At 74.7% G+C, this 55967-nt stretch carries 57 protein-coding genes, 2 tRNA genes, 1 other RNA gene and 1 riboswitch (2 of these 61 cut by a window edge); of the genes, 23 read left to right on the top strand and 37 right to left on the bottom strand.

Annotated features, from left to right (window positions below; genetic code table 11):
* Positions 1 to 166: the beginning of an endo-1,4-beta-xylanase gene (locus ACI79K_RS05805; RefSeq protein WP_456589028.1), read on the bottom strand. The gene continues 1037 nt to the left of window position 1, outside the view; the window shows 166 of its 1203 coding nt (coding positions 1–166); its start codon is at positions 164 to 166; its stop codon lies off the left edge, out of view.
* Positions 167 to 396: 230 nt separating this feature from the next.
* Between ACI79K_RS05805 and ACI79K_RS05800 the strand changes: the two genes are divergently transcribed.
* A complete protein-coding gene (locus tag ACI79K_RS05800) occupies positions 397 to 1434 on the top strand; it encodes a LacI family DNA-binding transcriptional regulator (protein WP_456589027.1) in 1038 nt (345 codons plus the stop codon).
* A 56-nt stretch (positions 1435 to 1490) separates the two neighbouring features.
* Positions 1491 to 2039: a DUF4240 domain-containing protein gene (locus ACI79K_RS05795; RefSeq protein WP_456599191.1), complete on the top strand. Its 549-nt coding sequence runs from the start codon at positions 1491 to 1493 to the stop codon at positions 2037 to 2039.
* Here the strand turns inward: ACI79K_RS05795 and ACI79K_RS05790 are convergent, their stop codons facing one another.
* The 4 genes from ACI79K_RS05790 to ACI79K_RS05775 are packed head-to-tail and all read right to left on the bottom strand — an operon-like array spanning position 2040 to position 4074.
* On the bottom strand, positions 2040 to 2423 hold the full coding sequence (locus ACI79K_RS05790; RefSeq protein ID WP_456599190.1) for an acyl-CoA thioesterase: 384 nt from the start codon (positions 2421 to 2423) through the stop codon (positions 2040 to 2042).
* A 1-nt stretch (position 2424) separates the two neighbouring features.
* The gene (locus ACI79K_RS05785) at positions 2425 to 2655 is read right to left on the bottom strand and encodes a hypothetical protein (protein WP_456589024.1); all 231 of its coding nucleotides are present in this window, start codon (positions 2653 to 2655) and stop codon (positions 2425 to 2427) included.
* A 1-nt stretch (position 2656) separates the two neighbouring features.
* Positions 2657 to 2914 (bottom strand): DUF2795 domain-containing protein, encoded by a 258-nt coding sequence (locus ACI79K_RS05780; RefSeq protein ID WP_456589023.1) that lies wholly within the window; start codon positions 2912 to 2914, stop codon positions 2657 to 2659.
* Between the two features lie 32 nt (positions 2915 to 2946).
* Positions 2947 to 4074 (bottom strand): baeRF2 domain-containing protein, encoded by a 1128-nt coding sequence (locus tag ACI79K_RS05775; RefSeq protein ID WP_456599189.1) that lies wholly within the window; start codon positions 4072 to 4074, stop codon positions 2947 to 2949.
* A gap of 171 nt (positions 4075 to 4245) precedes the next feature.
* Here ACI79K_RS05775 and ACI79K_RS05770 point away from each other — a divergent pair, with 171 nt between their 5' ends.
* The gene (locus tag ACI79K_RS05770) at positions 4246 to 4590 is read left to right on the top strand and encodes a hypothetical protein (protein ID WP_456599188.1); all 345 of its coding nucleotides are present in this window, start codon (positions 4246 to 4248) and stop codon (positions 4588 to 4590) included.
* Between the two features lie 133 nt (positions 4591 to 4723).
* Here the strand turns inward: ACI79K_RS05770 and ACI79K_RS05765 are convergent, their stop codons facing one another.
* From ACI79K_RS05765 to ACI79K_RS05725, 9 genes are all read right to left on the bottom strand, one after another.
* The gene (locus ACI79K_RS05765) at positions 4724 to 5620 is read right to left on the bottom strand and encodes a type II secretion system F family protein (RefSeq protein WP_456599187.1); all 897 of its coding nucleotides are present in this window, start codon (positions 5618 to 5620) and stop codon (positions 4724 to 4726) included.
* The gene (locus ACI79K_RS05760) at positions 5620 to 6561 is read right to left on the bottom strand and encodes a type II secretion system F family protein (RefSeq protein ID WP_456599186.1); all 942 of its coding nucleotides are present in this window, start codon (positions 6559 to 6561) and stop codon (positions 5620 to 5622) included. Before ACI79K_RS05760 ends, ACI79K_RS05765 begins: the two co-directional genes overlap by 1 nt.
* Positions 6558 to 8036: a CpaF family protein gene (locus ACI79K_RS05755; RefSeq protein WP_456589018.1), complete on the bottom strand. Its 1479-nt coding sequence runs from the start codon at positions 8034 to 8036 to the stop codon at positions 6558 to 6560. Before ACI79K_RS05755 ends, ACI79K_RS05760 begins: the two co-directional genes overlap by 4 nt.
* Positions 8033 to 9226: an AAA family ATPase gene (locus ACI79K_RS05750; protein ID WP_456589017.1), complete on the bottom strand. Its 1194-nt coding sequence runs from the start codon at positions 9224 to 9226 to the stop codon at positions 8033 to 8035. The genes ACI79K_RS05755 and ACI79K_RS05750 overlap by 4 nt, the downstream gene beginning before the upstream one ends.
* Positions 9223 to 9963 carry a Flp pilus assembly protein CpaB gene (cpaB, locus tag ACI79K_RS05745; protein WP_456589016.1) on the bottom strand — a complete coding sequence of 247 codons (741 nt, stop codon included), beginning with the start codon at positions 9961 to 9963 and terminating at the stop codon, positions 9223 to 9225. Before cpaB ends, ACI79K_RS05750 begins: the two co-directional genes overlap by 4 nt.
* Before the next feature lie 10 nt (positions 9964 to 9973).
* Positions 9974 to 10945, bottom strand: coding sequence for a pilus assembly protein TadG-related protein (locus ACI79K_RS05740; RefSeq protein WP_456599185.1), 972 nt, complete (start codon positions 10943 to 10945; stop codon positions 9974 to 9976).
* Positions 10933 to 11343: a TadE/TadG family type IV pilus assembly protein gene (locus tag ACI79K_RS05735; RefSeq protein WP_456599184.1), complete on the bottom strand. Its 411-nt coding sequence runs from the start codon at positions 11341 to 11343 to the stop codon at positions 10933 to 10935. The genes ACI79K_RS05740 and ACI79K_RS05735 overlap by 13 nt, the downstream gene beginning before the upstream one ends.
* 96 nt (positions 11344 to 11439) lie before the next feature.
* Positions 11440 to 11670, bottom strand: a complete 231-nt coding sequence (locus ACI79K_RS05730; protein ID WP_456597654.1) for a Flp family type IVb pilin — start codon at positions 11668 to 11670, stop codon at positions 11440 to 11442.
* 188 nt (positions 11671 to 11858) lie between these two features.
* Positions 11859 to 12518, bottom strand: coding sequence for a prepilin peptidase (locus ACI79K_RS05725; protein WP_456599183.1), 660 nt, complete (start codon positions 12516 to 12518; stop codon positions 11859 to 11861).
* Between the two features lie 115 nt (positions 12519 to 12633).
* Here ACI79K_RS05725 and ACI79K_RS05720 point away from each other — a divergent pair, with 115 nt between their 5' ends.
* The gene (locus tag ACI79K_RS05720; protein WP_456599182.1) at positions 12634 to 13341 is read left to right on the top strand and encodes a class I SAM-dependent methyltransferase; all 708 of its coding nucleotides are present in this window, start codon (positions 12634 to 12636) and stop codon (positions 13339 to 13341) included.
* 43 nt (positions 13342 to 13384) lie between these two features.
* Here the strand turns inward: ACI79K_RS05720 and ACI79K_RS05715 are convergent, their stop codons facing one another.
* The gene (locus tag ACI79K_RS05715; RefSeq protein WP_456599181.1) at positions 13385 to 14668 is read right to left on the bottom strand and encodes a choice-of-anchor I domain-containing protein; all 1284 of its coding nucleotides are present in this window, start codon (positions 14666 to 14668) and stop codon (positions 13385 to 13387) included.
* A gap of 257 nt (positions 14669 to 14925) precedes the next feature.
* Between ACI79K_RS05715 and ACI79K_RS05710 the strand changes: the two genes are divergently transcribed.
* On the top strand, positions 14926 to 15174 hold the full coding sequence (locus tag ACI79K_RS05710; RefSeq protein WP_456599180.1) for a hypothetical protein: 249 nt from the start codon (positions 14926 to 14928) through the stop codon (positions 15172 to 15174).
* 147 nt (positions 15175 to 15321) lie between these two features.
* Here ACI79K_RS05710 and rnpB read toward each other — a convergent pair.
* From rnpB to ACI79K_RS05695, 3 genes are all read right to left on the bottom strand, one after another.
* Positions 15322 to 15723, bottom strand: an RNA gene (gene rnpB / locus ACI79K_RS05705) — RNase P RNA component class A.
* A 241-nt stretch (positions 15724 to 15964) separates the two neighbouring features.
* Entirely contained in the window at positions 15965 to 16684 is a 720-nt protein-coding gene (locus ACI79K_RS05700; protein ID WP_456599179.1) for a PIG-L deacetylase family protein, read from the bottom strand.
* A 37-nt stretch (positions 16685 to 16721) separates the two neighbouring features.
* Positions 16722 to 17081, bottom strand: a complete 360-nt coding sequence (locus ACI79K_RS05695) for a DoxX family protein (protein ID WP_456599178.1) — start codon at positions 17079 to 17081, stop codon at positions 16722 to 16724.
* A gap of 24 nt (positions 17082 to 17105) precedes the next feature.
* Here ACI79K_RS05695 and ACI79K_RS05690 point away from each other — a divergent pair, with 24 nt between their 5' ends.
* On the top strand, positions 17106 to 17870 hold the full coding sequence (locus ACI79K_RS05690) for a sulfite exporter TauE/SafE family protein (protein WP_456599177.1): 765 nt from the start codon (positions 17106 to 17108) through the stop codon (positions 17868 to 17870).
* 14 nt (positions 17871 to 17884) lie between these two features.
* On the opposite strand, the gene ACI79K_RS05685 is transcribed toward ACI79K_RS05690, so the two are convergent.
* From ACI79K_RS05685 to ACI79K_RS05670, 4 genes are read right to left on the bottom strand one after another with little or no spacing between them, the layout of a single operon-like run.
* On the bottom strand, positions 17885 to 18979 hold the full coding sequence (locus ACI79K_RS05685; RefSeq protein WP_456589004.1) for a bifunctional RNase H/acid phosphatase: 1095 nt from the start codon (positions 18977 to 18979) through the stop codon (positions 17885 to 17887).
* Positions 18976 to 19716 (bottom strand): zinc ribbon domain-containing protein, encoded by a 741-nt coding sequence (locus ACI79K_RS05680; protein ID WP_456589003.1) that lies wholly within the window; start codon positions 19714 to 19716, stop codon positions 18976 to 18978. Before ACI79K_RS05680 ends, ACI79K_RS05685 begins: the two co-directional genes overlap by 4 nt.
* Positions 19717 to 19775: 59 nt before the next feature.
* Positions 19776 to 20171 (bottom strand): hypothetical protein, encoded by a 396-nt coding sequence (locus ACI79K_RS05675; protein ID WP_456589002.1) that lies wholly within the window; start codon positions 20169 to 20171, stop codon positions 19776 to 19778.
* A complete protein-coding gene (locus ACI79K_RS05670; RefSeq protein ID WP_456599176.1) occupies positions 20168 to 21970 on the bottom strand; it encodes a carbon starvation CstA family protein in 1803 nt (600 codons plus the stop codon). Before ACI79K_RS05670 ends, ACI79K_RS05675 begins: the two co-directional genes overlap by 4 nt.
* A 64-nt stretch (positions 21971 to 22034) precedes the next feature.
* Between ACI79K_RS05670 and ACI79K_RS05665 the strand changes: the two genes are divergently transcribed.
* Positions 22035 to 22811 carry a hypothetical protein gene (locus ACI79K_RS05665; RefSeq protein WP_456589000.1) on the top strand — a complete coding sequence of 259 codons (777 nt, stop codon included), beginning with the start codon at positions 22035 to 22037 and terminating at the stop codon, positions 22809 to 22811.
* Between the two features lie 18 nt (positions 22812 to 22829).
* Here the strand turns inward: ACI79K_RS05665 and ACI79K_RS05660 are convergent, their stop codons facing one another.
* The gene (locus ACI79K_RS05660) at positions 22830 to 23657 is read right to left on the bottom strand and encodes a Nif3-like dinuclear metal center hexameric protein (protein ID WP_456599175.1); all 828 of its coding nucleotides are present in this window, start codon (positions 23655 to 23657) and stop codon (positions 22830 to 22832) included.
* A gap of 61 nt (positions 23658 to 23718) precedes the next feature.
* On the opposite strand from ACI79K_RS05660, the gene ACI79K_RS05655 reads away from it, so the two are divergent.
* The 4 genes from ACI79K_RS05655 to ACI79K_RS05640 all read left to right on the top strand — a co-directional run bounded on the left by ACI79K_RS05655 (position 23719) and on the right by ACI79K_RS05640 (position 29306).
* A complete protein-coding gene (locus ACI79K_RS05655; protein WP_456599174.1) occupies positions 23719 to 25680 on the top strand; it encodes an FUSC family protein in 1962 nt (653 codons plus the stop codon).
* 44 nt (positions 25681 to 25724) lie between these two features.
* The gene (locus tag ACI79K_RS05650) at positions 25725 to 26690 is read left to right on the top strand and encodes an alpha/beta fold hydrolase (RefSeq protein WP_456588997.1); all 966 of its coding nucleotides are present in this window, start codon (positions 25725 to 25727) and stop codon (positions 26688 to 26690) included.
* A 157-nt stretch (positions 26691 to 26847) separates the two neighbouring features.
* On the top strand, positions 26848 to 28296 hold the full coding sequence (locus tag ACI79K_RS05645) for a WS/DGAT/MGAT family O-acyltransferase (RefSeq protein WP_456589065.1): 1449 nt from the start codon (positions 26848 to 26850) through the stop codon (positions 28294 to 28296).
* On the top strand, positions 28293 to 29306 hold the full coding sequence (locus ACI79K_RS05640) for an NAD-dependent epimerase/dehydratase family protein (RefSeq protein ID WP_456599173.1): 1014 nt from the start codon (positions 28293 to 28295) through the stop codon (positions 29304 to 29306). Before ACI79K_RS05645 ends, ACI79K_RS05640 begins: the two co-directional genes overlap by 4 nt.
* Here ACI79K_RS05640 and ACI79K_RS05635 read toward each other — a convergent pair.
* Positions 29303 to 30214, bottom strand: a complete 912-nt coding sequence (locus tag ACI79K_RS05635) for an alpha/beta fold hydrolase (protein ID WP_456588995.1) — start codon at positions 30212 to 30214, stop codon at positions 29303 to 29305. The two genes, ACI79K_RS05640 and ACI79K_RS05635, sit on opposite strands and share 4 nt — an antisense overlap.
* 190 nt (positions 30215 to 30404) lie before the next feature.
* Here ACI79K_RS05635 and ACI79K_RS05630 point away from each other — a divergent pair, with 190 nt between their 5' ends.
* Positions 30405 to 31229 carry an esterase/lipase family protein gene (locus ACI79K_RS05630; RefSeq protein ID WP_456588994.1) on the top strand — a complete coding sequence of 275 codons (825 nt, stop codon included), beginning with the start codon at positions 30405 to 30407 and terminating at the stop codon, positions 31227 to 31229.
* A gap of 54 nt (positions 31230 to 31283) precedes the next feature.
* On the opposite strand, the gene ACI79K_RS05625 is transcribed toward ACI79K_RS05630, so the two are convergent.
* The 4 genes from ACI79K_RS05625 to ACI79K_RS05610 all read right to left on the bottom strand — a co-directional run bounded on the left by ACI79K_RS05625 (position 31284) and on the right by ACI79K_RS05610 (position 32676).
* Positions 31284 to 31355 (bottom strand) — tRNA-Val (locus ACI79K_RS05625).
* A 76-nt stretch (positions 31356 to 31431) separates the two neighbouring features.
* Positions 31432 to 31896 (bottom strand): peroxiredoxin, encoded by a 465-nt coding sequence (locus ACI79K_RS05620; RefSeq protein WP_456599172.1) that lies wholly within the window; start codon positions 31894 to 31896, stop codon positions 31432 to 31434.
* A gap of 107 nt (positions 31897 to 32003) precedes the next feature.
* Positions 32004 to 32423 carry a DUF3052 domain-containing protein gene (locus tag ACI79K_RS05615; protein WP_456588992.1) on the bottom strand — a complete coding sequence of 140 codons (420 nt, stop codon included), beginning with the start codon at positions 32421 to 32423 and terminating at the stop codon, positions 32004 to 32006.
* An 88-nt stretch (positions 32424 to 32511) separates the two neighbouring features.
* Positions 32512 to 32676 carry a hypothetical protein gene (locus ACI79K_RS05610; protein WP_456588991.1) on the bottom strand — a complete coding sequence of 55 codons (165 nt, stop codon included), beginning with the start codon at positions 32674 to 32676 and terminating at the stop codon, positions 32512 to 32514.
* Between the two features lie 141 nt (positions 32677 to 32817).
* Between ACI79K_RS05610 and aceE the strand changes: the two genes are divergently transcribed.
* Complete coding sequence (gene aceE, locus ACI79K_RS05605; protein WP_456599171.1) at positions 32818 to 35634, top strand: pyruvate dehydrogenase (acetyl-transferring), homodimeric type; 2817 nt, start codon at positions 32818 to 32820, stop codon at positions 35632 to 35634.
* 94 nt (positions 35635 to 35728) lie between these two features.
* Here the strand turns inward: aceE and ACI79K_RS05600 are convergent, their stop codons facing one another.
* Complete coding sequence (locus tag ACI79K_RS05600; RefSeq protein ID WP_456599170.1) at positions 35729 to 37126, bottom strand: GH1 family beta-glucosidase; 1398 nt, start codon at positions 37124 to 37126, stop codon at positions 35729 to 35731.
* 216 nt (positions 37127 to 37342) lie between these two features.
* Between ACI79K_RS05600 and ACI79K_RS05595 the strand changes: the two genes are divergently transcribed.
* On the top strand, positions 37343 to 38377 hold the full coding sequence (locus tag ACI79K_RS05595; RefSeq protein ID WP_456588988.1) for a LacI family DNA-binding transcriptional regulator: 1035 nt from the start codon (positions 37343 to 37345) through the stop codon (positions 38375 to 38377).
* Here ACI79K_RS05595 and ACI79K_RS05590 read toward each other — a convergent pair.
* Both ACI79K_RS05590 and ACI79K_RS05585 read right to left on the bottom strand, forming a co-directional pair.
* A complete protein-coding gene (locus tag ACI79K_RS05590; protein WP_456599169.1) occupies positions 38374 to 39627 on the bottom strand; it encodes a M20 metallopeptidase family protein in 1254 nt (417 codons plus the stop codon). The two genes, ACI79K_RS05595 and ACI79K_RS05590, sit on opposite strands and share 4 nt — an antisense overlap.
* 2 nt (positions 39628 to 39629) lie before the next feature.
* Complete coding sequence (locus ACI79K_RS05585; RefSeq protein ID WP_456599168.1) at positions 39630 to 40178, bottom strand: pirin family protein; 549 nt, start codon at positions 40176 to 40178, stop codon at positions 39630 to 39632.
* 92 nt (positions 40179 to 40270) lie between these two features.
* On the opposite strand from ACI79K_RS05585, the gene ACI79K_RS05580 reads away from it, so the two are divergent.
* The 6 genes from ACI79K_RS05580 (at position 40271) to ACI79K_RS05555 (ending at position 46957) form a co-directional block, all read left to right on the top strand.
* On the top strand, positions 40271 to 41449 hold the full coding sequence (locus ACI79K_RS05580) for a PucR family transcriptional regulator (RefSeq protein ID WP_456588985.1): 1179 nt from the start codon (positions 40271 to 40273) through the stop codon (positions 41447 to 41449).
* Positions 41450 to 41594: 145 nt separating this feature from the next.
* The gene (locus ACI79K_RS05575) at positions 41595 to 42797 is read left to right on the top strand and encodes an acyltransferase domain-containing protein (protein WP_456599167.1); all 1203 of its coding nucleotides are present in this window, start codon (positions 41595 to 41597) and stop codon (positions 42795 to 42797) included.
* Positions 42794 to 43762, top strand: coding sequence for a beta-ketoacyl-ACP synthase III (locus ACI79K_RS05570; protein ID WP_456599166.1), 969 nt, complete (start codon positions 42794 to 42796; stop codon positions 43760 to 43762). Before ACI79K_RS05575 ends, ACI79K_RS05570 begins: the two co-directional genes overlap by 4 nt.
* Before the next feature lie 133 nt (positions 43763 to 43895).
* Positions 43896 to 44138: an acyl carrier protein gene (locus ACI79K_RS05565; protein WP_347060094.1), complete on the top strand. Its 243-nt coding sequence runs from the start codon at positions 43896 to 43898 to the stop codon at positions 44136 to 44138.
* 87 nt (positions 44139 to 44225) lie between these two features.
* Positions 44226 to 45467 (top strand): beta-ketoacyl-[acyl-carrier-protein] synthase family protein, encoded by a 1242-nt coding sequence (locus ACI79K_RS05560; RefSeq protein WP_456588982.1) that lies wholly within the window; start codon positions 44226 to 44228, stop codon positions 45465 to 45467.
* Positions 45468 to 45544: 77 nt separating this feature from the next.
* Positions 45545 to 46957 (top strand): acyl-CoA carboxylase subunit beta, encoded by a 1413-nt coding sequence (locus ACI79K_RS05555; protein ID WP_456599165.1) that lies wholly within the window; start codon positions 45545 to 45547, stop codon positions 46955 to 46957.
* A gap of 184 nt (positions 46958 to 47141) precedes the next feature.
* Here the strand turns inward: ACI79K_RS05555 and ACI79K_RS05550 are convergent, their stop codons facing one another.
* Positions 47142 to 47642 carry a DUF3145 domain-containing protein gene (locus ACI79K_RS05550; protein ID WP_456588980.1) on the bottom strand — a complete coding sequence of 167 codons (501 nt, stop codon included), beginning with the start codon at positions 47640 to 47642 and terminating at the stop codon, positions 47142 to 47144.
* Between the two features lie 783 nt (positions 47643 to 48425).
* Between ACI79K_RS05550 and ACI79K_RS05545 the strand changes: the two genes are divergently transcribed.
* Complete coding sequence (locus ACI79K_RS05545) at positions 48426 to 49319, top strand: maleylpyruvate isomerase N-terminal domain-containing protein (protein ID WP_456599164.1); 894 nt, start codon at positions 48426 to 48428, stop codon at positions 49317 to 49319.
* On the opposite strand, the gene ACI79K_RS05540 is transcribed toward ACI79K_RS05545, so the two are convergent.
* On the bottom strand, positions 49253 to 50002 hold the full coding sequence (locus tag ACI79K_RS05540; protein ID WP_456599163.1) for a TVP38/TMEM64 family protein: 750 nt from the start codon (positions 50000 to 50002) through the stop codon (positions 49253 to 49255). The two genes, ACI79K_RS05545 and ACI79K_RS05540, sit on opposite strands and share 67 nt — an antisense overlap.
* A gap of 32 nt (positions 50003 to 50034) precedes the next feature.
* Positions 50035 to 51261, bottom strand: a complete 1227-nt coding sequence (locus tag ACI79K_RS05535; RefSeq protein ID WP_456588977.1) for a murein hydrolase activator EnvC family protein — start codon at positions 51259 to 51261, stop codon at positions 50035 to 50037.
* A 10-nt stretch (positions 51262 to 51271) separates the two neighbouring features.
* Positions 51272 to 51427: riboswitch (cyclic di-AMP (ydaO/yuaA leader) on the bottom strand.
* Positions 51428 to 51587: 160 nt separating this feature from the next.
* On the opposite strand from ACI79K_RS05535, the gene ACI79K_RS05530 reads away from it, so the two are divergent.
* Positions 51588 to 51661 (top strand) — tRNA-Ile (locus ACI79K_RS05530).
* A gap of 401 nt (positions 51662 to 52062) precedes the next feature.
* The gene (locus tag ACI79K_RS05525; protein WP_456599162.1) at positions 52063 to 53352 is read left to right on the top strand and encodes a heparin lyase I family protein; all 1290 of its coding nucleotides are present in this window, start codon (positions 52063 to 52065) and stop codon (positions 53350 to 53352) included.
* Between the two features lie 109 nt (positions 53353 to 53461).
* On the opposite strand, the gene ACI79K_RS05520 is transcribed toward ACI79K_RS05525, so the two are convergent.
* The 3 genes in view from ACI79K_RS05520 to ACI79K_RS05510 are tightly spaced (at most 34 nt apart) and all read right to left on the bottom strand, a layout consistent with a single transcriptional unit that may run on beyond the window.
* Entirely contained in the window at positions 53462 to 54124 is a 663-nt protein-coding gene (locus tag ACI79K_RS05520) for an SGNH/GDSL hydrolase family protein (protein WP_456588975.1), read from the bottom strand.
* 34 nt (positions 54125 to 54158) lie between these two features.
* Positions 54159 to 55076, bottom strand: a complete 918-nt coding sequence (locus ACI79K_RS05515; RefSeq protein WP_456599161.1) for an AEC family transporter — start codon at positions 55074 to 55076, stop codon at positions 54159 to 54161.
* Between the two features lie 27 nt (positions 55077 to 55103).
* On the bottom strand, positions 55104 to 55967 hold the 3' portion of the coding sequence (locus ACI79K_RS05510; RefSeq protein WP_456599160.1) for an alpha/beta fold hydrolase. Its footprint extends 537 nt past the window's final position; the window shows 864 of its 1401 coding nt (coding positions 538–1401); its start codon lies off the right edge, out of view — the gene reads right to left on this strand; its stop codon occupies positions 55104 to 55106.

Here is a 55967-nt window from a genome sequence, read left to right as displayed (position 1 = left end):
CGTTCCGGATGGCTGGGCCGCCGGCCCGGTCCTCCTGGGCCTGGGCCGTCGGTGCCGCCTGGTCCTGGGGCGCCGCCGCGGCGGGCAGGACCGCGGCGGAGATCGCGACCGGGACCAGGGCCACCCCGACCGCGCAACGGGCTGCCGCCCGCGAACCGAACCTCACAGAGCGCATGGTGTGCCTTCCCTCGAGACGTCGGAACAGCTTCCGAAAGTTTCCGGAAACCGGAGCCCGGACGTTACGTAGGTCACATGTGGGCGTCAATACGGGAACCCGCGGGCATCGGACGCCGTCGCCGGAGGCGGCCCTCGCCCGTCGGGGGGAGCTCCGCGGCGCACCCGCCCGGGGCCGCGGGGCCGGCCGTAGGCTGGCCGCCCCGACCAGGAGGAGGTCCGTTGGCCGACGAGCAGACCGGCGCGGTGACCATCGCGGCGATCGCCGCAGCGGCCGGGGTGTCGGTCCCGACGGTCTCCCGCGTCCTGAACGGGCGGTCCGACGTGGCTCCGCAGACCCGCGAGCGCGTGGAGCAGCTGCTCCGCGACCACGGCTACCAGCGCCGAGGCGGCCGGGCCCGGGCGCGGCTGATCGACCTGGTCTTCAACGACCTCGACAGCCCGTGGGCGCTGGAGATCATCCGCGGGGTGGAGGACGTCGCCCACGCGGCAGGCGTGGGCACCGTGGTCACCGCGATCCACCGCCGGGCCAGCGCCACCCGGGGGTGGCTGGACAACCTCGGCGCCCGGGCCAGCGACGGCGCCATCCTGGTCACCAGCGAGCTGGACCCCGAGCTCGACGCGGAGCTGCGCAACCTGCAGGTCCCCGCGGTCGTCGTCGACCCGGCCGGCGTCCCGGAGCTCGACGTGCCGACCATCGGCGCGACCAACTGGGCGGGCGGCCTCAGCGCCACCGAGCACCTGACCGGGCTCGGCCACCGGCGCATCGCCTTCGTCGCCGGCACGCCCGATCTCTGGGCCAGCCGCGCCCGCCTGGCCGGGTACCGGGCGGGCCTGGAGACCGCCGGGCTGCCGTTCGACGCCGACCTGGTGGTGGAAGGCGACTTCGGCTACGCCTCGGGAGCCCGCGCGGCCGACCGCCTTCTCGCCCTGCCCGACCCGCCGACCGCCGTCTTCGCCGCGAACGACCAGATGGCACTGGGGGTCTACGAAGGAGTCCGGCGCCGGGGCCTGCGCGTGCCCGAGGACGTCAGCGTCGTCGGGTTCGACGACCTGCCGGAGGCCCGCTGGTCCTCCCCGCCGCTCACCACGGTGCACCAGCCGCTGACCGAGATGGGGGTGCTGGCAGCACGGACGGTGCTGCGCATGGTGGACGGCGAAACCATCGAGAGCCCGCGGCTGGAGCTGGCCACGCGGCTCGTCGTGCGTGACAGCACCACCCCGTCACGGCTGCGCCCCGCCGAGCCGGTCTCCTCCTAGGAACGGGAGGGCCGGGACGACCACGGCACCACCGCGCGCGCCGGTAGGTTCCCGCCGTGGACGCGAACACCTTCTGGACGCTGGTCGAGGACACCCGCGCGGAGGCGGCCGAGACCGCGAAGGACTCGGTGGTCGCCGAGCACGTCGCGACCCTCACGGCCGCCCTCGAGGAGCTCTCGGACGACGACGTCCTCGGCTTCTACCGCCAGCTGATGGCCGCCCGCGCCCGGGCCAACCGCTGGGACCTCTGGGCCGCCGCGTACCTCGCGCTCGGCGGCGCGAGCGACGACGCCTTCCTCGACTTCCGGAACTGGCTGATCAGCCAGGGACAGGCCGCCTACGAGCGCGTGCTCGCCGATCCGGACGCCCTGGCCGACCTCGAGTGGGACGAGGACGAGGACGACTTCGGGTGCGCCGAGGAGTGGGCCTACGCACCCCTGGAGGTGCTGGAGGACCGTGGCTTCGCCGAGGAGGACCTCGACCCGGGGCCCGACGAGGTGGACGACCAGTTCGGTGAGCCGTCCGGTGAGCCGTTCCCGCAGGACGACGACGAGTGGTTCGCCGCCCGCTTCCCGCGGCTCTGGGCCGCCTACGGCCAGGGCTAGCTAGCCCTCCAGGTACCTGCTCCAGTGCGCGCGCTCGGCCTCGGTCATCGGCCGGCTCGTGTTCGCCGCGAAGTCGAAGACCACCAGGACGACGTCGGCCCGGATGGCCACCTCGCCGTCCTGCGCCAGCTCCTGCCGCATCGTGAAGGACTTCGTGCCCAGCCGGGTCACCCAGCTGCGCACGCAGAGCTCCTCGCCGACCCGGTAGTAGAGCTGGCGCAGGTAGTCGACCTCGAGCCGGGCGAGGATCAGGCCGCCTCCGGCGTGATCCTCGCCCAGCGCGAGCCGCGCGTCCTCGAGCAGGCTCAGCGCCCGCGCGTGGTTGACGTGACCCAGCATGTCGGGGTCCGACCAGCGCAGCCGGACCGGGTGCTCGTGCCGCACGTCAGGGCAGGTCCGCGGTCTCGGCGGACTGCCGGTGGGCACCCTGGGCGTCGTCGGGATCGGCGTTGACCGTCCGCTCCTCCGACTCGGCCAGGATGACCTCGGCGGCGACCTCCTCCATGCCGCTGCCCTGCAGCGCCGCCTCCTCCGGGAGCAGCTGGGACCGCGTCTCCACGTTGTCCTCGGTGACGTTGTCCAGCGCCTCGGCGCTGGGCTGCTTCTGCGTGGTCACGTCAGAACCGCTGCTGCTCGGTGCCCAGGCCGAGGGCCTCGGCCACCTCCTGGACGTTCTCGAACTGCCGGCCGGCCGGCAGGCGCTGCAGGTCCGAGAGCACCCGGTCGGCCGCGGGCCCCTCCTGCGCCTTGGCGATCAGCTGGTCGCGGTCGGCCGGCCACACCTCCTTGCCGAGGGCCTCGGCGAGTGCGGCGCGGCGCTCGATGCCGCGCTGATCGGTACCGGGCGCGGTGCCGGGCTGGTGCGGGTCGCTCACGGGTGGTTCTCCTTCGGGGTTCGTTGCGGATGTCAGGCCGACGGCGTCGAGTCGTCGGTGTAGCGGAGGATCGCGGCGACCGGCTCGCCGTCGGGCAGCGCCGCACGGGGCACGACGAGCACCCCGGCCGCGCTGGCGGCGGCGGCGGCGACCAGCGCCCGGCCGGCCGGCACGACGGTGCCGTGCACGCCCAGGGAGTCCATGTCCTGCTGCTTCACGCCGAGCTCGAGCGGGCCGTTGCCGACCAGCAGGGTGGCGTCGTCCTGCTCGTCGGCGAGCAGGAGCGTCTCGACCTGCCCCTTGCGCAGCGCCTCGACCACGGCGGCGGTCCCGGTGAGCGCGAGCCCGTGCGCACCGGCGGCCTGCACCTTCTCGAGGGCGTCTGCGATGTCGCGTGCCTCGTGCTCGGCGATCAGCTCGGCGGTGCGGGCGTCGATCGCTGCCCGCTCGGCACCGGCGGCGCGACCCCCCTCCTCCATGGTGACCACCAGGTCCGACCACGCGGCGTGCGCCTTGTCGCTCAGGATCTGCCGGGCCCGCACGTCACCGGCGACGAGGATGAACCGCAGCGGCAGCCGCCGGGCCAGGGAGTCCAGCTCGTCGGCGACCAGTCCGAGGTTCTCCTCCCACTGGTTCTCGGCGGTGTGCATGTACGTGTTGTGCGCCCAGCCGCCGACCTTGACCTTGCGCATGTGGAAGGTGTCGCCCTCCACCTGCTTCTCCTGGTCGGGCCGGCCGGGGAGCCCGGCCGTGGTGATGTCGGCGCCCGTGCGGTCGGCGACCACGACGACGTGCGGCAGGCGGCCCGCGAGCTGGGGCAGGATCTGCACCAGGTCGGGCTGGTCGGCCCACTCCGCGGTCTCCCGGGCCGGCGCGTCGGCGAGTGCCTCGTCGAGCACGACGGAGCCGTCGGAGGCGACGACGACGGCGCGACCCTTCAGCGTGCCGGCCTCGCCGCCCTCGTTGCCCTCGAGCAGCCGGCCGCGGATGGCCTCGACGACCGTCTCCGGCGCACCCTGCTCCGCGAGCTGCTCGGTGAGCGCACGCACGCGCAGCTCCAGCTCCGCGTCGGCGTTCTCGTTGGTGTGCGTGACGTCGGCGCAGACCGTGGCGTAGGGCCCGGGCGCGGCGAACACCGGCTCCAGGAAGGACACGTCCATGTCGGGGGGACAACTCCTCGGTAGATCGGGGGTGTTCGGATGGCGGGGCGGCGCGGAGCCGCGACTCCCGCCGTCGCCGCCTACCCACCGGCCGGAAGCTCACACCCGGTGTCGTTTCCGGGAGGCGGGGGTAGGCGGTGCGGCGACACGGACCCGCAGAGAGGACGAGGGATGACGGAGCACGACCAGCTGCCACTGCCCGACTACGACCACCTGCCGGTGGAGGGCCTGGCCTCGCGGATCCGGGCGCTGGACGCCCAGGGTCTGGAGACCGTGCTCGAGTACGAACGCGCCCACGCCGACCGCCCGCAGGTGGTGGCGATCATGGAGAACCGGCTCCAGGCGCTCCGCGAGGGCGCCCAGCCCTCGGGTGGCGACCCCGCCGCACCGGCGGCCGACGACCCGTCGCACGCCGCGGCCGGCTCCAAGGTCTCCGAGGCGACCACGGGGCCCGCGATGAACCCGCCCTCGCAGGGCGACCCGACGAACCCCGCCCAGCCCCGCTCCACCGGCTGACCTGACTCGGGCCGGCCCGTGCAGGGTCGGCCCGAGTGGGGGCCGGAGGCCTCCGCGCAGGGACGACGAAACGGCTCCACGTCGCCGGGGAACGGCCATGGGCCGCGGTGTCGTCCGGAGGACGACGATGTGCTCAGCCGCTGAACGCTGCGGCGATGTCCATGACCGCGGGGCCGAGCAGCACGATGAACAGCGTCGGCAGGATGCAGAGGATCAGCGGGAAGATCACCTTGACCGGGATCTGCATCGCCTTCTCCTCCGCGCGCTGGCGGCGCTTGAGCCGCATCTCCTGCGCCTGGGTGCGCAGCACGTCGGCGATCGAGACGCCGTACTGGTCGGCCTGCACCACGGCGCGGATGAAGCGGCGCAGGTCAGGGACGCCCGTCCGCTCGGCCAGCGCCAGGTAGGCGTCGCGACGCGGCTGGCCGACGGCGATGTCCTGCAGCGTGCGCACGAGCTCCTCCGCCAGCGGCCCCGTGCCGTTGCTCCCGGCCCGTGCCATCGCCGATTCGAAACCGAGCCCCGCCTCCACGGCGATCGTCATCTGGTCGAGCGTGTCGGCCAGCTCGAGGGCGATCGCCTCCTGCCGCTCCTGGCCGCGGCTGTACAGGAGCAGCTCGGGGAGGAAGTAGGCGACGACGGTCGCCACCACGGCGACCACGACGATCAGCGGGCCGGGCCGGGCGGTGGCCACGAGCAGCCCCAGCGCCCCCGCGACCAGGGCCAGCACCAGCTTCGCCGCCACCAGCCTCGGGACCGGCCAGGCCGCCGGGCGACCGGCCGTGCCGGCGAGACGGTTGAGCCGGGCGACCGTTCCGCGGGGGGTCAGGCCCCGGGCGACGCGGGTCAGCACCCCGGGCCCGGAACTGGCCGCGGCGGCCGCGCCGGTCGGGCCGAGGCCGCGCACCAGGTTGTCGCGCGCCTGGGCCGTCGCGGCGGAGGGGCGGGCGAGCAGCGCCCAGCCGAGCAGCGGGACGGCGACGCTGACCGCGAGGGCGGCCAGCAGGACGGGAACGGGCACGCTGCTCATCAGAACCTGATCGCCACGGTCTTCTTGAGCCACAGGCCCCCGACCAGCAGCATCACGGCCGCCGCGGCGAGCATGGCGTAGCCGACGAGGCTCTCGGTGAACTTCGCGATGTAGGCGGGGTTGGTGATCGAGATGAACCCGGTCACGCCGAACGGCAGCGCCATGAGCACGACGGCCGAGAGCTTGCCCTCGGCCGACAGCGCCTTGACCTGACGGCGGATGGCGTTGCGCTCGCGGATGGTGTTCCCGACGGCGTCCAGCACCTCGGCGAGGTTGCCGCCGACCTCGCGGTGGATGGCGATCGCCTGGGCGACCCAGGTGAAGTCGTCGCTGCCCATCCGGGCGGCGACCTCGTCGAGCGCGTCGCTGAGATCGCGGCCGACGCGCGTCTCGTTGACGATCCGCGCGAACTCCTCCGAGGTCGGCGCCTCGGCCTCGTGGGACACCGAGTCGACCGCCCTCAGCAGGCTGTGCCCGGCGCGCAGGCTGCTGGCCATCAGCTGCAGGGAGTCGTCGAGCTGGTCGGCGAACGCGGCCTGCCGCCGCCCGGCGCGGAAGCCGAGCAGCAGCTTGGCGCCGACGGGCACCAGCACCACGAACAGCACGGCGAGCAGCGGGCCGCCGAGCAGCCCGCCGACGAGCCCGGCGACGACGGTGGTCAGCCCGACGGCGAGGACGAAGTTCGGCAACGTCGTCGCCATGCCGGCCCGTTCCAGGGCGGCGGCGCCGGCGGCGAGCCGGCCACGCTTGAGCAGCACCTTCTCGACCGCGGCTCCCGCCGCCGCGCCGGCGCCGGCCAGCGCGGACGCGGGAGGTGCCACGGACGGGTCGAGCCGGGTGAGGGGCACCCGCGGGGGGCCGGCCGGGACGACGACCAGCGCGAGGATCAGCAGGGCGGCGGAGATCGCGGCGACGCCGAGCACCAGGAGGAGCTCGCTCACCGCTCCCACCTCGAGGGGCGGGCCGGCTCCGCGGCGCCGAACACCCGCGGTGAGAGGGTGATGCCCAGCTCGTCGAACCGGTCGGTGAACCGCGGCCGCACCCCCGTGGGCACCGGCTTGCCGAGGAACCTGCCCGAGGCGTCCACGCCGGCGGAGTAGTCGAACAGGAACGCGTCCTGCAGCGTGACCGTCTCGCCCTCCATGCCCTGCACCTCGGTCACGTGGGTGACCCGCCGGGTGCCGTCGCGCAGCCGGGTGAGCTGGACGACGACGTCGACCGCGGAGGCGATCTGCTCGCGGATGGCCCGCAGCGGCAGGTCCATGCCGGCCATGAGCACCAGCGTCTCCAGCCGCGCGATGGCGTCACGCGGGGAGTTCGCGTGCACCGTCGACAGCGAGCCGTCGTGCCCGGTGTTCATCGCCTGCAGCATGTCCAGCGACTCCCCGCCGCGGCACTCCCCCACCACGATCCGGTCGGGCCGCATGCGGAGCGAGTTGCGGACCAGGTCGCGGATGGTGATCGCGCCCTTGCCCTCGATGTTCGGCGGGCGCGACTCCAGCCGGACGACGTGCTCCTGCTGCAGCTGCAGCTCGACGGCGTCCTCGATGGTGACGATCCGCTCGCCCTCCGGGATGAATGAGGAGAGCACGTTGAGCAGCGTCGTCTTCCCGGTGCCGGTACCGCCGGAGACGATGATGTTGAGCCGGGCGTCGACGCAGGCGTGCAGCAGCTCGGCCATCTCCGGCGAGAGCGTGCCGAAGCCGATCAGGTCGTCGACCCGGAACGGGTCCTTCGCGAACTTCCGGATGGTCAGGGTGGAGCCGCTGAAGGCCAGCGGCGGGATCACCGCGTTCACGCGCGAGCCGTCGGCCAGCCGGGCGTCGACCAGCGGGGAGGACTCGTCTATGCGCCGTCCGACGCGGGAGACGATCCGGTCGATCACCCGGCGCAGGTGCTCCTCGGAGGTGAACCGGGTCGCGGTGCGCTGGAGCCTGCCGCCGCGCTCGACGTAGATGGAGTCCGGCCCGTTCACCATGATCTCGCTGACCGCGTCATCGTCGAGCAGCCGCTGCAGCGGGCCGTAGCCGAGCACGTCGTCGGCGAGCTCGGCGGTCAGCCGCTGCCGCTCCTCGGCGCTGAGCGGGACGTTCTCCTCCTCGACGACCTCGTCGAGCTCCTTGAGCACGACGGCGCGCAGCGCGTCCTCGGCCATCGACGGGTCGTTCATCCGGCTGCCCATGCGCTCGAACAGGGCCTTGCCCACGCGGTCCTTCAGCCGCGCCAGCGCGTCGGTCGGCGGCGCAGGGGCGGGCGATCCGGTCGGACGGGGGACGGCGGCCGGGCGCACGACCGGGGCGGGCACCGCGGTCGCCGGCCGGTCGGTGCCGGCGTCGGCTGCGGGCCGGGCCGCGGGCGCGGGCGCGGCGGGCCCCGTTCCCTGGCGCGCGGCCTCCAGCCGCTGGGCGAGGTTCACGCCTCCGCCCGGTGCTTGGCCCGGTAGCGGCTGGCCTTCATGAGCGGGGTGGCGGAGAAGCGCGACACCAGCCGGCGCAGCTCGCGCACCATCGGGTCGCGGCGGCCGCCGCTGGTCAGGATGGGCACGCCCTGGTTGGTGGTGGCCGGCACCGCCTTCGACCGGGGCAGGACGACGTCGACCCCCGTGCCGATCGTCGTCTCGACGTCCCGGACGGTCAGGCCGCCCTTGGGGTCGGCGAAGTTCATGACGACGTGCCGGCCGGCGGGGATCATGCACAGCTCGCGGAGCACGTCCATCTCCTTGCGCAGCCCGCGCACCCCCGGCACGTCCATGCTGGTGAGCATCACGACGTCGGAGGCGCGGTCCAGCGCCGCCAGCGTCTGCTCCGACAGCCCCGGGGCGGTGTCGACGACGACGTACCGGAACTCCCGGGCCAGCGAGGCCAGCAACCGGCTGACGTCGTCACCGGTGATCGTGTCGCCGGCCGCCGGCGACTCGGACCCGCACACCGCGTACAGCCCGCTGGGGTGCTGGGTGAGGAACGTCTTGAGGACCATGGTGTCCTCGCTGGCCGGCCCGTGGACGGCGTCGGGCAGCGTGTACTCGGGCACCAGGCTCAGAGCGGAGGCGACGTCGCCGAACTGCACGTCGAGGTCGACGAGCACCGTGGACTGGGGCGCGGCCGCGGTCAGCCCGATCGCCAGGTTCGTGGAGACCGTCGTCTTGCCCACGCCGCCCTTGGGCGAGGCGATGGTGATGACCCGGCCGGCGTAGCGGTCGGTCTCGGCCACCGGCCGCAGCACCCGGCGACGGCCGGCCGCCGCATGCCCGGCGCGCTCGACCGCGGCGGCGATCTCGGCCACGTCGGCGTCCGGCGGGAGCAGGTCGCGGATGCCGGCGCGCATCGCCGACCGCCACATGTCCGGGGACGGGTCGGCCACCAGGACCACGGTGATGCCCGGTGACTGCACGTCGAGCCGGCCGGCCAGGGTCAGCACCTCGGGCGCCGGCGTGTGCGGGCCGACGAGCAGCACGTCGGGCAGCTCGTCGTCGACCAGCTGCTCGAACAGCCGCGCCGGGTCGCTGGGCAGCCGGCCCGGCGGCAGCACCTGCAGGTCGCCGCCGGTGGCCTCCTTCACGCGCAGGACCAGGTCCTCGCCTGCTCCGGCCAGGACGACGCGGCTCATGAGTAGGCCTTTCCGTAGATGGTGTCGGGGGTGAGCACCTGGGTGCGGGAGACGTCGGGGTCGGGCGGTTCGAGGGACAGCCAGACGCTGGCGTGCTCGGCGGCGAAGACGACGGCCTCGGCCTGCGCGGCCGTCACGGCGAAGGTGACCATGAGGCTGCCGGAGGGGGCCGGTGCGGAGACGGCCGGCGTCGCCCCGTCGGCGGGCGCCGCGGGCGGGGCGGGTGCCCCCTGCACCTGGGTGACCAGGACCTCGTGCAGGACGGCGTGGGTCGTCGCCGGGTCGCCCATGGAGACGAAGACGCCGACGGTGTCGCCGGCGGCCAGCCGGCCGCCGACGGCCCGCTGGGGCTCCAGGACGATGCTCACCTCCTGCATCCCCTCCGGCACCGGCACCGTGCCGGGCGCCTGCCGCTCCTCGGGCCGTACGAACCGGCTGTCGAGCAGCTGCTCGCCGGGCGCGAGGTCGACGGTGGCGACGCGGTCGGCCAGCGTGGCCAGGTCGGTGACCCGGCCCGGCAGCGCCGCCTTCGCCGGCAGCAGCTCGATGCCCACCAGCTCGCCCAGGGCCGCGCCGGGGGTGCCGGCGGGGATGAGGGCCTCGGCCACCAGGACCTGGACGGTCTGCACGCCGGCGAGGGCGCGGGTCTCCGCGCCGCGCACGTAGCCCACGAGGACGACCGTGCCGGCGACGACGAGCGCGAGGGCCACCGCGGTGGCCAGGAGTCGACGTCTCACGTGGGCGCCCCTAACGGATGAGTCGGAGGATCGAGGCCCCGAGCTGCGGGGCGTCCGGGCTGTAGGTCCAGGCGTCGGAGAGCTCGACGAAGCGGGTGTAGTAGCCGGTGACGCACCGGTCACTGGAGTTGGTGCCGGGCCCGCAGACCTTCTTGCCGCTGCTGATCGAGCCGTTGACCGCGTAGCCGGTGAGGGTGAAGGCGGCGTAGCCGTAGACGCGGTACCAGCCGTTGCTGCCGCCGTCGCCGAACTCGTCGAAGAGCGGCAGCAGGACCGTGCGGCCCAGCCAGCCCTGGAGGTCGGCCTCCGAGCAGCCGGACGGCAGCGACACACCCGTGTCGGAGGAGAGCCGCTGGCCGATCGCGGAGGTGGCGTGGCACCTGCCCGCGTCGGGCACGACCCAGCCGAAACCACCCGGCACGAAGTTGCCCGACGGCCCGGTGCACCCGCCGACGTCGTCGGACTTGCTGAACATGATCGTCTGCAGCGTCTCGGTCGACGGCAGCCCGCCCCCGGTCTGCGCCCGGAACGAGCACCAGGAGAAGGTCAGCGGCAGGACCGCGGTGCCCTGGCTCGGCGCGCCCCAGCCGACCGTCGCGGTCGCCGAGACGTGGCTGGAGTCGTGCCCGATGACGGGCGCGAACCAGTGCTCCTTGGGGGCACCACCGGTGACGGTGACGCTGACCGGGTCGCTGCTGAGCACGGGCTGGCCGGCCGTGCCCGTGGGGTCGTTGAGGGTGATGAGCTCCTGGGCGGTCGCCAGCATGTCGCCGCAGTTGCCGCGGGAGCAGTCCTGGGCCACCGCGATGGCGGCGGCGTCGGCCGCGACCTGGAGCCGGGCGCGCTCGGCGTACAGCGCGCCGATGTCCACGGCGATGGCCGCGAACCCCAGCATGGGGACCATCAGCAGCGAGAGGACGACGGCGCTCGCGCCGTGCTCGCCGTCCAGCCGGCGCCGGGCCAGCGAGATCAGCCGTTGCATCGCATGACCCCCGTTCCGGTGAGCTCGATCCCCGTGCCGAAGAAGTCCGTGAGGTACGGCTTCGGGTAGGTGATGGTGAGGCGGACGGCGGTGTCGCCGGCGCCGGTGGTGGGACAGGTCTCGGCGGTGCCGCCGACGATGGTGATGTGGATCTGGTCGTCGGTGATCGCCGGGTGCAGCGAGGCGGCGGCGGTCCGGACGACGTTGCGCGCGTCCACCGGGTCGTTGCGCAGCGCCATGGCCCGCACCCCCTCGCGGGCGGCGGCCGAGAGCGTGCCCTGCACCTGGAAGGCGTGGCCGAACTCGACGATGCCGATGACCAGCACGATCAGCAGCGGCACGATGAAGGCGAACTCCACCGCGCTGGCCCCGCGCTCACCGCGCAGCCGTCCCTTCATCCGTGCATCACCGCCGCTCTCGTGCGACGGCGCAGCGGCCCCCGGGACGAGGGCCGCTGCGCCGGTTCCGCTACGTCGTCGCGCAGCAGCGAGTGGTCAGGAAGTCGTGGTGGCGGTGTCGCCGGCGCCCTTGAGCCCGTCACCGACCTCCGTGAACAGGCCCTTGAGCTCCTCGCCCAGCGTGACCACGACGCCGATGATCACGACGGCGATGAGGCCGACCATCAGGCCGTACTCGACGGCGGTGGCGCCCTTCTCCTCGTTCTTGAGGCGGTCCTGGGCGACGGCGACGAGGCTGGCCAGGGTGGCGTAGGCGTTGATCAGCATGCGGTGCTCCTCCGGTTGCGGGCCGTCGGGTCCGGATCGGGCTGATCCGGCCTCGCGGCGTTGGAGGGAGTTGTCGTGCGGAACACACCGGGGCTTGAGGGCGGGTCACCCGATCCGGGGACGGCACTCCGCCCATCGAGGGACGACTCCGGTCCGCTGGTGACCCAGCGTCACCGCCGGCGCCGCCGTCAGCCGGGGAGCGTTCCGCTCCAGCCCACCGCGATCGCCGCACCGAGCAGCATGGCCGGCCCGAACGGCAGCTCCCCCTTGAGCCCGATCCGCCGCACGGCGAGCAGGAGCAGCGCCAGCGCGGCCTGGACCACGAAGCCGGCCAGCGCCCCCAGCAGCACCGCCTGCCAGCCGAGCCAGCCCAGCGGCAGGCCGAGCAGGCCGGCCAGCTTGACGTCGCCCATGCCGAGGCCGGCGGGCGAGATCAGCGCGAGGACCAGGTAGCCGCAGAACAGCGCGGCGGCCGCCAGCCCCGCCCGCAGCAGCGCGTCCGAGGAGCCCTCCACCGCTGCCGCTCCGGTGAGCAGCACCGCGGTCGCCACGACGGCCGGACCGGTGACCCGGTCGGGCAGCAGCCGGTGCCGGAGGTCGATCACCGCGAGGAGCACGCCCGCCCCGGCGACGACCAGGAAGGCCGGCAGCTCCGCGACCGCCCCCAGCCGCAGCGCCAGGAGCGCGAACAACCCCGCGGTCAGCAGTTCGAGCACCGGGGGCCGCACCGCGAACCGCCGGGTGGCCCCGTCGGCCGTGCCCCACGGGAAGGTGCCCGCGGCCCGGTTCGCGGCCGCCCCCACGAGCAGGCCACCGATCGCGCCGACAGCGACGACCGCCGCCGTCACGGGGCGACCAACCGGGCCGGGGTCTGCACGCGCCCACCCTGGCACAGGCCAGCCCCGGGGCCCCGGCCGACGCCGCGACGAGCGGGCACGCGGCGGCTGGGTCACACTCCCGAAGGTGACCGCCGACGAGCGCACCACCACGTCCCGAACCGCCGCGACCGGGTCGTACCAGGGGCACGGCATCCACGCCGCCCCGGGAGTGCACGAGTACGCCGTCGAGCTGGCGCGGCGGGCCCTGCCCACCGGCGGCCGGATCCTGGAGGTCGGTGCCGGCTGCGGCGCGCTGGCCTGCCGGCTCCGGGACGCCGGGTTCGACGTCGTCCCCACCGACCTGGACCCGCCGCACGACTGGATCCACCGCCTCGACCTCGACGACCCCCAGTGGACCGAGGAGACCCGCGGCCCCTTCGACCTGGTGATGTGCGTCGAGACGCTCGAGCACGTGGAGAACCCGCGGCAGGTGCTCCGCTCGATCCGGGCCCTGCTCCGGCCGGGTGACCGGCTCGTGGTGAGCACCCCGAACATCACCCACCCGCACTCACGGCTGAAGATGTTCCTGCGCGGTGCCCCGTTCATCTTCGGGCCCGGGCACTACTACCAGCCGGGCCACATCTCGATCCTCCCCGACTGGATGCTCGTCGAGCACGTCCGGCTGGCGGGGTTCGAGGACATCACGGTCACGACCGGTGGCTCCACCTGGTACGAGGGACCACGCAAGCTGGCCCACCGGATCGAGACCGCCCTGCTCTGGCTGATCGGGATACGCCACCGGGCGGACTCCGGCGAGGGCATCTGCACGTTCGTCACCGCCGTCGCCGCCTGACCACCCGGGCCGGGGGCGCGGTGGGCGCCCCCGGCCGGGGAGCTCAGGGCTTCGTCAGCTGGAACAGCGAGATGGTCCCGTCGTCCTCGTTGCTGGTCAGGAACAGGTGGCCGCGCTTGACGGCAAGCAGCCCCTCCGGGGCCTCCCCGGTGGGCAGCACCTGCAGCAGCTCGGGCGCGCCCTCGTCGGCGAGGTCGTAGACCAGGACGGCGTCCCCGCGCTCGGACCCGATGAAGGCGTAGGTGGTGCCGTAGAGCGTGGCGACCTCCGCGCCCTCGAACTCCGCGCCCTTGTCGTCGCTGCGCCCGTCGGGGTAGCGGCCCGCCGCGGCGAGGGCCTGCTCCGCCGCTCCCCCGGAGGTCGAGACCACCTCCCCGTCCGGGGAGAAGACGGTCCAGCCACGACCGCCGCTGGGCTCCTCGGCCAGGTCGCCCTCGTCCGCGGTGACCAGGTTGCCCCCCGGCGTCCACTGGACGGCGTCGGGCTCCCGGGGAGCGGTCAGCGCGTCGTCGAACGCGATCACGCCGTCGTCGGACGTGTCGGCGTCGGTGCGCGTCACGGTCCCGGCCGAGAAGGACCCGACGACCGTGCGGGAACGCAGGTCGACCAGGGCGATGGCGTTGTTCTCCTGCAGCGTCACCGCCGCGATGCCCCGGCGGTCGATGTCGACGTACTCCGGCTCGGGGTCGTCCGGGTACAGGGTGCCCTCCAGCCCGGTCAGCTCGACCCGGTCGACCGTCCACCGCTCCGGCGTCGTGTGCAGCTCCACGACGGCCAGGAAACCGGCAGGCGCCTGCGGCAGACCGCCCTCGACGCCGTCGACCTCCAGGTCCTCGTCGCGCTGGTTCTCGATCGCGACCGCCGCCACCGCACCGTCGGGGCTGATCGCGATGGAGTCGGGCTGGCCGCCCAGGTCGATGGTCCGGACGACGGCGCGGGTGCGCAGGTCGATGACGGCCAGCTCCCCCGACGGGGCGGTGAACGAGGTGCTGGTGTCGACCACGGCGAGGGCGTGGCGCCCGTCGCGGGTGACGGTCACCGACGTGGGCTCCCCACCCAGCTGCACGCTGCCGATCGCCGTCGGCTCGGCGGGTCTGGTCAGGTCGACCAGCCCGACCTCGCCGGTGGCCGAGTCGGTGTAGAGCAGCGTCCGGCCGTCGGGGGTCACCGCGAGGATCTCGGCGACCTCCCCGGTCACCTCGAACGTGGCCAGCTCGGTGAAGACCGGCGCGGACGCCGGCTTCGCACCGGCGGGGGCGACGGTCGCGGCGAGCATCAGGGCGGCGGCAGGGAACGTGCAGGTGAGACGCCGGGCGCGGGGTGACACGGGAGCTCCAGGGGTAGCGGGACAGTGCCCCGACCCTGACCAGCGAAGACGACGCCCGGGCAGCCGGTGGACCAACCCCGGGTGTCCGCCACCCGACCAGCAGTGGACACCGACTGCCCGCACGGGCGCGTTCCCGGACGTCGCAAGCGCCGGACCCGCCACGCGGTGACGACTCGTGCCGCCTGCCGCTCCCACCGTCGGCCGGAAGCGCCTCGTGCGCTGGTTGCCAGCACCGTCGGCCTTCTAGGTTGTGCTGCGTGACGGGTCGAGGCGCACGCGACGTCCGCAGCGAGCCGTGGTTCCTGGCGGTGGCGTCTCTGCTCCTCGTAGGCGCGGCCGCGTTCCTGATCCGGGACGTCCTCGCCGGCGACACGTCGGCCTTCGACATCGCGGTGAGGGCCGCGACGGTGGCCGGCTGGCTCGTGCTCCTCGTCACCGGAGTGGTCGGCCGCCGTCACGAGCGCGGGGACCGAGCCGACGCAGGCGGTGACCTCGAGGGACGGTGAGCCCTACCGGAGATCCTGTGGCGCTGCCGCCGTCTCCACCGGCAGCCGAGGCGGGCCGCTGTCCGCAGGCGTTCCCGCCGAAACGTCGTCTCGGCGGCATCACCGGCCCCGAGTGGCCGCACGCGGGCGCTCCGGAGGAAAGGACGACGGACGAGTCGGCCTGTACGCCGGGTTCTGTCCACGGGCGCCTTGCGGCCTCCCGATGGGCGGTCATCCATCTAGGCCTGCCGTTGCCGGCAGGCTCCAGCGGTCTACCCGCAGGCTCGGGCGGGCCGCCCTCGAACGCCTGCGCGGAACGGCGGCGAACCGCCGCTCCTTCTTGACCTAGCTCCGGGTGGGGTTTACCGAGCCACACCGGTCACCCGGCGTGCTGGTGGTCTCTTACACCACCGTTTCACCCTTACCAGCGCGAGCGCTGGCGGTCTGTTTTCTGTGGCACTGTCCCGCGGGTCACCCCGGGTCGCCGTTAACGACCACCCTGCCCTGTGGAGCCCGGACGTTCCTCGGCGACGGGGTCTCCCCCGCCGACGCGACCGCCCAGCCGACTCGTCCGTCGTACCGGCCAGTCTAGGCCGCCGGCACATGGACCAGGGACCACCCGGGTAGGAAGCGGCCCGCACACCGATCACCGGACGGAGGAGGCACCGCCATGGGACTCATCTCGGGACTCGTCAAGGCCAACCTGCTCAAGCGACTGATCAGCCGCTTCAGCGGCCGCCGCCGCTGACGGCACCGCGCCGACGGTGCGTCCCAGCCGGGGCGCGCCGCCGCGCCGGCCCGCGGTCGGGGGCTATCCCCAGTAGAGCGTGAAGCCCACCTGCCGGCCGCCGTCCTCGGTCAGGGTCGACATGTCGATCTGTCGCCGTGCCTGCTCGTCGACCGGCTCGTCGGACAGCGCCGCGAGGTACCGCCGGTGCTCGGCCAGCGACGCGACCGCGGGCTCCACTCCCCCGCTGACGTCCATCGCGTGCGGCGGCTCACCGCCCATGGCCTGCACCGCGATGTACTGGACGCCCGACCACGGGTCCTCCGCGAGCTCCGGGAAGATCCACTCGTTGGCGGCGTCGGCGACCGCGTCGAGCACGCTGCGGGTGAGCGCCCGGTGGTCGGGCGAGTTCAGGGCGGCGGGGCTGACCCCGGGCAGGGTCCAGGTGTCCCCGCCCCAGGTGGTGACCACCAGGTCAGGCCGGTGCCGCCGGATGCCGCCCGCCAGCTCGCGCCGCAGGTCGGGCCCGGCCACCAGGACGCCGTCCCGGAGGTCGAGGAACTCCACCTCGCTCACCCCGACGACGGCGGCAGACGCACGCTCCTCCGCCTCACGCAGCGGCCCGGCCTCCGCCGGCGGCATCCCGGCGATCCCCGCCTCGCCGCGGGTGGCGAGCAGGTAGCGCACCTCCTTGCCCGCGGCCGTCCACACGGCGACCGCGGCGGCGAGGCCGTACTCGATGTCGTCGGGGTGGGCGGCGACGACGAGGGCGCGCTGCCAGTCGTCGGGCATCGGTGCGGGCACGGGTCGAGTCTGCCGTGCCGGCGTCGGCCCCGGGCGGTCAGCGGCCGCGGGCCACCCGGAGCGCCGCCGAGACCATCGGCACCTGGAGCGGCAGCCGCACCGCGGCGGCGGCCAGCACCGCCGGCTTCCCGCGGCCGAGCCGGACGTGGTGCAGGTGCGCGGGCACGAACGCCAGCAGGAGGGCGGCGGCCGACCAGCCGCCGGCCCGCCGGGTGCGCGGCGCCGCGAGCAGGGCGGCGGTACCGATCTCGGCCACCCCGCTGGCGAGCACCCACGACCGGGCGTCGCCCAGCTCCGGCGGCACCAGCCACTCGTAGGTACGCGGGCGCACCAGGTGCAGCACCCCCGACCCACCCAGCAGGGCTCCCAGCCACGTCGCGCTCGCCGGCCTCCGCACGCGCCCACCGTAGGCTGCACCGCCGTGTCCGCCGTGTCCGCCGTCGACCTGCTCGTCGTCGCGGGCGTCGCGTTCCTCGCCGGCGGGGTCAACTCGATCGCCGGCGGCGGCTCGCTGATCCTCTTCCCCACCCTCGTCGCGCTGGGGCTGGGCACTGTCGCGGCGAACGTCACCAACTCGCTGGCGCAGTGGCCCGGCTACCTCGGCGGGGTCGCCGGCTTCCGCGCCGAGTACGCCGGCCAGCGCCGGCGCCTGCTCCGGTTCGGCGCGGTGGCCGCCCTGGGCGGGCTCGGCGGCAGCGTCCTGCTGCTCACCACGCCGTCCGACGCCTTCGACGCCGTGGTCCCTGTGCTCGTGCTGCTGGCCAGCCTGCTGCTCGCCCTCCAGCCGCTGGTGACCCGACGGCTGGCCGGTCAGCTCGCCGCCGGGCCCGGCCGCGACCCGGCCTGGCTGTACCTGGCCCTGTTCCTGGCCACCGTCTACGGCGGCTACTTCGGCGGTGCGCTCGGGGTGATCCTGGTGGGCGTCCTCGGCATCGGGCTGCACCGGCTCAAGCTCGCCAACGCGCTGAAGTCGGCGCTGTCCGCGGTCACCGCCACGGTGACGCTGGTGGTGTTCGGCGTCTTCGGGCCGGTCGAGTGGACCGTCGTCGCCGTTGCCGCCCCGGCCGGCCTCGTCGGCGGCTTCCTCGGAGCGCGGCTGGCGAGCCGCATCCCCACCACGCCGCTGCGCGTGACGATCGTGACCTTCGGCGTCGCGGTGTCGGTGTACCTGTTCGTGGGGGTCTGAACGCCGTACCGCGGTCAGCGCAGGTGCGCGGTGTCGTTCACCAGCCGCACCGAGGTGCGCCCGTCGGAGCTCCAGGCGACGGTGCACAACGAGGCGGCCTCCAGGAAGACCCGGTGGACGACGTCGTCGCCGACCCCGAGCCCGGCCGCGAGCAGCAGCTTGATCGGCGTGACGTGGCTGACCACCAGCACCGTCCTCCCGGCGTGCCGGGTAAGGATGCGCCGGCGCGCACCGGCCAGCCGGGCGCTGACCTCGGCGATCGACTCCCCGCCGGGCGCCGCCACCGTCACGTCGGCCATGAACCGGCGCACCGCGAGCGGGTGCCGGGCGCGGGCCTCGTCGAAGGTCAGCCCTTCCAGGTCGCCGAAGTCCAGCTCCCGCAGGTCGTCGTCGAACTCCACCGGCAGCCCGAGCCGCGCGGCGACGATCTCGGCGGTCTCCCGCGTCCGGCGCAGCGGTGACGCGACGACCACCTCGATCCCCAGCTGGGCGGCCCGCTCCCCCGCCGCCTCGGCCTCGGCCCGCCCGGTACGCGACAGAGGCAGCTCGTTGCGGCCGCTGAACCGGCGCTCGGGGGTGTGCTCGGTCTGCCCGTGGCGCAGCAGGTGGGTGACCGTGGTGACCACCGGGGCGGGCTCCGCCGTGGGCTGGACGTCGTCCTCGGCCACGCTGGGCTCGGCGGCGGCGTCGCGGTGCACGGGCTTGCCGTCCATCGCGCTGTTGGCGAGGGCGTCGGCGGCACCGTTCTGCGCGCGGGGCACCCAGGTGTAGCGGACCCCGCCCAGCTTCCGAGCGATCGCGCGGGCCTGCAGCGCCAGCTGCTGCATGTCGGGGTGCTTGATCTTCCAGCGGCCCGACATCTGCTCGACGACCAGCTTGGAGTCCATCCGCACCTCGACCTCGGCGGAGGCGTCGAGGTCCAGCGCCGCCTGCAGCCCGGCGACCAGGCCGCCGTACTCGGCCACGTTGTTGGTGGCCCGCCCCACGGACGCAGCGCGTTCGGCGAGCACCCGGCCGGTGTCCGCGTCCCGCACCAGCGCGCCGTAGCCGGCCGGCCCGGGGTTGCCGCGGGAGCCGCCGTCGGCCTCGACGACGAACCGGCGGGTCACAGCCCGGACTCGGCCGTGCGCACCAGGATCCGCCCGCAGTTCTCGCAGCGGACCACCTCGTGGGGGTCGGCCTTCTGGACCGCCGCCAGCTCGCGGCCGTTCAGCTCGAGCCGGCAGCCCTGGCACTGCCGCGCCCGGAGCATCGCCGCCCCGGTGCTGCCGGTCTGGGCGCGGACCCGGTCGTAGAGGGTCAGCAGCGGGGCGGAGAGGCCCCCGGCGACCGCGGCGCGCGCGCTCTCGTGCCGGGTGGTGGAGTCGGCGACGTCGGCGAGCGCGTCGTCGCGCAGCTGCTCGGCGCGTTCCCGATCGGCCCGAGCCTGCTCGAGCGCCTCCTGCGCCGCCCGCAGGGTGGACTCGGCGGTCTCCAGGCGCTCCATCAGCTCGAGCTCCTGGTCCTCCAGGGTCGCCTGGCGCCGGGCGAGCGACTCGAGCTCCAGCTGCAGGCTGGTGGTCTCCCGCGCGGTGATGCCACCGGCGTCCAGGCGCTGCTGGTCACGGGTCGCGCGCTGCCGGACCGTCTCGACGTCGGCCTCCAGGCGGGACACCTCCCGCTGCAGGTCGCGGACCTCGGTCTCGGCCCGGACGACGTCGTCCCCGAGCGACCGCTCGGTCTCCGCGGCGGCCTCGACGGCCGCGGCCTCGGGCAGCGTCCGCTTCCGGTGCGCGAGCTGGGTCAGGGCGACGTCCTCCGCCGCGAGCTCCAGGAGCTTCTGCTGCTCGAAATGGTCGACCTTCACGCGCTCAACCTACCCGCGCCCCGGTCGGGTCCCGCGCCGGTGACCCGACGGCGGCCGGGTCACCGCAGCGCCAGCTCCGCCTCCACCGCGGCGACGGCGGCCGCGGGCGCGGGCAGGCCACCGGAGGCGAGCACCGCGCCGTCGACGACGAGCGACTCGACCGCCATCCCCGCACGCACCGAGCGGCGCAGCGCGGCGCCCCGCAGGCCGCGGCGGCGCCCGGCCCTCACCAGCTCCGGCAGCAGCCAGAGCCAGTTCGACGGCGAGACGACCTCGATCGCGACGTCGGCCGGCAGCCGCGCCCGCAGCGCCCGGTACACCTCCCCCACCGGGTCCGCCCGGGGGGCGTGGGCGTGCGAGCCGCCGTCGTCGAAGGGGCGCACGTCCCCGCTGCAGCAGCCGCCGCCCCCGCCCGCGGCCCGGGAGCCGCGGACGAGGACGACCCGCGAGGTCACCTGCGCGAGGTCCCGGCCGGCCCCTCCGTGGGCCCGGCCGTCGATTCGCCGACCTCGGGGTTGGCCTTCGCCACGGCGTCCGGCTCCCCCGTCCCGAATCCGTCGACCGGGGTCGACGGCCGCTCGCGGTAGGCGGTGCGCAGGGCCAGCGCCGCCTCCACGATCAGCCAGACCGCCAGGACGAAGATCAGCGCGTCCAGCGGCGCCAGCACCCAGTCCTCGGCCTCGATGAAGTTGCGCAGGTTGACGATCAGCGCCCACGACGTCATGACCAGCAGGAACACCAGCGGGATGAGCGCGGCGAGGGGGTTGCGGCCCCGGCGGGTGATCCACACGGCGATGACCGACAGCGCCAGGCCCGCGGTGAGCTGGTTGGTGGTCCCGAACAGCTGCCACAGGACCCCGAAGGTGTACCCGGCTTCCCCTTCCCCGGGGATCAGCGCCATGCCGAGCGGGATCAGGACGGCGATGGTGGTCGCGACCGTGAGGTTGCGGGAGAGCGCCCGGATGCCGAGGAGCTCGCCGATCTCCTGGACGACGTAGCGCTGCAGGCGCACGCCGGTGTCCATGGTCGTGGCGGCGAAGCTGATCACGACCACGGCGGCGAAGATGGTCGCGAGGTCGAGCGGGATCGCGATGTTGTTCGCGAACTGGGCCACGCCGTTGACGAAGTTGCCGGTCGCCCCGCTGGAGGCGGTCGCGAAGTCCGGGTAGAGCGCCTCCCAGTCCGCCTGCGAGGCGGCGACGCCGGCCGTGGCGGCCAGGACGGCACCGGTGGCCAGCGACCCCTCGCCGACCGCGCCCATGTAGCCCACATAGCGGGCGTCGGTCTCGCGGTCCAGCTGCTTGGACGTCGTGCCGGAGGAGACCAGGGAGTGGAAGCCGGAGATCGCCCCGCAGGCGATGGTGATGAAGAGGAAGGGGAAGAAGCTCGGCGAGCCCTCGGGCACGTCGTTGACCACCGGCGCCTGGATGGTGTTCATGCCGACGATGACGCCCAGGGCGATGACGCCGAGGGCGATGAAGAGCTGGTGGCTGTTGATGTAGTCGCGCGGCTGGAGCAGCACCCACACCGGGATGCGCGAGGCGATCCAGGTGTAGGCGAAGAGCAGGACCACCCAGACGTTGCGGGTCTGCTCCACCCCCAGCGCGTCGGCGAGCCCGTCGAGCGAGATCGGGAAGGCGTTCCCGACCAGGATGAGGGCGTACAGCACGATCACGCCGACGATCGACGGGATGAGCGCCGAGGACCGCGTCCGGTAGATGTAGACGCCGATGAAGATCGCCAGCGGGATCTCCAGCACGATCGGGATGACCGCACCCGGGTTGGCGACGAAGAGGTTCCCGATCACCACGGCGAAGACCGCGTTCACCAGGGTGAGCAGGAAGAAGATGATCGCCAGGAAGAGCTTCCGGGCCCGGCCGTTGATGACCTCGCCGGCCAGCGTGCCGATGCTCTTGGCCTTGTGCCGGACCGACACCGCGAGCGCGCCGAAGTCGTGCACGCCGGCGGCGAAGATGGTGCCCAGGACGATCCAGGTCAGGGCCGGGCCCCAGCCCCAGAAGACCGCGATCGCCGGGCCGACGATCGGGGCCGCCCCGGCCACCGAGGTGAAGTGGTGGCCGAACAGGACGTGCTTGTTCGTCGGCACGAAGTCGTTGCCGTCGTTGAACTGGTGGGCCGGCGTGACGAACGCCGGGTCGAGGGCGTACACCTTCCGGGCCAGGTAGCTGGAGTAGTACCGGTAGCCGAGGAAGAACAGCACCCCGACCACGGCGGCCACGACGAACGCGGGCACGGCAGAACCCCCTGGTCCACGGGCGGCCTCGTCGCCGCCGTCGGAGGGAGTGAACACTCAGCCCATGGACCCCACAAGTCTGGCCGCGCTCCACGCCGCGGGTGTGGCCGAACTGTTGTGGTCCACGCCGGACGGGCCCCCGGGGGCCACCGGCGTCGTCCCGCTGGCCCTCGGCGGCCGGCCGGCGGTCGCGCTGCCCTGGGCGCACGTGGCGACCGCCCGCGCCGCCGCGGCCGCCGGCTCGGCCGCGCTGGTCCTCTCCGAGCCACGGCTCACCGGGGTGCGGTGGTCACCCCTGGCGTTCACCGGGCGGCTCACGCTCGTGGAGGACGGCGACGGCGAGCTGTTCAGCGAGGAGTTGCTCGACCAGGAGCTGCGCAAGCACCCACCGTCGCGGGCGCTGGCCGACTCGCACATGCTCCGCCGCGAGCACTGGTGGTACCTGCCGCGCCTGGTGCTGGTCCTCGACCCGGACGCCGTCGTCCCGGTCGACCGGCGCGAGGGCCCCGCCGACGCCGTCCTGGCCGTCGACGACGGTGGCCTGCACGTGCGCACCGTCCGGGTCCCCGACTGGGACGCCGATCCGCTCGCGCTGCCGGGTGGACCGCCGGCGGTGGCCGGCCCGGCGGTGCTGGTCGGGCAGGAGCTCTCCGTGCCGGACGTCGAGCGGTGGACCGTGCACACCACCTCCGGCCGCTACGCCGACGGCCGGCTCACCGACGTGCGCCCGGCCGCGACCAGGCAGCTGGAGCCGGTCCCCGGCCTGCTCGCCCGGATCCGCCGCCAGCGCGCGCTCGAGCGCAGCTGCGTGCGGGCGTTGCGGGCCGCCGGTCACGGCTGACCGCGCGGACCGCCCCGGTCAGCCCGCGGCCGGGGCGTCGGCGCGACAGGTCCACGGGTCGGTCCGCGGGGTGGCGACGGCCACCTCCACCGCGCCGTCCAGGTCGCGGCGCAGCACGTCGGCGGCCACCGGCAGCCACGGCCACTCCGAGGCCCAGTGCGCCACGTCGCACAGCGCCGGCCCGGCCCCCTCCAGCGCGTCGGACACCGGGTGGTGCTTCAGATCGCTGGTGAGCAGCACGTCGGCCCCGGCCGCGGCGGCGGCACCCAGCAGCGAGCCACCGCTGCCGCCGCAGACCGCGACCGTGGCGATCCGCCGGTCGGGGTCACCGGCCGCCCGGACACCTCCGGCCGTGGCGGGCAGCGCGGCAGCGGCGTGCTCGGCGAACCGGCGCAGCGTCATCGGCTCCGGCAGCCGGCCCACCCGGCCGAGCCCGGCCCGCGGATCCGCGGCGGTGGGCTCCAGTGGCACGGCCTCCGCGAGGCCGAGCGCCGCCGCCAGCGCGTCGTTGACCCCGTGGCGCGGGGCCCGGTCGGCGTTGGTGTGCGCGACGAAGAGCGCGGCGCCCGCCCGGACCAGCCGGTGCACCAGCCGCCCCCGCGGGTCGTCGGCCGGCACACCGTGCACCGGGCTGAGGAACAGCGGGTGGTGGGTGACCAGCAGCTGCGCACCGGTCCGCACCACCTCGTCGACGACGGCGGCGGTCGGGTCCACGGCGAACAGCACCCGCCGCACCTCCTCCGCGGGGTCGCCGCAGACCAGCCCGACGGCGTCCCACCCCTCGGCGAGGGCCGGGTCGTAGCGGGCATCGAGGGCGGCGAGGACCTTCCCGAGCTGCACGGTCACGGCTGGTCAGGGTAGGCGGGGGTGCGCACGGCCGGTCCGGTGGAGTGCCAAGCTTCGGAGCGTGGTGCGGCGGCGTGGGGAGCGATCGCTGCGGGCCCCCGCCTGGCTCGAGGAGCTGGTGCGCACCACGCCCCCGCCGGTCCCGTGGCGCGACGTCGCCCGGTTCGCCGTCTCGATCCCCGCCCCCCTGGCCCTCGCCGTCGCCATGGGCGGCCTGGACTCCGCCGTCACGCTGGGCGCCGGCGTGTTCGGCACGATGGGGGCGCTGGCGGCGAGCCTGGCGCCCCAGCCCGGCCCGCTCCGGGACCGGCTCCGCCGGATCGGGGCGGCGACCCTCTTCGGCATGCTGGGCCTGCTGGCCGGCCAGTTCGCGACCGGTGGCGGGTGGGCACCGGTGGCCGTCATCGCGGCGCTGTCGGCGGCCGCGGCGCTGGTCAGCGCGGTCAACGCGGCTCTGTCGCTCGGCGCGCTGCAGCTGCTGATCTACACGGCGCTCGCCTCGGGGCTGGTCACCCCGCTCACGGCCGCCGCGGAGGTCGGCTTCTTCCTCTGCGGTGCGGCGTGGGCGACCCTGACGGCGTTGGTGCAGTACCGGACCGAGCCGCTGGACCCCGACCGGTCCGCCGTCGCCGCCGTCTTCACCCGCATCGGCGAGCTGCTGGCGGCGGTCGGCAGCGACGCGGCCCCCGAGGCCCGGCGGGCGCTCACCACGGCCCTCAACGCCGCCTACGACCGGGTCATCCGCAGCCGCAGCCGGTCGGCGGGCCGCAGCCGCGAGCTCTCGGAACTCGCCGGCGTCCTCAACGCGGCGGCGCCGCTCGTGGAGGGCGCCGTGGCCGCCGCGCGCGCGGGCATCCCCCCGGATCCGCAGGACGTCGCCGCCGCGCACGCGCTGGCGGCGGCAGTCTCGGGCCGCGGCGAGCTGGTCGAGCAGCGCCCCGCCCCCCTCGAGCAGGGCCATCCGGCCGTGCGGGCCGTCCGGCACGGCGTCCGGCTCGTGTGGAACGTGGTGGGCGACCCGGAGGAACGGGCCGGCGCGGCGGCCGCGGCGGTGGCCCGGCCCGACCTCCGCACCCGCCTCCACGATCTGGCCGACCGCACGCTCGCCAGCGCCGACGCCCGCAGCTTCGCCGTCCGGCTGTCGCTCTGCATGACCGTCGCGGAGATCGCCCGCCAGTACCTGCCCATCGAGCGGCCGTACTGGGTCCTGCTGACCGTCGCGATCGTGCTGAAGCCCGACTTCGGCTCGGTGTTCACCCGGGCGGTGCAGCGGGGCGCCGGAACCCTCCTCGGCGTGCTGCTCGGCTCCGCCCTCCTCGCGGCCCTCCCCCGCAACGGGTGGGTGCTCGTGGCGCTGGCCGGCGCGGCCGCGGTGCTGCCGTGGGCGCGCAACGCCAACTTCGGCCTGTTCTCCGTCTTCCAGACGCCGCTGATCATCCTGCTGCTCGATCTGGCGCTGCCTGCCGGGCCGGGGCTCGTCGGTGCCCGGCTGCTGGACACGCTGATCGGCTGCGCGATCGTGCTGGTCTTCGGCTACCTGCTGTGGCCGCAGACCTGGCGCGCCCCGCTGGACGAGGCGCTGCGCGACGCCGCCCGCGCCCTGGACGCGTTCGTGGCGGCCGCCTTCACCGGCAGCCCGGCCGAGCGCCGCCGCGCCCGCAGGCGCAGCTACCGCGCGCTCACCGAGCTGCAGACCCAGCTGCAGCGGCGCCTGGCCGAGCCACCGCCGATCAGCACGCGGGCGGCCGCGTGGTGGCCGGTGATCGTGCAGCTGGAACGCGCGTCCGACGCTGTCACCGAGGCCGTCATCGCCAGCCGCGGCGGGGAGCCGGCCCCCGATCTCGCCCAGGTGGCCGTCCTGCGCCGGGCGATCCGCGGGCTGGAGGACGACGTCCGGCGGTCGGTCGTGCCCGACGACGCGGAGCTGCACGCCGAGGGGGTGCTGGCCCCGGTGGCCCGCGAGGTCGACGCCGCCCGTCGCCTGGTGCGGGAGACCGCACCCGGGCGCCGCGGGGGCCACTGAGCCGGCCGGTTGCGCGGCCCGCTCCGAGGCCATGGGATGGCGCCGTGCCCGCCGACCCCCCGCTGCTGCCCCTGCCCCCGCTCGACGGACCGCCCCCTCCGGGCTCGCGGACGGTGACCACCGACGACGGCTGCGACCTGCACGTGGAGTTCGACGGCAGGGAGGACGCCCCGCTCACCGTCGTCCTCTGCCACGGGTTCACCGCGCGGCTGGCGGAGTGGGAGCCCCAGCGCGCGGCGCTGCGGGACCGGGCCCGGCTCGTCCTGTGGGACCAGCGCGGCCACGGCCGCTCCGGCTGGACGCCCCTGACACGGGCCACGATCGACCGCACCGGCCGCGACCTCGGCGAGGTGCTCGACGCCGTCGCCCCCACCGGGCCGGTGGTGCTCGCCGGCCACTCCATGGGCGGGATGAGCATCCTCGCGCTGGCCCGGCAGCGGCCCGAGCTGTTCGGCACCCGCATCGTCGGCGCCTTCCTGCTGGCCACCTCGGCCGGTGGACTGGTGAGCACCGGCGTCCTGGCCACGGTGGTCACGCTGATGCGCCGGCTGCGGCTGCTCCCGCTCTACCTCTGGCTGCTGCAGCGGCTGGCCCCGGCGCTGGAGCGACGTCGCCGGCGGGGCACCTTCCTCGGCCGGCGGGCCATCCGGCGGCTGCTGTTCGGCAAGGACGACGCCGACCCGCGCAGCGTGCGCCTGGTGCAGCAGCTGCTGGAGGAGACGCCCCTACCGGTGACGATGGCGTTCTACGCGACCTTCCTCGACCACGACGAGACGGCGGCGCTGGAGGTCCTCCGCCGGGTGCCGGTGACGGTGGTGGCCGCGACGCACGACCGGCTGACCCCCGAGGCCCACGGGCGGCGGATCGCCGAGGCGGTCGGCCCGGGCGCCGAGCTGGTCGTCGTCCCCGGGGCCGGGCACAGCGTCAACCTCACCCGCGCGGCGGTGGTCGACCGCGCGTTCACCGACCTGCTCGACCGGATCGAGGTCGAGCGCCGGAAGGCCGGTTGACCTGCTGGATACGGGGCACGGGAAGATGTGGCCGCCGCCACACCGTCGAGTGCGTGCACGGAGGGGCGCAGATTCGTTCGGCGGCCACCATCCGGGACGTGCGAGGCCCAGGTCCGAGCAGAGCGACCAGGGCGGCGAGGAGTGAGACGTGGACCGCATGAGTGCCCTCGACAGCGGGTTCTACTTCGCCGAGAGCGAGAACACCCCCATGCACGTGGGGTCGGTGGCGGTGTTCGACGGGCCGGCGCCCAGCTACGGCGACGTGGTCCGGCTGCTGCTCAGCAAGCTGCCGCGCGTGCCGCGGTACCGGCAGCGGGTGCGGGAGGTGCCGCTGCAGCTGGGCCGCCCGATGTGGGTCGACGACCCGCACTTCCAGATCCTGTACCACGTCCGGCACACCGCGGTGCCCTCCCCGGGCGGCGACGAGCAGCTGCGCAACCTGGCCGGCCGGGTGCTCGGCCAGCGGCTGGACATGGCCAAGCCGCTGTGGGAGCTCTGGCTCGTCGAGGGCCTGGCCGACGGGCGCTGGGCGCTCATCTCCAAGGTCCACCACTGCATGGTCGACGGCGTCGCCGGCACCGACCTCATGCAGCTGATGTTCGACCTGGACCCCGACGCCACCCACGAGGACCCCCGCGACTGGACGCCGCGGCGCGACCCCTCCTCGCTGGCCCTGGTCGCCGGCGCGGTCACCGAGGCGGCCACCCAGCCGCTGCGCACGCTGACCAGCCTGCCCTCCGTCGGGAGCGCCGCCCGCAACGTCCGCGGCCTCGCCGAGTCCGGGCGCACGCTGGCCGGCGCCCTGCCGTCGCTGGCCAAGCAGGCCGTCACCCCCACCGCCCGCTCGCTCAACGGGCACATCGGGCCGCACCGTCGCTGGGCGTGGACCCAGGGCCGGTTCGAGGAGTTCAGGTCGGTGCGCACAGCGCTCGGCGGCACGGTCAACGACGTCGTCCTCACCGCGATCACCAAGGGCTTCCGCGACCTGCTCCAGGGCCGCGGCGAGCTCTCCTCCGAGGACCTCGTCGTGCGGTCGATGGTGCCGGTCTCGGTCCGCTCCGAGCAGCAGCGCGGATCGCTGAACAACCGGGTGGCCTGCGTCTTCGTCGACCTGCCCGTCGGCGACCCGGACCCGGTGTCGCGGCTGCGCTCGATCCGCGGGCAGATGGACGAGTACAAGCGGGCGATGCAGGCCGTCGACGTCCCGACGATCATCTCGATGGGCGACTTCGTCGCGCCCACCCTGCTCTCCGTCGGGGTGCGCTCGGCGATGCAGGCCGGGCAGATGTGGTGCCAGGCGGTGACGACGAACGTGCCCGGCCCCCGGGTGCCGCTGTACGTCCTCGGCAAGCGGATGTGCTCGGCCCACGCCTACGTGCCGATCGCCGGTGGCATCCGCTGCTCGATCGGGATCTTCAGCTATCTCGACACGATGACCTTCGGCCTCAACGCCGACTTCGACGCCTTCCCCGACGTCGACGTCCTCTCCGGGGGCATCCGGCGGGGCATCGAGGAGCTGCTCGAGCTCGCCCGCGCGGCGGAGGCCACGCCCGACGTGGAGCAGCCCACCGGCGGGACCACCAAGGCCCGGGCAGCCGCCCGGTGAGCGCCGGGGGGCGCGGGCTGACCGTGGCCGTCACCGGGCCGACCGGCACCTTCGGCGCCGGGCTCGTGCCGCTGCTGCAGGACGACGACCGCATCGAGTCGATCATCGGCATCGCCCGCCGCCCGTTCGACCCGGCCGAGCGGGGCTGGACCAAGATGCGCTACCGGCAGGGCGACGTGCGCGACCCGGAGGGGCTGCGCGAGGCGTTCGCCGGTGCCGACGTCGTCGTCCACCTGGCCTTCCTGATCACCGGCAACGCCTCCCGGGAGACGACCCGGGCGATCAACGTCGACGGCACGCTGAACGTCTTCCGCGCGGCGTCGGCGGTCGGCGCCCGGCGGTTCGTCTACGCCTCCTCGGTCGCCGCCTACGGCTTCCACCGCGACAACCCGGAGCTGATCTCCGAGGAGTGGCCGGTGCGCCCGGCGGCGCGGCTGTTCTACGCCCAGGAGAAGGCCGAGCTCGAGCACCTGCTGCAGGACGAGGTGGCGGCGGCCCCCGATCTGGCGCTCTACCTGCTCCGCCCGCCGGTGGTGGTGGGTCCGCACGCCATCGGCGGGAAGGACGTGCTGCCCGGCCCGCTCGCCCCGCTGGGCCGCCTGCTGTTCGACCGGCCGCGGCGGCTGCCGGTCCCCGTGCCGCTGCTGGTGCCACGCCACCCGCTGCAGTTCGTCCACGAGGACGACGTCGGGCAGGCGCTGCTGCTGTGCGTCCTGGGCGCGGGACCGCCGGGCGCCTACAACATCGCCGGCGACGGCGTCCTCACCGCCGCGGACGTGGCCCGGGAGTTCGGCGCGATCGCGATCCCGACGCCCGCCGCGCCCGCGCAGGCCGCGGCGCGTGCGGTCTCCCGGCTGCCGTTCCTGCCGCCGGTGGCCGAGTGGGTCGAAGCGGCCACCCGGCCGGCGATCATGGACACCACGCGGGCCCGCGAGGAGCTCGGCTGGCGGCCGCGCTACACCGGGCTGGAGGCGCTGCGCGACACGCTCCGCCCGGACGGAGGGAGCTAGGCGCGGGAGCCGACGAGCCGCGCGTCGCGCATCCAGTCCAGCACCTCGGCCACCAGGCGCTCCGGCTCCTGCAGCTGGGGCACGTGGCCGACGCCGGCCCACTCGGCGTACCGCCACGCGGCGTGCTGCCGCGCGATGTCCCGCGCCGCCTGCACCGGCACCAGCCGGTCGCGGTCGCCGTGGACCAGCAGCACCGGGACGTCGATCGACGCCATCGCGGCGCGGTAGCGACGCGGATCGGCCAGCACCCGCAGCACCGAGCGGGCCGCCGCGAGGAACGCCCGGTCCATCCCCTGCACGTCGCGGCGCTCCTCGATCAGGGTGACCGACCGGTCGATGACGTCGGCGGGCACCTGCTCGGGGTCGACGCCCACCAGCTCCAGCATGTCGTGCACGCGGACCAGGGCCGACGTGCGCTGCCGCCGCCACCACAGGAAGCGCTCCCCGACGAACGGGATCGCGTAGAGCGCGAACGTGACGGCCACCAGCGGGTCCAGCGCCCGCCGCGGGCCGGGGACGGCCGGGTCGAGCAGCACCAGCCCGCGCACCGCCTCGGGGTGCTCCCCCGCCTCGAGGATCGAGATCATGCCGCCCATCGAGTTCCCCACGAGAACGGCGGGCTCCCCGACGACCTCGGCGAGGAAGCGGTTCAGCACGGCGACGTTGGCCGGGACGCTGGCCCTGCGGCCGCCGGGCTCGCTGCGCCCGAAACCCGGCAGATCGAGGGCCAGCACCCGCGCGTGCTCGCGCAGCGCCGGGGCGACGAGGTCCCAGTTCAGGTGCGAGCCGCCCAGCCCGTGCACCAGCACGACCACCGGCCCCTCCTCCGGGCCCCCGAAGTCGAGGTAGTGCACCGGTCCGTCGAGGTCCACCGTGCGGCTCCGCCCGGGCATGCCGTCCTCGCCCATCCCGCTCCTCTCCCCTGCCGTCGTCCGTACGGTGGCACGTGGTGCCACCGGTCGCAGCGCGGGCAGGCCGCGTCACGTGGCGGTACGCGAACGTCCGCTATGACGCAGGACACAGTTCGGCAACATGTGCCCGCGCGTGCAGCCACCTCAGGTGTGAGCCAGGCCGCATCTTGGTAGAGCCCGTGCACACATGGACGGCAGCCTGGAGGACGACGTGGCACGACAGCAGGGTGACGGCCCCGCACTCCCGCTCTACCTCACCGAGCCCGGCCGGGCGTTCGCCGACTACGGCCTCTACCTGGCGGCCCGCCCGCTCACGGCTCGCCTGCCCAAGGGAGACGGCCACCCCGTGCTCGTCCTCCCCGGCCTGCTCGCCGACGACTCCTCCACCCGGGTCCTCCGCGCGACGCTCCGGCGGCTGGACTACCGGGTGCACGGCTGGGGGCTGGGGCGCAACATCGGCCCGACCGCCGTCTGCGTCAACGGGCTGCGCGACAAGCTCGACTACCTGCACGGCCGCTACGGCCGCGAGGTGACGGTCATCGGCTGGAGCCTCGGCGGCATCTTCGCCCGCGACCTCGCCCGGCAGTGCCCCGACCAGGTGCGCCAGGTGATCACCCTCGGCAGCCCGTTCCGCATCGAGCGGCACAGCCAGACCCGGGCGTCGAAGGCGTTCGACCGCTACGCCCACCTGCACGTGGAGCAGCGCCAGTTCCCGCTGGAGTCCGAGGGCTGCCCCCTGCCGGTGCCCGCGACGTCGATCTACTCCCACCTCGACGGCATCGTGCACTGGCAGACCTGCCTGAACGTGCCCGGTGAGCGCTGCGAGAACATCGCGGTCATGGCCAGCCACCTCGGCATCGGCCACCACCCGGCGGCGCTCTGGGCGATCGCCGACCGGCTGGCGCAGCCCGAGGGCGAGTGGACCCCGTTCCGGGCGCCGGCGTTCCTGCGGCCGGCGTTCCCGAAGCCCGCCGAGCCGGCCCCGGCGTCCGAGGCGCCCGTCGCCGCCTGACCGGCGTACGCGGCATCGTCCGCTGCGCCACCGGTTGCTCCGAGGACGACGGGGTGGGCGCGACAGGGTTCGAACCTGCGACCGCTCGCTTGTAAGGCGAGAGCTCTACCGCTGAGCTACGCGCCCCGCCGGCCCAGCGTAAGGACCTCCCCGCCGCTCGCCACTCGCGAGCGCGCGGGGAGACCCCTGGCCGGGCGGCCGGTCAGGCAGCCACGAGCTGCGCGACCGCGTCCTTCCAGCCGGACTGCTGGCGGGCGTCGCCGGGGGCGTTGACCTCGGCGAAGGCGATGGCGCCCTCGGCGTCGACGAGGAACGTGCCGCGCAGGGCCATGCCGGCCTTCTCGTTGAACACCCCGTAGGTCTGCGCGACCTCGCCGTGCGGCCAGAAGTCCGAGAGCAGCGGGAACTCGAGGTTCTCCTGCGCCTTGAACGCCTTGAGGCTGAAGACGGGATCGGTGCTGATGGCCAGCACCTTCACCCCCGCACCGGTGTAGGAGGTCAGCTCGTCGCGCAGCTGGCAGAGCTCGCCGGTGCAGATGCCGGAGAAGGCGAAGGGGTAGAAGACGAGGAGCACGGGCGTGCCGCGCAGGTCGGCCAGGGACACGACCTGCTTGTCCTGGTCGGGCAGGCTGAACTCGGGCGCGCGGTCACCGACGGAGAGGCTCATGCCCGTGATCGTGCCCCACCCGTGGTGACCGGCTGGAACGGCCCCCGTCGGCCCCGTCCAGAGGCTCGTCCCGAGCGTGCGAGGGATGAGGAGGACAGGGTCCTCTTTCAGCGGCGGCTGCGCGCCGCCTTCGGGGTGACCAGCCGGATGCCGGACCAGTCCTTGGCCGCGGAGATGCTGCTGGTCTGCGAGAGACCGGCCGTGGGGGCGACCTCGGTGACGTCGCCGGGCTCCACGTGCCCGGGCCGGCCGGACTTCGGGACCAGCAGCCAGACGACGCCCTCGTCGCCCAGCGAGGTCAGCGCGTCGGTGAGGGCGTCGAACAGGTCGCCGTCGTCCTCGCGCCACCAGAGGATGACGACGTCGGCCACCTCGTCGGTGTCCTCGTCCACCATCTCGCTGCCGGACGCCTCGATGATCGAGTCGCGCAGGTCCTCGTCGGCGTCCTCGCTCCAGCCGAGCTCCTGCACGACCATGCCCGGCTTGATGCCCAGCCGGGCCGCCATGCCGGCGCTGTCGACGCTCATCCCTGCTGCTCCTCCATGGGTCGGCCTACTGCTGGCCAGGTGTGGGGTGTCCGGTGCCCGGCCCGGCCGGTGATCACGCACGAAGGCGTCACGGGAAGACCGAGCGGGCGACGGACGGGCACGCGGCGGAGATCGACACGACCAGCGGGAGAACCACCCGCACCCCGGTCATGTCACCCCTCTCGCTGTCGTCGACGCCGTCGTCCGGCCGTCGTGGCCGGGCATCCGGGGCGGCGCCGTCTCGTCGATGCACCGCAGGCGGAAGCGTAGGGCATACGGGGCGGGGCGCAAGCCTGCGTGCACCGGGCGCACCGGGGGCGCGCGTCCGACACGACTTTTCCGCAGAGCGGACACAGACGTGACGGGGACGACGTCGGCAGGAGACGATGGAGCCATGAGCGCACCGCAGCAGCCGGACGGCGACCCCGCCCGCGCAGGACAGACCCGCGCGGTCATCACCGACGGGCTCCCCAGCCAACTGGTCGACACCGACCCCGACGAGACCCAGGAGTGGCTGGAGTCCCTCGACGCGGTCGTCGACCATGCCGGCCGCGGCCGGGCCCGCTACCTCATGCTCCGGATGCTCGAGCGCAGCCGGCAGCAGCAGGTAGGGGTGCCGGCCCTGCGCAGCACCGACTACATCAACACCATCCCGCCGGAGCGCGAGCCCTGGTTCCCCGGTGACGAGCACGCCGAGCGGCGCATCCGCGCCTACATCCGGTGGAACGCCGCGATCATGGTGCACCGGGCGCAGCGTCCCGGGGTCGGCGTCGGCGGGCACATCTCCTCCTACGCCTCGTCGGCGTCGCTGTACGAGGTCGGGTTCAACCACTTCTTCCGCGGCAAGGACCACCCCGGCGGCGGCGACCAGATCTGGTTCCAGGGGCACGCCTCCCCCGGCATCTACGCCCGCGCCTTCCTCGAGGGCCGGCTCACCGAGCAGCAGCTCGACGGCTTCCGGCAGGAGGTCAGCCACCCCGGCGGCGGGCTGTCGTCCTACCCGCACCCCCGGCTGATGCCCGAGTTCTGGGAGTTCCCGACCGTCTCGATGGGGCTCGGCCCGCTCAACGCGATCTACCAGGCGCGGTTCAACCGCTACCTGCACGCGCGCGGGGTCAAGGACACGTCCGACCAGCACGTGTGGGCGTTCCTCGGCGACGGCGAGATGGACGAGCCCGAGTCGCTGGGCGCCATCGGACTGGCCGCCCGCGAGGAGCTGGACAACCTCACCTTCGTCATCAACTGCAACCTGCAGCGGCTCGACGGCCCGGTGCGCGGCAACGGCAAGGTCATCCAGGAGCTCGAGTCGTTCTTCCGCGGCGCCGGCTGGAACGTCATCAAGGTGATCTGGGGCCGCGGCTGGGACAAGCTGCTGGCGGCCGACCGCGACGGCGCCCTGGTCAACCTGATGAACCAGACGCCCGACGGCGACTACCAGACCTACAAGGCCGAGGACGGCGCCTTCGTCCGCGAGCACTTCTTCGGCCGCGACCCGCGCACCCGCAAGCTCGTCGAGGGGATGAGCGACAAGGAGGTCTGGGACCTCGCCCGCGGGGGCCACGACTACCGCAAGGTCTACGCCGCCTACAAGGCCGCGATGGAGCACAAGGGCCAGCCGACGGTCATCCTCGCCAAGACCATCAAGGGCTGGACCCTGGGCAGCCACTTCGAGGGCCGCAACTCCACGCACCAGATGAAGAAGCTGACCGCCGAGGACCTCGCCGCCTTCCGCGACCGGCTCTACCTGGACATCCCCGACTCGGCGCTGGACAAGACCCTGCCGCCCTACTACAAGCCCGACCCCGACTCCGACGAGATGCAGTACATGCTCGAGCGGCGCCGGGCGCTCGGCGGGGCGGTGCCGCGCCGGCGGGCGGAGTTCAAGACGCTCAAGGCGCCCGAGGACAAGGCCCTCGACGTCCTGCGCCGCGGCTCGGGCAAGCAGGAGGTGGCGACGACGATGGCGTTCGTCCGCCTGCTCAAGGAGCTGCTCAAGGACTCCGAGCTCGGCCCGCGCTTCGTGCCGATCATCCCCGACGAGGCGCGCACCTTCGGGATGGACTCCCTCTTCCCGACCCAGAAGATCTACAACCCGGCCGGCCAGCGCTACACCTCGGTCGACCGCGAGCTGATGCTCACCTACAAGGAGTCCGAGCAGGGCCAGATCCTGCACGAGGGGATCAACGAGGCCGGCTCGACGGCGTCGTTCACGGCCGCCGCCACGTCGTACTCGACCCACGGCGAGCCGATGATCCCGATCTACATCTTCTACTCGATGTTCGGGTTCCAGCGGACCGGCGACTCCATCTGGGCCGCCGCCGACCAGATGAGCCGCGGCTTCCTGCTCGGTGCCACCGCCGGGCGGACGACGCTCAACGGCGAGGGGCTCCAGCACGAGGACGGCCACTCGCTCCTTCTGGCGCACACCAACCCGGCGGTGGTGTCCTACGACCCGGCGTTCTCCTACGAGGTCGCGCACATCACCCGCGACGCCCTCGTGCGCATGTACGGCGAGGACCCGGGCGCCCCGCTGGGCGGCTCCCGCTCCCCCGACGTCATGTACTACCTGACGGTCTACAACGAGCCGTTCAGCCAGCCGGCCGAGCCGGAGGACCTGGACGTGCAGGGCCTGCTGGCCGGCATGTACCGCTACGCCGAGGGCCCGCGGGCCGACGACGGCGCGGCCGGCGAGGTCAAGGCGCAGGTGCTCGCGTCCGGCGTCGCCGTGCCGTGGGCGCTGCGGGCCCAGGAACTGCTGGCCCAGGACTGGGGCGTGAGCGCCGACGTCTGGTCGGTGACGTCGTGGAACGAGCTGCGCCGGCAGGCCGACGAGTGCGCGGAGTGGAACCTCCTGCACCCCGAGGAGGAGCCGCGGACGCCGTTCGTGACCGCGCGGCTGCAGGAGACTGTGGGTCCGGTCGTGGCGGTGTCGGACTGGATGCGCGCCGTCCCCGACCTGATCGCGCCGTACGTGCCCGGCGGCATGGCGACGCTGGGCACCGACGGGTTCGGGCTCTCCGACACCCGCCCGGCGCTGCGGCGGCACTTCCACGTCGACGCCGAGTCGATCGTGGTGCGCACGCTCGCCTCGCTGGCCGACGAGGGCCAGGTGGACCGGGCACGGGTGCGCGAGGCGGTGGAGAAGTACCGGGTGCGCGACGTGCAGGCCGCGCCGGCCGACGAGCGGTCGGACCCCAGCCCCGCCACCTGAAAGAGGACCCCCTCGCCCCCCACCGCTCGCACGCTCGCGGCGGGACCCTGCGAGGGGGCCGACGGCGGGGCACGGTGAGTGCCCCGCCGTCCGTTCAGCGTGCGCGGTGGCGGCGGATGATCTCCGCGTAGGCGCGACCGCTGTCCTTGATCGTGCGCCGCTGGGTCTCGTAGTCGACGTGCACGAGGCCGAACCGCTGGGCGTAGCCGCGGGCCCACTCGAAGTTGTCCAGCAGCGACCAGGCGAAGTAGCCGCGGACGTCGACGCCGTCGTCCATGGCCGCCTGGAGCGCCGCCAGGTGCCGGAGCAGGAAGTCGGTGCGCTCGGGGTCGTGCACGGCCCCGTCGGCGGAGACCTCGTCGTCCCAGGCCGAGCCGTTCTCCGTGATGACCAGGGGGAGCCCGGGCGCCTGCTCCTCGAGCCACAGCAGGAGCCGGGTGAACGCCTCCGGGCTGACCCCCCAGCCCATCGTCGTCGTGACCCCTTCCGGGTCCAGCTCGACGACGTCCTCTCCCCCGATGAACGAGGTCGGCGGCATGTCCTCGGGTCGCGCGCCGGCCCGCACCGTCTGCTCGAAGTAGTAGTTGACGCCCAGCCAGTCCAGCGGCGCGGAGATGACCTCGAGGTCGCCGTCCTCCACCGGCAGCGGGGCGCCGGCAGCGGCCAGGTCGGCGACGACGTCCTCGGGGTAGGCACCGGAGACGATCGGCACGAGGAACATCCGGTTCTGCTGCCCGTCGAGCCGACGGGCGGCGTCGACGTCCTCCGGCCGGTCGCTGGCCGGGGACATCGGCGTGAAGTTCAGCGTGATGCCCAGGTGGTCGACGCCCTTGTCGCGCAGCACCCGGCTGGCCAGCCCGTGGCCGAGCAGCAGGTGGTGCACCGCGCGGGAGGCGGAGACGGCGTCGCGGATGCCCGGCGCGTGCGCCCCCGACTGGTGGCCGAGCAGGGCGCTCACCATCGGCTCGTTGAGCGTCGACCAGTGCCGCACCCGGTCCCCGAGCGCGTCGTGGACGATGCCGGCGTAGTCGGCGAAGCGGGCTGCGGTCTCCCGGTCGGTCCAGCCGCCGCGGTCCTGCAGCGCCTGCGGCAGGTCCCAGTGGTAGAGCGTCAGCCAGGGGTCCACGCCCTGCTCCAGCAGCTCGTCGACCAGGCGGCGGTAGAAGTCCAGGCCCCGCTGCTCCACGCGGCCGGCGCCCTCGGGCAGCACTCGCGGCCACGCCACGGAGAACCGGTAGGCCGACAGGCCCAGCTCCTTCATCAGCGCGATGTCCTCGGGATACCGGGTGTAGTGCTCGACGGCGACGTCCCCGGTGTCGCCCCGGAAGGTCCGGCCCGGGGTGTGGCTGAAGGTGTCCCAGATGGAGGGGCCCCGGCCGTCGACGTCGACGGCGCCCTCGATCTGGTAGGCCGCGGTGGCGGCGCCGAAGAAGAACCCGGGCGGGAAGGTGAGCCCTTCGGCGAGCTCCGGACGGCTGTCGGTCGAGGACATGGGCACACTGCTCCTTGGGCGGGTCGGTGGGACCGGGGCGCCGGCCGGCGGGCGTGCGCCGGTGACGCGGTGAGAACGCTCTCACACCGAGCGCCCGGTCGTCTCGCTCGGACGGGCGGAGCCCCTCGCAGACCTCGTGCGGACGACCGGCGCGCACTACCGTGACCTCCCGGCGGCCCGGTACCGGTCGCCGCCCGTGACCGCGGAGGAGGTGCCATGACCACCGCCGGTGCGCGACCTCCGACGCCCACGCTGGAGCAGGTGGCCGCGCTCGCCGGGGTCTCCCGGGCAACGGTGTCGCGGGTCATCAACGACTCGCCGCGCGTCAGCCCGCAGGCCCGGGACGCGGTGCACGCCGCCGTCGAGGCGCTGCGGTACGTCCCCAACCGGATGGCCCGCAGCCTGGTCACCCGGCGCACCGACACCCTCGCGCTGGTGCTGTCGGAGTCCAACACCCAGATCTTCGCCGACCCCTTCTTCGCCCGCATCGTCCGCGGGCTGTCGGCCCGGCTGGCCGAGACCGACCTGAACCTGGTGCTGCTGGCCGCCCGCGGCCGGCGGGAGCAGGAGAAGGTCGCCCGCTACGTCCAGCAGGGGCACGTCGACGGCGTCATCCTCATCTCGCTGCACCGCGACGACCTGCTGCCCGACCTGCTCGCCCGCTCCCCCGTGCCGCTCGTGATGTCCGGGCGGCCGCTCGACGGCCGGCCGGTGCCCTACGTCGACGCCGACAACGTCGGCGGGGCCACCACCGCCACCGCCCACCTGCTGTCGCTGGGCCGCACCCGGGTCGGCACGGTCACCGGCCCGCTCGACATGGTGGCGGGTCTGGACCGGCTGGCCGGGTACCGCGCCGCGCTAGCCGCCGCCGGCGTGCCCGCCCGGCCGGAGCTGGTCGCCGAGGGCGACTTCACCGAGGCCGGGGGCTCACGCGCCATGACCCGGCTCCTGACCGACGTCCCCGACCTGGACGCCGTCTTCGTCGCCTCCGACCCGATGGCGGTCGGGGCGCTGCGCGTCCTGCGGGCAGCCGGCCGGCGGGTGCCCGACGACGTCGCGGTGGTGGGGTTCGACGACGCCGAGGTGGCGGCGGCCTGCGACCCCCCGTTGACGACCGTGGCCCAGCCGCTGGAGGAGATGACCAGTGGGCTGGTCGACCTGCTGCTCGACCAGATCGGCTCGGCCGGGTCCGGGGCCGAGGCCGCGGCTCGCGTCTGCGGCACCTCCCTGGTGCGCCGCGGCTCCGCCTAACCGCTGAGGGCGCGCAGCGCCATCTGGGCGTAGAGCGCCACGCCGGCCGGCAGCGGCTCCTCGTCGAACACGACCAGGTTGGAGTGGTTGGGCGGCGCCGTGGCCGGGTCGATGCCGTGCGGGCGGGCGCCGAGCCACGCCATGACGCCGGGCACCCGCTGCAGCACGTAGGCGAAGTCCTCGGCACCCATCAGCGGGGCCGGCATCAGCACGGCGGCGTCCCGGCCCAGCAGCTCGGCCGCCGTGGTCAGCACGTGGGCGGCCATGCCGGGGTCGTTCATGGTGACCGGGTAGCCCTCGAAGTGCTCCCAGTGCAGCTCCATCTCGTGGGCGGCGGCGACGTGGGTGGCGACCCGCCGCACCGAGGCGACCACGTCAGCACGACGCTCGGCCGACAGCGTCCGGATCGTGCCCTCGAGGTAGGCGGTGTCGGGGATGACGTTGTTGGTCGACCCCGCCTCGATGTGCGCGACGGTCACGACGGCCGGGTCGAAGACGTCGACCCGGCGGGTCACCATCGCCTGCAGGGCCAGCACGATCTCGGCCGCCACCGGGATCGGGTCGGCGGCCGCGTGCGGCTCCGAGGCGTGGCCGCCCCGGCCGCGCAGCGTCATCCGCCACTGGTCGGCGGCGGCCATCATCGGCCCGGGCCGGACGTTCACCGTCCCGCTGGGCAGCGTCGAGGAGATGTGCAGCGCGAAGGCGCCGCTCACCGGCGCCTCGGGGACGACGTCGAGCAGGCCCTCCTCGAGCATGTAGCGCGCACCGTGGAAGCCCTCCTCCCCCGGCTGCACCATGAACACCACCTGCCCGGCCAGCTCGTCCCGGCGGGCGGCGAGCAGCCGGGCGGCGCCCACCAGCATCGCCACGTGGGTGTCGTGCCCGCAGGCGTGCATCACGCCGGGGACCTCGGAGGCGAAGGGCAGGGCGCTGTCCTCGTGCACGGGCAGCGCGTCCATGTCGCCGCGGAGCAGGAACGTGGGGCCCGGCCGCGCCCCGCGCAGCACGCCCACGACCGAGCTCGTGGTGGTGCCGGTGGTGACCTCCAGCGGGAGTTCGGCGAACGCCTCCAGCACCGTGGCCTGCGTCCGGGGCAGGTGCAGCCCGATCTCCGGGTGGCGGTGCAGCTGCCGCCGCAGCTCGATGGTGCGGTCGGCGTCCGAGTACGCGGCGGCGAGCAGCGGAAGGACCTCCTCGCCCCCCTCCGCTCGCGCGCTCGCGGCGGGATCCTGCGAGGAGGCCGATTCCATGCTCACCACTCTGCCCAGTCGGGGCGGCCGGCGTCGAGTTGCCACACGAGGACCGCGGACGCCGGGCCGGTGCCCACCGGCCCGGCGTCGTGCCGTCGCACGCCGGAGGCGTCGGCGACGAGCACCAGCCCCGGGGGCGGCGCGACCTCCTCCCCCGCCTGCGGGCGGGCCACCCACAGCCGGGCGTCCCCGCGGCCCAGGTCCAGCCACCCACCGGGCGACCGGTGCACCGCGTGCGTCGCGGGCTCCGCGGGAGCGGCGCTGCGCAGGTAGCACTGCAGCACCCGCGCTCCCCGGTCGCCGGCCACCTCGTCGTGGACCAGCCCATCCCCCGCGCGGAGCACCGCGACGTCACCGGCGGTCAGGTCGGCCCCCGGGCCCCACCGGTGGCGCAGGGCCCCGTCCAGGACGACGGCGACGACGTCGACCGCCCGGTGCTCGTGCCGGCCGTAGCCGGCGCCCGGCCCGAGCCGGTCGTCGGCGATCCGCAGCAGCGGGCCCAGCGAGCCGTCGTCGGGCGCCAGCACCACGCGGGAGTCGAGGCCGCTCACCGCGGCGCTCCCGCCGTCCCCGCGAGCACCGGCCGAGGCATGGTCCACACCTGCACTCTCCCCGATCCCGCGGGGCGTGACACGCTGACCCGGTGAGCCGGGTGAGCAACCGCCCGCCGAGCGACGCGACGCTGCGGCGGCTGGAGCGGGCGTCGGGGTCGTTGGCCACGCAGGCCGTGGCCCGGATGGACGAGGACCTGCCCTGGTTCCGGGCCATGCCGGCCGACCAGCGCTCGTGGGTCACCCTCGTCGCCCAGGCCGGCATCGCATCGCTCGTCGAGTGGTGCCGCAACCCCGGGCGGCCCCCCCGCCTCACCGGCGAGGTGTTCGGGGCGGCACCGCGCGAGCTGGTGCGGGCCGTGGCGCTGAAGCAGACCGTCGACCTCATCAAGGTCACGGTCGAGGTGACGGAGGAACGCGTCGCATCGGTCGCCGAGCCCGGCGACGAGGAGGCGCTGCGGCTCGCCGTGCTGCAGTTCAGCCGCGAGGTCGCCTTCGCCACCGCACACGTCTACGCCACCTTCGCAGAGAACCGGGGCGCCTGGGACGCGCGCCTGGAGGCGCTGGTGGTCGACGCGCTGGTGCGTGGCGAGCGTTCCGAGGAGCTCTCCGGCCGGGCCGCGGCGCTGGGCTGGGCCGCCGGCACGCCGGCGCTCGTCGTCGTGGGGGCGACGCCGACCGGGCACGACGATCCGCACGGGGCCGTGCGCCGGGCCGCCCGCGGGCTGGGCTGCGACGTGCTGGTCGGCGTGCACGCCGACCAGCTGGTGGTCGTCCTGGGCGGCACCGGCGACCTCGAGGCCGCTGCGGAGCGGGTCGCGGACGACTTCGGTGCGGGTCCGGTGGTCACCGGCCCGGTCGTGGACGGGCTGGGACGCGCCGCCGTCTCCGCCGCCGCGGCGCTGGCCGGGCTGCGGGCAGCGGCCGCCTGGCCGGAGGCGCCGCGCCCGGTCGCGGCGGACGCCCTGCTCGCCGAGCGCGCGCTCGACGGCGACCCGCTGGCCCGCACCGCCCTGCACGAGCACGTGGCCGCGCCGCTGCGCTCGGCCGGTGGCGGGGTGCTGGACACGGTGCGCGCGGTGCTGAGCAGCGGGGGCAACCTCGAGGCGAGCGCCCGGGCGATCTTCGTGCACCCCAACACCGTGCGGTACCGGCTGCGGCGGGCCGCGGAGCTCACCGGGCTGTCGGCGACCGACCCCCGGGGCAGCTGGACCCTGCAGGTGGCCCTCGCGCTCGCCGCGCTGGACCACGACCGCTCCCTCTGGCACTGACCCGGACGGTCCGGTTCCCACCACAGGAACGCGCCTCGAGCCCCTGAACCCGCGCGTGTTTTGGAGGAACTCGACAAAGATCACCAGGGTGCTTTCGTGCCCGGCCGCCGCGCGCGGGACCGGTGATCACTGGCACGGTGGTGGGGTGCTCGCCGTCCTCGCCCCGGGTCAGGGTGCGCAGAAGCCCGGGATGCTGACCGACTGGCTCGACCTCCCCGGCGCCGAACCGTTCTTCCGCTGGGCCGGCGCGATCGCCGGCGCGGACCTGCTCTCCCTGGGCACGACCGGCGACGCGGAGGCGATCAAGGACACCGCGGTCACCCAGCCGCTCGTGGTCGCGATGAGCCTGTTCGTCGCCCGCGAGCTGGGTGGGCTGCCGGGGCCGGTGGCCCACACCCCGCACACCGGGCGCGACGTCGTCATCACCGGGCACAGCGTCGGCGAGCTCACCGCCGCGGCGCTCGCCGGCGTGCTGAGCGTCGAGGCGGCGATCGCGCTCACCGCCGTCCGCGGCCGTGCCATGGCCGCCGCCTGCGCACAGACCCCCACGGGCATGTCCGCCGTCCTCGGCGGCGACCCCGACGAGGTGCTGGCCGCCATCGAGGAGCACGGCCTGAGCCCCGCCAACATGAACGGCGCCGGCCAGATCGTCGCCGCCGGATCGCTGGAGGGTCTCGCCGCGCTCAAGGCCGACCCGCCGGCGAAGGCGCGGATCATGCCGCTCTCGGTCGCCGGCGCCTTCCACACCTCGTACATGGCCAGCGCCCGCGAAGAGCTCGAGGGCCTGGTCGGTGGGCTGCGCCCGGCCGACCCGAGCCGGCTGCTGCTGTCCAACGCCGACGGCGCCGCGGTCGACAGCGGCGCCGAGGTGCTCTCCCGACTGGTCACCCAGGTCACCAGCCCGGTGCGGTTCGACGCCTGCCTGGCGACCATGCGGGAGCTGGGCGTCACCGCCGTGATCGAGCTGCCGCCCGCCGGCGCCCTCGCCGGCCTGGCCAAGCGGGAGTGGAAGGGCGCCGGCATCGAGGTGCTCGCCGTGAGCACGCCCGCCGACCTCGACCGGGCCCGCGAGCTGATCGAGGCCGAGCGCGGCCGCGCGGAGGCCGAGCACCTGCCCGACTGGCGGATGGTCGTCGCGCCCGCCCGCGGGACGGTGAGCCCTGCGGAGATCGCCGAGGGCACCCACCTGCCCGCCGGCACCCCGCTCGGCTGCATCCGCGGCCGCCGGGAGGAGGTCAACGTCTCCGCCGGCTACGACGGCGTGCTGGCCGAGTGGCTGGTGCACGACGGTGACCTCGTCGACGCCGGCGACCCGATCGCCCGGCTCTACCCGGAGGTGTCCTCGTGACCCGACTCCAGCTCCCGGTCGGCGCCCCCGGTGCCCGCATCCTCGGCTTCGGCAGCTACCGGCCCCGCCGTCGGGTGACCAACGCCGAGCTCGCCGAGCGGATGGACACCAACGACGAGTGGATCCAGGCACGGGTCGGCATCGCGGAGCGCCGCTGGGCCGAGCCCGACGAGACGCTCGTGGAGATGTCGGTCGCAGCCGGCGGCAAGGCGCTGGCCGCCAGCGGCCTCGACGCCGGCGACATCGACCTGGTGCTGCTCGCGACCACCAGCCCGCCGAAGGCGATCCCGGGCCTCGCTCCGCGGATCGCCCACCAGCTCGGCGTGCCCCGGCCCGGCGCCTTCGACGTCAACGCCGGCTGCGCCGGCTGGTGCTACGCACTCAGCGCCGCGGGCGACGCCATCCGCAGCGGCACCGCGCGCAACGCCCTCGTCATCGGCGGCGAGCGGCTGACCGACTACACCAACCTCGACGACCGGGCGACGGCGGTCATCTTCGCCGACGGGGCCGGCGCCGCGGTCGTGACCGCGTCCGACGTGCCGGCCATCGGCCCCGCCGTGTGGGGCAGCGACGGCGACCTGCACGAGGCGATCGCCATCCCCGAGAACGAGACCGGCATGAGCATGGCCGGCCAGGCGGTGTACCGCTGGGCCACCACGAAGCTCACCGACACCCTGGTCGAGGCGATGCGCCGCGCCGGCGTCGGCCCCGACGACATCGACGTGTTCGCGCCGCACCAGGCGAACCTGCGGATCATCGAGCTCATGGCCAAGCGGCTGAAGCTGCCCGAGCGCACGGTCATCGCCCGCGACATCGTCCGCTCCGGCAACACGTCCTCGGCGTCCGTGCCGCTGGCGCTGGCGGCCCTGCTCGAGAGCGGCGAGGCCAGGAGCGGGGACGTCGCCCTCCTGCTCGGTTACGGCGCCGGCCTCACCTTCGCCGGCCAGGTGGTCGTGCTCCCGTGAGCCGCCCCACCCCAGTTCGCCGGGACACCGTGTCCCGGACGACGAACGGCCCTGTCCAGGGCACCGCCGCGCGCGTGCGAGTGGCGGGCAGGACGGGGTCCTTCTACCGCCCCACCCGAGAGAGAGGACCCGCGTGAGCACCCAGGAGATCCAGTCCGGTCTGGCCGAGATCCTGGAGGAGGTCGCCGGGGTGAGCCCAGCGGACGCCACCCCGGAGAAGTCCTTCACCGAGGACCTCGACGTCGACTCCCTGTCGATGGTCGAGATCGCCACCGCCGTCGAGGACAAGTTCGGCGTCGCCATCCCCGACGACCAGCTCGCCAACATCAAGACGGTGGGCGACGCGATCAGCTTCATCGAGAAGAACCAGGGCTGACCCCCTCGGGTCCCGCCGGCCGACCGCCGGCGGGACCCGATCCCCCCGATCCGGCCCACCCGGCCGTCGTCCGCACGAGGAGATCCCATGAGCCCGTCCACCACCGACGTCGTCGTCACCGGCCTGGGCGCCACCACGCCGCTCGGCGGCGACGTGGCCAGCACCTGGGACGCCCTGCTCGCCGGGCGCTCGGGCGTCAGCCGGATCACCGAGGAGTGGGTGCAGGAGTTCCCGGCCCAGCTCGTCGCCCGCCTGGCCACCGAACCCGCCGAGCAGATCGACCGGGTCCGCGCCCGCCGGCTCGACCGCAGCCAGCAGGTGGCGGTCGTGGCCGCCGAGCAGGCGTGGGCCGAGTCCGGGGCCGGCGACGCCGGTGTCGCCCCCGAGCGGATCGCGGTCGTCTTCGGCACCGGCATCGGCGGGGCGCTGACGCTGCTGGGCCAGGACGACGTCCTCGAGCAGAAGGGGCCCAAGCGGGTCTCCCCCTTCACCATCCCGATGCTGATGCCCAACGGGCCGGCGGCCGCTGTGGGCCTGGCCGTCGGTGCCAGGGGCGGCGTGCACGCACCGGTGAGCGCCTGCGCCTCGGGCGCCGAGGCCATCCGCTGGGGGCTGGACCTGCTGCGGTTCGACCGCGCCGACATCGTGCTCGTCGGTGGCGCGGAGGCCTGCGTCCACCCGCTGCCCATGGCCGGGTTCGCCGCCATGCGCGCCATGTCGACCCGCAACGACGAGCCCGAGCGCGCCTCCCGCCCGTTCGACAAGGGCCGGGACGGGTTCGTCCTCGGCGAGGGCGCGGCCGCGCTCGTGCTCGAGCGGGCCGACTCCGCCGCCGCCCGCGGAGCGCGCGTGCACGCCCGCCTGGCCGGCGCGGGCGCGACCGCCGACGGCTACGACCTGGTGGCCCCCCACCCGGAGGGCGAGGGCGCCGGACGGGCGATCGCCGCCGCGCTGCGCGACGCCGGCCTCTCCCCCGCCGACGTGGGGCACGTCAACGCCCACGCGACCTCCACCCCCGTCGGCGACACCGCCGAGGCCGCGGCCATCCGCTCCTCGCTGGGCGAGCACGTGCTGGTGAGCGCCACCAAGAGCCAGACCGGCCACCTGCTGGGCGCCGCCGGCGCCCTGGAGTCGGTGTTCACGATCCTGGCGCTGCGCGAGCAGATCGTGCCGGCGACGGCGAACCTCGACGACCCCGACGACGACGCCGCCGTGCAGGCCCTCGACATCGTCCGCCGGGAGCCGCGCCGGGCGCAGCTGACCGCGGCGGTCAACGACTCGTTCGGCTTCGGCGGGCACAACATCGCGTTGGTCTTCACCACCGCCTGAAGAAGGACCCCGTCCCTCTCACCCCTCGCAGGCTCGGGGCGAGCCTCCGGACGGGGCCACACGATCCGGAGGAACCCGTGACGACAGTCCAGGCCGCGCCCGCCGTGACGGCCCCCGACCCGCGTGACCCGGAGGACCGGCTGCGGCGGTTCTTCGACGCCGACTCCATGCAGCTGCTCGGCACCCGGGACACCTCCGGGGTGCTGGCCGCCCGCGGCGCGGTGTCCGGCAGCCCCGCCGTCGCCTTCTGCACGGACGCCACGGTGATGGGCGGCGCGATGGGCATCGACGGCTGCCGGCACATCGTCGACGCCATCGACACCGCCCTGCGCGAGCGCGTGCCGGTCATCGGGATCTGGCACTCCGGCGGCGCCCGCCTGGCCGAGGGCGTGACCGCGCTGCACGCCGTCGGCGAGGTCTTCGCGGCCATGGTCCGCGCGTCCGGGCGCATCCCGCAGATCTCCGTGGTGCTCGGCCCCGCGGCCGGTGGGGCCGCGTACGGCCCGGCGCTGACCGACCTGGTGATCATGGGTCCGGCCGGCCGGGTGTTCGTCACCGGGCCGGAGGTCGTCCGCTCGGTGACCGGCGAGAACGTCGACATGGAGAGCCTCGGCGGCCCCGACACGCACGGCCGGCGCAGCGGGGTGGTGCACGTGGTCACCGACTCCGAGCCCGCCGCCCTGGAGACCGCCCGGCTGGCCGTCGACCTGCTCGCGGCGCAGGGCAGCTTCGCCCCGGCCGCCGAGGAGGCGGGGAACGACCTGGCGGCGCTGCTGCCCGAGCAGACCAACCGGGCCTACGACGTGAAGCCGCTCGTCTCCTCGGTGCTCGACGAGCCGGGCCTGGAGCTGCACCCCCGGTTCGCGCCCAACGTCGTCACCACCCTGGGCCGGCTCGCCGGGCGGACGGTCGGCGTGATCGCGAACAACCCGCTGCGGCTCGGCGGCTGCCTGGACTCCGCGTCGGCGGAGAAGGCGGCGCGGTTCGTGCGCATGTGCGACGCCTTCGGCATCCCGCTGGTGGTGCTGGTCGACGTGCCCGGCTACCTGCCGGGCGTGGGCCAGGAGTGGGACGGCGTCGTGCGCCGCGGCGCCAAGCTCCTGCACGCGTTCGCCGAGGCCGTGGTCCCGCGCGTGACGCTGGTGACCCGCAAGTCCTACGGCGGCGCCTACATCGCGATGAACTCCCGCTCGCTGGGTGCCACGAAGGTGTTCGCCTGGCCCGACGCCGAGGTGGCCGTCATGGGCGCCAAGGCGGCGGTCGGCATCCTGCACCGGAAGAAGCTGGCCGCCGCCCCGCCCGGTGAGCGCGAGGCGCTGCACGCGCAGCTGGCCGAGGAGCACGAGCGGATCGCCGGCGGGGTCAACCGGGCGCTGCAGATCGGCGTCGTCGACGAGGTGGTCGAGCCGGCCCGGACGCGGCAGCGGCTCATCGAGGCGCTCGCCGGAGCACCGCTCGGTCGCGGGGCGCACGGCAACATCCCGCTCTGACGAAGGACCCCGTCCACCTCACGCCTCGCACGCTCGGCGCGAGCCTCTGGACGGGGCCGTTCCAGTACCTCACCACGTGGAAAGGCCGTCCCGGCGCCGCTTCCCCGACGGCGCCCGGACGGCCCGCTCCAGGCTACGACGGCTCCCCGACCAGGCCGGGAGTGTCGTGCCCCGATCGTGACCTTCAGACGACCTGGTGCAGCCAGGTGACGGGGCTGCCGTCGCCGGCGTGCCGGTAGACCTCCAGGTCGGCGTCCCACGCGGCGCCCAGCAGCTGGTCGACGCCGTGCCGGAACGCCTCGACGGAGGACGCCGTCGCCGCGAGGTGCCGCAGCTGCTGCTCGGTGACGATGAGGTCGCCGTTGGCGCTGGTGGGCGCGCGGAAGACCCCGTGCCCGGGCACGTAGGACATGCGCTCGCCGTCGTTGCCGTGGCTGGCTTCCTCGGTCACCTCGAAGCGCAGCATCGGCCACGCGCGCAGCGCAGCCACCAGCTTGGCGCCGGTACCGGGCGAACCGGTCCACGCCACTTCGGCACGGTAGGCACCGTGCGCCGCGGGCTGCTCAGCCCACGACAGGGAGACCGGCGCGCCGACGACGCGTTCCAGCGCCCACTCGACGTGCTGGCAGAGCGCCTTCGGGCACGAGTGCACGAAGACGACACCCTGGGTTGACCGTCGCTGCACCGGGCACCTCCATCGACTCGATCGGTCTCGTCTTCCCCTACGGACCCATCGATTCGGTGACGCGCCGTTATCGGCAGTGGCGGAGCAGGGCTCCCGCGACAAGTTTGCACGATGGTGCCCCCATCGCGCCAGCCCGGCTGCGACTCCTGGGACGAAAGTGACAGTTGCGCTCGCCCGGCCGCCGGTGCACCGCTTTGTCGCTGGTCAGCGGGCAATACCATCTGTTACTGGCGGCGTCCACATGCGTCAGCGAATTCACAGGTCCGCCCGGTGGGCCGGAACCATACCGGCCCACGAGGGCTCGGAACGCGAGCGGCCGCGCCCCAGAGCGTCGTTACGCACGGTAGTCGGCGTCCGGGGCGCTCATCCACCCCCAGACGCCTGCGACCAGCGCGTCCTTCTCGCCGCCGACCACGGTGCGTAGCGTCAGGGCCACGAGGCGTGGACGGATCCGGCTCAGGAGTCCAGGACCCCCACCCGGTCGCCGCCGGTGCTCTTCGCCCGGTACATGGCGACGTCGGCCCGGTGCACAGGTCCTCGACGTCGTCGCCCGGCTCGGTACAGGCCGGACCGCAGGCCGACCAGCACGGCCGGGACCGCCGGGCGCGACCGTCGTCCGCAGGCGTGGCCCCAGCCCGCTCGGCGGTCGCGCGCCGGTGTCTCGCTCACGGAGGGGCGATCGGTCCGCGCCCGCCGCCGCGTGACGGCGCGCTCACCCGGGCGGGTGACCGGCACCACGGTGCGCCGTGCCTGCCTCGCGCGGCCTCCGGGTAGGGCCTCCGCGTGGGCGGACACCAGGGCATGGCCGAGGCGGGCCGCGACGCGGTCGCGGGGATGGTGCTGGACGCGTGGGACGCCTTCCTCGCGCAGGCGGAATCGGTGGACCTCGACCGCCGGTCCCGGCTCCCCGGATGGCGGGCCCACGAGATCTGCGTGCACCTGGGCTGCTGGGACGACCACACCGCCCTGCCCGACCTCATCGCCTCGGCCCGGACCGGCGGCGCCGGCACGCCCCCCGACCCGGACGCGGTCAACGCTCGGGTGACCGCCGCCCACCGCGACACCTCCCGGGCGGAGGTGCTGGCCGCCCTGCGCCGCAACCGCGAGGCGACGGCCCGCTACCTGGCCGACGAGCCGGTGGAGCTCGACACCGCACCCGCGGTCTCGGTCGTCGGCCGGCTGCCGCTGCTCAGCGTCGTCCTCGGACAGGCCTACGAGCTCGCCGTCCACGGGCTGGACCTGGTGTCCTGCGGTGCGCCACCACCGCCTGGCCCCGTGTTGCAGTCAGGGCTCGCGGCGCTGACCGACGTGACCGGCGCACTGGCCGCCTCGTCGGGCATCGCCGGCCGCGTCAGCCTGGTGACACCCGACGGCGGCTGGGGGTTCACCGCGGACGACGACGGGTGGCGGGTGCGACGGGTGCCGCCGGGTGTCGTCGAGGGCCCGGCCGTGGAGGCAACCCCCGAGCTCCTGCTCGACGCCGCCGCCGGCCGGGTGAACCCGGTACCGGCGGTGGCCCGCCGCAGACTGAAGGTCCACGACGTGCCCGGGCTCCTGCAGCTGGCGCCGATCGTCCAGCAGGTGCCGGGCATCCCGGGCGGACCGATCCTTCAGCTGGCCGCCCGCACCGTGGGCGGGGCCGGCGGCGCGCTGGGGCGGCTCTTCGGCGGGCGCTGACCCGCGTCCTCGCCCACCTGCTCGCCGGTGCGGGATCGGTACCTCGACACGGCCGCACCGGCAAGCAGCAGCAGCACCAGCACGATGACCACCGGGGCGACCGTGGCGGTCGGCATCCAGGCGACGACCGCGCCGGCCGAGGCGCCGGCGCCCACTTGCACCACCGTGCCGGGTACCAGTCCGACGGCGGTGGCGATGCCGTAGGTCAGCGGCCGTACAGCGCTCAGGCCCGCCGCGTAGTTGACCAGGACGAAGGGCACCATCGGGACCACCCGGCTCAGCACCACCGCGACGAAGCCCCGGTCGCTGGAGAACCGGTCCACGCGGCCGAGCCGCGGCCCCGCCAGCCGCTCCACGGCCGGGCGACCCAGGCCCCGCGCGAGCCAGAACGCACCGGTCGCCGCCAGGAAGGCACCGGTGTAGGCGACCGCGAAGCCCGCGCCGAACCCCAGGACCGCTCCGGTCAGCGCCGCCAGCACCGACCGTGGGACGGGCGCGAGCAGGACCACCCCCTGCGCGGCGATCAGCAGCAGCCACGTCCGGAGGCCGCCGCCGTCGGCCCACGAGCGGACCTGCGCCAGGGTGGGCACGTCGACGGCGAGGGCGGCGACCACGCCGGCCGCGAGCAGCGCGACGAGGAGCCACGCCCGCAGCCACGGGCTCGCCCCCGCCGTCGTCCGCACGTGCTCATCCTGACCGATGGCGTCAACCAGCCTCAGCCGCAGCTGCCGCCGAGGGTGATGCCGCGCTGGGCCAGCCACGGCACCGGGTTGGACCGGTTGGCGTACAGGCCACCGAGGTGCACCTCGAAGTGCAGGTGCGGGCCGGTGGACTGGCCCCGGTTGCCCACCTCGGCGATCTGCTGCCCACCGCTGACGACCTGGCCCGGCGAGACGAAGAACTGGTTCACGTGCCCGTAGACGGTGATGGCCCCGTCGTGGTGCTGGATGGCGACGGCGAGGCCGAACCCGCTGGCCGGCCCGGCCTGCAGCACGACCCCGGGCTCCGGCGTGAAGATCGGGGTGCCGATCGGCGCGGCGATGTCCACGCCGAGGTGCTGGGTACCCCACCGGCTGCCGTAGCAGGAGGTGACCCGCCCCTGGGTGAGCCGGCCGGCCCCGGCGGTCGCGGGAGCCGCCGCCACGGCCGCCTGCTCGGTGGCCTGCTGCTCGGACCAGGCGGCGACGGGGTCGGCCGTGCCGCGGAGGCTGAGCATGCGGATCTCCGCCTCGCGCAGCTGCTCGTCCAGCGCCGCCTTCTCGGCGGTGAGCGCATCGAAGTCGGTCTGCGCGGCCGCGAGGAGGGCGTCGACCTCCGCCTGCATGCCCTGGGCCTTGCGCGCTGCGGCATCCCGCTCGGCGACGGCGGCCTTCGCCTCCTGGTCGAGCCGGGCCTCGCGGGCCTCGGCCACCCGCAGGTCCTCGAGCACCTGCGCGCGATCCTCACCGAGGAGATCGAGCGTCGCGGCCTGCTGGAGGAGCTCCCCCGGGCCGTCGGCGTGCAGCACCATCTCCAGCTGCTTCATGGACTTGTCGCTGCCCATGTAGGCCTCCCGGCCGAGGGCGGCTACCTCACCCTGGGTACTCGCCACGGCCTCCCGGACGGCGGCGAGCTCGGCGGCGATGGCGTCGGCGTGCTCGCGGGCGCGGTCGAGCTCGGCCTGCGCGGCGAGCACGGCGCCGCTGGCCTCCTCTGCCCGGAGGGTGAGCTGCTGCAGGCGCTCCTCTGCGTCGCGCACGCGCTGCTCGATGTCGGCGACCTCCGCCTCGACGCGGTCGTGCTCGCTGCGCGCGTCGCCCGGCGCGGCCGCCGCGGTCGACGTCCCGAGCAGTGCGAGCGCCAGCAGTGCGGTGGCGGCGGTGGCCGCCCGACGGGTGCGGCTGAGGGCCCGGCGCGCGGGCGCGGCCGGGACGTGGTGGCGCAGGTGGTGCGAGGTCGCCAAGGCGACGGTCTCCGTTCCTCTATCCGCCTACCAGGTCAGCTGACGGGTTCGGGCCGGAACATGCCCTACCTGCCTGCCCGTGGTGGCGCAGGCGGGATTCACCCCAGAGAACGTGGGTCCCCGGTCCCCGCGGCGGTGAAGCCGCAGAGTTCGGCGGGGCCCGTCCGAGCCCCCGGGTTTCGGGAGCGGGATCGGATGGGCCGCGAGAGACGGTACAAGCGGATCGCCCGAATGTCACAGGGGGGTAACGGACCTTGTCAGTTCGCCCCACCGGCCCCAGGACGTGGCTGCGGCGCCGCGGCGCCGTCTGGCAGGCTGGCGGGTCCGGGGCGGTAGCTCAGCTGGTCAGAGCATGGGACTCATAATCCCTGGGTCGTGGGTTCGAGCCCCACCCGCCCCACCTCTCCCAGGCCCGCGGTGTCGTGCCTGGCGCTCGCGCCTCCCTGTCCGCGTGAGCAAGGACACGGCTCCCAATGGGTGTGGGCACCTCGGCGTCAGCGGTGCGCCACACCGGCGCCGCGGCCGGAAGGCGACCGGCGCGCCTCTGCACCGCCGCCTTCATGACGTGGCGTAATTGATGCGTGACAGAACGTTCAGCCGCCGTCGGTTCGACCGGTGGTGTCACCGCCGCAGCCCCGGACGCGGCGTCCGAGCGGCATCTGCAGCGCCTGCCCGGCTCTCCTCGAGGGCCGGTCTCGTGCTCGCCGTCGCCACCGCCGTCCTGACCGATGCCGGCGGCGGCGTCCATGCCGCCGACCGCCTCGTCCAGACCCCGCTCGACCTGATCTGAGGACCGACGCCATGAACAAGCGCAACCTGGCCGTCCTGGCGGCCCTGACCCTGATCGGCGGCGCCGGACTCGCCGACGCCGTCCTCGCAGCCCCTCGGCCCGTCACATCGCACACGCAGGCCGCCGCCGTGCTGCTCGCCCCGGCCGATCTCACCGGCGAGGCCGTCGATCAGCGGGCTTCGCTGGACTGGACGGGGGTGCCCGGGGCCCGCGACTACCTCGTCATCGACGTCACCTCCGGCGCCGCCGGTCGCATCGTGGGCTCCACCGGCGCCACCGCCTGGACGTCGCCCCGGCTGCCGCTGTCCACCCCGCGGTACGCCTTCGTGGTCGTGCCGCGGGACCACGCCAAGGTGCAGGGTGAGCGGACGGAGCCGGTGCACATCTACCCCGGCGGCCAGCCGGCCGAGGCGGCCCCGGTCACCACGACGCCCCCGCCCGAGCCCACCACCACCGAGCCGCCGGCGCCGTCCACGGAGCCCACCACGCCTCCGACGACCACGACGCCGACGACCACGACGCCCCCGCCCGCGACCGACCCCGAGTCCGACCCCGAGCCCGAGCTGCCCGCCGTCCAGCCCACGCGGGTCTGGGGCTACGACGCCACGACGCTGGTCCCCGGCCCCTGGCCCGAGATCCACGCCCTCCGGTCGGACCAGTACGGCACCACCACGGCCAACCCGTACCCCGGCTCGGAGCGCACCGCCTTCTTCACCGTGCAGCGCGGCGACACCGGCTGGAACGGCACGCACGGCACCCTCCGCTCCGAGGTCCGCGACTCGATCGCCGCCTCCGGCGACGTCCGGCCCGGCGACGAGCAGTGGTGGGCCTGGTCCACGTTCTTCCCGGCCGACTTCGACTGGGACGAGCGCGGCCAGTTCCTGATCTACACGCAGTGGCACCAGACGGTGAACTCCGGCAACCCCAACGTGCACTTCTGGTCGGACGTGAACGAGAACCTCATGGTCGACGTCCGGGGTGGCACGGGCGGCAGGACCGCCGGCGACGCGCAGTACGTCCGGACCTTCAACCTCGGCACGATCGACAAGGGCGCCTGGAACGACCACACCGTCCGGTTCATCTGGTCCCCCGACCCGGCGAAGGGCCTCATCGAGGTCTGGCACCAGGGCGAGAAGGTCCTGTCCGAGCGGGTCGCCAACCTGTACGAGGGGCAGTCCGTCTACATCAAGCAGGGCATCTACTCGGCGGCCGGGACCTACCGGACGCACTACCTCCAGCACTCCCCGATCGGCTTCGGCCCGACGCGCGAGTCCGTCGCGTCACTGAACGCGATGGACTGACCTGCTCGGCTCGCCGGGTCCGGCGAGCAGGCCCGACCGTCATGGGGTCGCTGCCCGCAGTCCGGAGCTCTCCGGACTGCGGGCAGCGCGCGGCCCCTGCGGTCGGCGTCTAGGTCACGGCCTCCGCCACCAGGTCGGCCAGGGCGCGGGCGCCCGCCTCCGTCGGATGGACCCCGTCCCGGGTCAGGTCGCGGTCACCCAGCACGCCGGCGAAGTCCACCAGCTCGACGCCCGTCCTGTCCGCCAGCCGGCGGACCGCGGCGTTCAGGGCCGTGGCGTCCGTGTCCGTCCACGGCTGCACCGTCGCCAGCAGCACCGTGCCCGCGGCCTCCTGCCCCAGCCGGACCGCCCGGCGCAGGTTCGCCACCGTCTCCCTCGTCGGCACCCCGAGGCGGAGGTCGTTCGTGCCGGCCTGGATGACCAGGACATCGACCCGCGGCGCGTCGGCCTCCAGACGCCCCAGCACCTCCGCCGCCGTCTCCCCGGCCACGGCCGCGTTCGCGCCGTCGGTGAACTCGTCGGAGCAGACGAGGTGGGAGTACCAGGAGCGGCCGCCGTGGAAGCCGAACCGGGGCTCGCTGTCCGCGCGGCTGATCGAGTCCCCGTACACCGCCAGCGACCGGCTCCCCTCGTCGCCCACCCACGTGACGCACTCCGCGTGCACGGCGCCCCGGGCGACGACCCGCGTCGGGCTGCCCGGGATCAGGACCGACAGGACCAGGGCGAGCCCGACGATCCCGCCGGTGATCGCGATCGTGCGCCGCCGCGACATGCCTCAGGACGCTAGCGGACCGCACGCCTCCTCCTCAGCCCGCGACCAGCAACCACAGCGGCACGGTCCCGAGCGCGGCCGTCGTCGCCAGGGAGATGTGCGCGGAGACGAACCCGCCGTTGCCGCCCATGCGTGCCGTCAGCACGTAGGACGCCGTGGCAGGCGGCACGACGGCGAACGCGAGGACGACGGCGCGCTGGTCGCCCTCGATGCCCAGGAGCGCCACGAGGGCCAGCGCCGCCGCGGGCACCGCGAGCAGCTTGACCGCCGTCAGGTAGCCGGAGAGCGCCCACTCCCGGCGGGCCAGCTCGCCGATCCGCAGCGCCGCACCCACCGTCAGCAGCCCCATGGGCACGGCCGCGGCGGCGATCCGGCCGAGCGTGGCGTCGACCGGTTCCGGCAGCACCAGGCCGGCGGCGTTGCCGGCGAGCCCGGCGACGGTCGCCACGATCAGCGGGTTGCGGACGACGGCCCCGAGCACGCCGAGAACGGCGCCGCGTCCGCTCGCCGCAGTGGTGCCTCCCGCGAGCGCCAGCACCGCGAGGACGTTGACCGCGGGCACGGTGACGCCCAGCAGGACGCCCATCAGCGCGAGCGCGGCCGGCCCGCGGTCGTCGACGAGGGCCAGCGCCAGGAAGGAGTTGAAGCGGAACGCCGTCTGCCACCCCGAGGCCGCGGTCACCCGGTCGATGCCCGGGAACCACCGCACGAGCGCGCCGAGCAGCGCGCCCGCCGCGATCGCCCCCACCGCCGCCAGCAGGGCCACCCCCGTACCGGCCGCGGCGACGTCGGCGGCGAGCGTGGTGCGGAGCAGCAGGGCCGGGAACAGCACGAAGTACACGAGGCGCTCGAGCTCCGCCCAGAATCCCGGGGACCGCCAGGCCCAGCGGCGCAGCACCAGCCCCAGGACGATGAGGGAGAACTCCGGCAGCACCACCGCCGCCCCCTGCACCACGGCAGACTAGCCAGCGCGGCCACGTCACCTCCGGCCGATCTCGTAGACGTGCGCGACGACCGACGCCGGCTCGCCGGGCGGCACCAGGAAGGGCGCGGCGGCGGCGCGGAACGCGGCCAGCGACGGGTCCTCCCCGGCATCGACCGCCCGGGCGGCGGGCCGGTACGCGGCCCCGATGGCGTGGTTGTCCGCGACGCTGCCGTGCTGCGCCGCGAAGGTCACGGTGGTGACGTTCGGGCTGTCGTCGTTGGCGCGGCTGTCCAGCTGCGGGACGAGGTCGTGGCGGTTCTCCAGCGCGAGGAGCTGCACCTCCGGCGGGACGTCGACGCGGGCGACGGGTGCCCCGACGGTGACCACGGCGCGCACGTCGAACCCGAAGCCCGGGCCGCCGGCGTCCGCGGCCGCCTGCGCGGCCACCATCCCGCCCTGGCTGTGCCCGACCAGCAGCACGGGGTCCGACGGCTCCGCACCGGCCCGGTGGAGCGCCTCGGCGATCCCCGCCTGGCGCGTCGTCGTGTCACCGCCGAGCACCCGGAGGCTGGTCCCGAGGTCGTGGGTCCGCGGGTGGACCGTGCCCGACGGCGCGTTCCAGACGCCGGTGCCGGGGATGTCGACGACGTAGGCGGTGCCACCGTCGGCGCGGGTGAGCACCCGGACGGCGATCGTGTCGCGCGCCGGGCCGGACTTCCGTGCCCGGACCTCGAGCGCGCCCAGCAGGTCGTCGATCCCGCGGGGTGGCGCGGTCGCGGGACCGCTGACGTCGTCGGGCAGCCGCGTGACCACCGGGGCCCCGTCGGGCCAGAGCCGTCCGAGCCGGCGGGCCGCGGCGCCGACGTCCTCACCGCCGAGCCAGCGGCCGGTGGGGCCGACCGCGAGACCGCCGGCCAT

Source organism: Blastococcus sp. SYSU DS0616 (assembly GCF_054051015.1).
This window is presented reverse-complemented; position numbering and strand designations above follow the sequence as displayed.

Coding starts and splice junctions, on each gene's coding strand:
- ACI79K_RS05775 (WP_456599189.1), bottom strand. CDS start 4,074: ATGGACGTGTCCTTCCTGGAGCCGGTGTTCGCCGCGCCCGGGCCCTAC.
- ACI79K_RS05770 (WP_456599188.1), top strand. CDS start 4,246: ATGACGGAGCACGACCAGCTGCCACTGCCCGACTACGACCACCTGCCG.
- ACI79K_RS05765 (WP_456599187.1), bottom strand. CDS start 5,620: ATGAGCAGCGTGCCCGTTCCCGTCCTGCTGGCCGCCCTCGCGGTCAGC.
- ACI79K_RS05750 (WP_456589017.1), bottom strand. CDS start 9,226: ATGAGCCGCGTCGTCCTGGCCGGAGCAGGCGAGGACCTGGTCCTGCGC.
- ACI79K_RS05740 (WP_456599185.1), bottom strand. CDS start 10,945: ATGCAACGGCTGATCTCGCTGGCCCGGCGCCGGCTGGACGGCGAGCAC.
- ACI79K_RS05735 (WP_456599184.1), bottom strand. CDS start 11,343: ATGAAGGGACGGCTGCGCGGTGAGCGCGGGGCCAGCGCGGTGGAGTTC.
- ACI79K_RS05730 (WP_456597654.1), bottom strand. CDS start 11,670: ATGCTGATCAACGCCTACGCCACCCTGGCCAGCCTCGTCGCCGTCGCC.
- ACI79K_RS05665 (WP_456589000.1), top strand. CDS start 22,035: ATGGACCCCACAAGTCTGGCCGCGCTCCACGCCGCGGGTGTGGCCGAA.
- ACI79K_RS05645 (WP_456589065.1), top strand. CDS start 26,848: ATGAGTGCCCTCGACAGCGGGTTCTACTTCGCCGAGAGCGAGAACACC.
- ACI79K_RS05635 (WP_456588995.1), bottom strand. CDS start 30,214: ATGGGCGAGGACGGCATGCCCGGGCGGAGCCGCACGGTGGACCTCGAC.
- ACI79K_RS05630 (WP_456588994.1), top strand. CDS start 30,405: ATGGACGGCAGCCTGGAGGACGACGTGGCACGACAGCAGGGTGACGGC.
- ACI79K_RS05620 (WP_456599172.1), bottom strand. CDS start 31,896: ATGAGCCTCTCCGTCGGTGACCGCGCGCCCGAGTTCAGCCTGCCCGAC.
- ACI79K_RS05615 (WP_456588992.1), bottom strand. CDS start 32,423: ATGAGCGTCGACAGCGCCGGCATGGCGGCCCGGCTGGGCATCAAGCCG.
- aceE (WP_456599171.1), top strand. CDS start 32,818: ATGAGCGCACCGCAGCAGCCGGACGGCGACCCCGCCCGCGCAGGACAG.
- ACI79K_RS05600 (WP_456599170.1), bottom strand. CDS start 37,126: ATGTCCTCGACCGACAGCCGTCCGGAGCTCGCCGAAGGGCTCACCTTC.
- ACI79K_RS05595 (WP_456588988.1), top strand. CDS start 37,343: ATGACCACCGCCGGTGCGCGACCTCCGACGCCCACGCTGGAGCAGGTG.
- ACI79K_RS05590 (WP_456599169.1), bottom strand. CDS start 39,627: ATGGAATCGGCCTCCTCGCAGGATCCCGCCGCGAGCGCGCGAGCGGAG.
- ACI79K_RS05560 (WP_456588982.1), top strand. CDS start 44,226: ATGAGCCCGTCCACCACCGACGTCGTCGTCACCGGCCTGGGCGCCACC.
- ACI79K_RS05525 (WP_456599162.1), top strand. CDS start 52,063: ATGAACAAGCGCAACCTGGCCGTCCTGGCGGCCCTGACCCTGATCGGC.
- ACI79K_RS05520 (WP_456588975.1), bottom strand. CDS start 54,124: ATGTCGCGGCGGCGCACGATCGCGATCACCGGCGGGATCGTCGGGCTC.